Source organism: Sinorhizobium sp. GQ132 (assembly GCF_059758575.1).
In genome coordinates this window covers 1-56,533 of sequence record NZ_JCAXDX010000012.1, presented here as the reverse complement: position 1 = coordinate 56,533, position 56,533 = coordinate 1, and the positions used below count along the sequence as shown (strand labels likewise).

The following is a 56,533-nucleotide window of genomic DNA, read 5'->3' as shown; positions in this document are numbered from 1 at the left end:
AGACAACCTTGCCTTCGGCAGGGATGCGAATGAAGGCGTTGGGTTCAAACGCCTCTGCGGCAGCGGACGAAGGCGAAGGCTGCAGGCCAATGACGAGGCCCGCTCCCGTCAGCGATGCGCCAATCAGGAAGTGCCGGCGCGATAACGGAAGGGTGAGTTTGTCGTGAACGGCCATGGCAGATTACCTCCCCGCTGCAGCGAGCTTGATGGCGGCGCGAATGCGCGGATAGGTGCCGCATCGACAGATATTTCCGGCCATGACGGCATCGATGTCGTCGTCGCTCGGCGAGGGATTGGCAGCAAGGAGCGCGGCCGCGGACATGATCTGTCCAGACTGACAGTAGCCGCATTGGACGACATCGATGTCGAGCCAGGCCTTCTGCACGCGGGCGCCTTCGGCAGTCTCGCCAATCGCCTCGATCGTGGTGATCGGCTTGGCCGCCGCATCGGCGACCGGCATGACACACGACCTCACGGGCACGCCATCGACATGCACCGTACAGGCACCGCACATCGCAATGCCGCAGCCAAACTTCGTTCCAGTGAGACCTATGGTGTCGCGCAAGACCCATAGAAGTGGAATATCGCCATCGACATCGACGGCATATTTTTCGCCGTTAACCAGAAGATCATAAGTCATGTGAACACCGGCTGATAGCCGTCCCCTTAATCATAGAGCCCGTGCTAGAAGAAATCGCGCAGAGATCTTTTCACAGGTGTGTTTCGGTGAAGGAGCAGTTTTGTTTTTTGCTTCGTTGCCCGGAGGTCTCCGCTAGCGCGGCAGGAGCGCACGTCGCCATGCCCAGGCTCGAGGTCGCGGTGGCGATCATACTGCTGAATGCGATCATCGTCATCTCCAATGCTTTGAAAGATCCCCGGCATTGCTGACGGGTAGTTTGGAGGTGATTTGCTGCATGTGTTTCTCCGTTTGCCAGCGCACGTTTCACACGTACCAGGTTCGCTTATGAGCATGCTGCTGGACGAATGCCGTCGACGCCATCGTACGAGCGGCTATGCCGTTCATACCTTGGTATGAGAGAGATCACTGGCCGATGCCGCCGATCAGTTCAGTTCATGGCTGCCACCTGTGCAGGAGGCAACCATCAGCCCCGCACCGTTTTGTCAGCAGTGAGCCAGCAGTTTGATATTGGGAGCCTGACCCTTTGCGCGAGTCATCCAGTGCGGGGCAGACGTGGGCAGGGTGGGCTCATGCGCTCATCACGATTTCCAGACATTCAATGAAGGCCGTGGTGTCTAACGGCTTCCTGAAGAAGGCCACGGCCCCGCTGGCAATGGCGCGCTCCTCGATGCCAGGCTCAGTACGAGCGGTAATCAAGATCACAGGCACCTGGGATTGCCGCTCCGCGATCAATCTTGTCAGATGAATGCCGCTCATGCCCGGCATCTGGACGTCCGTGACGACGCAGGAACAACCCGGCATGACACCCGCTTCGATGAATTCCTCGGCTGATGCGAAACCACGGGCAACATATCCGAGAGAACGGATCAGCCTGACAAGCGCTGACCGCATCGCCTGATCGTCGTCGATAATGGAGATGAGTGGTTCCCCAGCCACGCGGTGTCACTCGCTTCTTGTTAGCTTGGCCGCGGAGATAGGCGGAGCGCTGACCGTCAGCCTCGCACACGCACCACCAGTTGAAAATCATACTCAGGTGTTAGCGTCAGTGCTCAAGTGCCAGGTTCAAGGCGTCGGCCATTCGCACCAGATCGGCGAGCGTACGAGCACCCATCTTGCGCATCGCCGCGCCACGATGGATTTTGACCGTTACCTCGCTGAGACCCAGATCCCCGGCGATCTGCTTGTTCATCCTGCCGGAGGTAGCCAGCATCATGACTTCCCGCTCGCGAGTCGATAATGTGGCAAAGCGATCTTTGAGACCGGCAGTAAGGCCTTCCGCGGCGCGTCGGCTGCGATCGCGGTTGATCGCCGTGCTCACCGCATCGAGCATGTCCTGGTCGCGGAAAGGTTTCGACAGAAAGTCTACGGCCCCGGCCTTCATGGCCTGAACAGTCATGGGGATATCGCCGTGACCGGTCATCAGGACGACGGGTAAGTTGATGCCCAAGCCGCCAAGCTGTGCCTGGAATTCAAGGCCGTTGATGCCCGGCAGCCTTACGTCGAGTACGATGCATCCGGGTAGATCCGGTCGCTGGGCATCGATAAATTCGCGGACTGCTCCATAGCTGCGCGTTTCAAGGCCAACAGAGCGGAACAGGCGGTCTAGCGCGCGACGCAGCGCTTCATCGTCATCGACGATGTGGACAATCGCTCTATCGTCCGGACTGTGCGACATCTAAAAGGCCATGTTCTCTAAAAGCGTTGGAACCATAGCATGACGGGAACTGTCTCGGAGATAACACCAAGGTATTAGCCAATCGACTGTTAAACTTGATGCGGTCTCCTTCATCGATTCGCTTATGGGACTGACCGAAGCAGTTCACGAGACCATATCGCCGAGCGGTTGAGGCGCTTGAGATGGCGTCACCGGATCCTGAACGCCTATTCTGCATTTTGCCGACGCAGGAATGGGAAGAGTAAACGAAAACACGGCGCCACCTTTCTCGGCGTTTGTTGCCCAGAGCGCACCGCTGTGAGCCTCTATGATTGAACGGCAGATCGACAGCCCCACCCCGAGACCGGTCGGCTTGGTCGTGTAGAACGGTTCGAAGACACGCTCCAAGGTGGCTTGCGTCAAGCCCGGACCGGAGTCCTGCACGGTGACAAAGACATTGTCGTCGTCTCTTCCGGCGGTGATCCGGACATTGCGATTACCATTGTCAACATTGCTCATCGCCTCGATGGCGTTGGTGATCAAGTTGAGCATCACCTGCTGCAACTGTACGCGGTCTCCTCGGACGGTCGGCAAGCCGTCCGAGAGTTGGACCCGTAAGAAGACACCGTTCTTCAGGGCTTTGCCGCGGCTAATGGCAACGATCTCGGTGAGCGCCTCGGTGATATCCAAGTTCTCAAGCGACGGCGGTGCGTTCTTGAAAAGGGAGCGTATCCGATCGATGACAGCTCCGGCTCGCGTGCCGTCCTTCACAACGTCGTCAAGTGCCTCGCTCACTTCCGCAAGATCAGGCGGTTCCCTTCGCAGCCAGCGAAGCGCAGCCTGCGCGTTGGCGAGTGCAGCGGCAATCGGCTGATTGACCTCGTGCGCGATTGAGGCGGAGAGTTCCACCAGGCTTGCGACCTGCGATGCACGCGCCAGCCTGTCGTTCGCCGCCTGGAGGGCCGCCTCGGCCTGCCTCCGATCATCGATGTCGATCAGCATGTGGAGCCAGCGAAGGATGTTGCCTTGCGGATCCCGTAGAGGCAGGCCCAGGACGTTGTACCACCGGTAGACGCCGTCGGCGCGACGGTGGCGGCTCTCGACATTGTACGCGTGGTCCCCTTGGTGCGCGGCGAGCTGCTCGGCGATCGTCCGCTCGAGATCGTCCGGATGGACGACGTCGGAGGCCTTCCAGCCTTTCAGCTCCTCGAATGTCCTGCCGAAATAATCGAGGGTCAGTTGATTAAGGCCTTCGACCTCGCCTGATGGTGTCGTCACTGCGACCGGAAGTGGGATGCTGTCGACGATCAACTGAAAATCAAGTTCGCGCCGCCGCAGAGTCTCCTCAGCTCGCCGAAAATCCTCGACATCGGTGACCGTTCCGCACCATTTGATGATCCGTCCGGCATTGTCGAGCATCGGACTGCATTGCACGCGAACCCGGCGATACTGCCCGTCGAAGCGCCGTACGCGCGCGTCCATCTCGCCTGGTTGGCCGGACGCCAGAATCAACCGCCAGCGTTCGAGCAGTGCGGGGAGGTCGTCCGGGTTGACCGCGGCCTGCCATTCCGCGCCACGGGCTTCGTCCAGACCGAGGCCGGTGTATTCAGACCAGCTTCGGTTGACAAGCTCGAGCTGCCCGTCCGGCAGTGCGATCCACACCATGGCCGGAAGCGCGTCCAAAACGCGGCGGAGATCGAACTCCATTGCTGTCCTTTCCCCTCGGAAGTATTGATTAGAGATTGCTTACTCTGTCATGCGATCTGTGTACAGGTTGATGAGACGGGCTCCATGTACGCCATTCGAAAGACCTCTTATGATAAACTGCCGCCCCGAGAGCTTCCGGAGGATCAAATGATCCGGCTTGTGCCACCGCTACGAGTTGCGACCGAAGCAGATGCAAGGGCGCTGGCGGATCTCGTCAACTTCGCCGGCGAGGGTTTGCCCCTGTACATTTGGGAGGGACTTGTAAAGGACGAGCAGGAGCCTTGGGAGGTCGGCTGCGCTCGGCAAATAGAAAAGCTGCGCGAAGGCCAGATCGTGGTTGTGGACTTTGGAGACGGCGCCGTGGCGAGTTTGACAGGATATCCAATCGGCTCGGAGCCCAAGCCAATTGGCGATGACTTCCCCGCCCTGTTTCGGCCGCTTCAAGAACTGGAGAACAGGGCGCTCGAAAGCTGGTATGTCAATGTGCTGGCCTGCTATCCCGAATACCGGGGGCAAGGACTTGGCTCGAGGCTACTCACTATTGCAGAACAAATAGCGCGGGAAGAGGCGCTTCGTCGGATGAGTGTCATCGTCGCCAACAACAACGCAGGTGCAAGAAGACTGTATGAGCGGCATGGCTTCGAAGTTGCTGCAACACTGCCCTGTGTGAAGGAGGGCTGGGAGACCGATACAGAGTACTGGATGCTCCTGATAAAATCGCTCTGTCCAGTGGAAGGCCGCTAAGTCTGCACTGCAGACGTTCATCGCCATCGCAGTGAACTTCCGTCCTCCACCCAAAGCGGGAGTCTGTGCCGGGTCCTAAGCGCCAGTTTTTCACCACTAGTTGGCTCCGAGCCGCAGCCGACACATGCAGCTCTCGATCTTCTCCAATAGAAAAAGGACCTCCCCTCGCGAGGCCTGCCGTCCGAGCGTTCGTCTTCACAGACGGGGTATTAATGACAAACGTTGTGCACGGCACCAGTTGTGAGAACCGGTAGCGCAGGAGTCAATTGGCTGATCAAGGGACCTTAGCGTGCTGCCGACGTGGTCGGATTTCGAAGAGCGGTGACCCCGTTGGACCATGGATAGCCCAGCGGGCGGCTACTTCTTGAAACGAACACCCACGCCGCCACCATTTTCCGGGATGAACTCAATTCCTGCCTTGGCGAAGGCCGCGACGATGCTTGCAAGATTGTTGATGATCGGAACGTGAGCTCCCCGTTCAAAATCCGCAATGGTCTGGCGGGACACGCTGGCTGCTTTGGCCAACTCTGCTTGGCTCCAACCCAACATAGCTCGCGCCCCACGGCACTGCTCCATCGTAAGAAGATCGTTACTCAAGGCAAACTTTCTGATTGACTTCCTACATTTTGTAGGAAAAGTTATCGGCGACGATCGAACAGGTGCGGGAACACCTGCTCGATCTGACCACAACCCAAGCTGTAAGGAGCTCGGATCATGGCTGATTCCGACAATAGCAGAACTTTGTCTGCGGTCACCCGGGGAGACTTCCATTCCTTCGTGGCCTCGTCTTTACCCACATGTCCAGCGCTTGCCACGACGAAGCCCCTGCCTTCGTATGCGTGGAACGACGATCCCGCGCTCGCGGTCTGGCAGCAATGGTGCAAAGCTTGGCAGCATTTGAGCGAATCTAGTTTGCGCCAGCAGCAGCTCGAAAGAGCGCTCTTTCCGGCTGTTTTGCCGCCACCGCTTGAGCAAACCGCAGGTTCGCGAGCCTACGACGAGGCTCTCGAAGCTGAAGATCGTGCATCCGTCGCGGAGGACGAGGCGGCGAAAGCCCTGTGGAGGACACCGGCGCGATCGATAGCGGGGGCAACGGCAAAGCTCCACGCTGCCATCACCAAGTGGCAACCCTCCCCCACAAGCGAAGAAGATCCCTGGCCGCAAATCCGCTCAGTCATTGCCGACCTCCTGAAGATCGATATCGCCTCTGTTGCGAGCGCACGTAATCGCCTGTCGGCGCCCGAATTCCAACCCGAGCCTCCGGGGATGGTCCAACCACTCGCGTGATCCCGGGATTGCGGGCGAGCTAACAAGACATGCGCACCGCGCTCTTTGCGAGCATTTCGCCTTGGAAATCACGCGTTAGAGCCTGCCCCAACGCGGCATTCCGACTCTTCCAAAAACGAAAACCAAGGAACTTCAAATGAAACTGGGAAGCCAATTTCGTCCACGCCTGCTTTCCGCGCTTCTGATCTCAATCTTTCTCGGGAGTGCTCCGTCGACGTCGGCGCAGGCACAGGAAACCGGGGAGCTTCGGATCGCCACGTCCTACAAGCTGATGACGCTCGATCCGCACTATGCCAATCTCAACGAGAACACCTCGCTGCTCTCCCACATCTACGAGCGGCTGGTCTATCAGGACGAGAATCTCGAGCTGAAGCCTGGCCTTGCCACCTCCTGGCGGCCGCTGTCCGACACGCAATGGGAGTTTAAGCTCCGCGATAACGTCCGCTTTCATGACGGTTCAGACTTCACGGCGGACGACGTCGTCTACACGATCGAGCGCATCCGTGACTTCCTCAAACCGCCTAGCGGCGGCTTTCGCTCCTATGTGAGCGGCATCAAGTCGGCCTCGGCGCCCGCCCCCCTCACCGTGCTTATCGAGACCAATGGTCCGGTCCCCAATCTGCCACTCTTCTTTTCTTCCATTTTCGTGATGAACCGGCCCGTTGGAGGCTTCGAGGCGACGGAGGACCTCAACGCCGGCCACTCTTCCGTCGGTACCGGTCCCTACCGGTTCGAAAGCTGGCGTTCCGGCGAGAGCCTGAGGCTCATACGGAACGACGACTATTGGGGCGGCAAGCCCACCTGGCGCAATGTGACGTTCCGGGTCATCGAGAACCCGGCCGCCCGCGTTGCGGCGCTCAGCACCGGTGAGATTGATGTGGCGGATGCCATTCCGGCACGCGACGTCGCCTCCTTGAAGGAGCGCGGCGCCAGGATTGCAAGCGTGGGTGCCGCGCGCGTCAACTTCGTGCAATTCGACGTGTCGCGGGAGACACTTCCGGGCGTGACGGGAAAGTCGGGCGAACCAATCGCCAATCCATTCAAGAACCCTCTGGTTCGCCTTGCGCTTGCGATGGCGACGGACCGGGGCATTTTGGTCGACAAGATCCTCGCGGGCTATGGCACGGCTGCGGCTCAGGTATTTCCGAATGGCCTGCCGGGCACCTCGGCAAATTTGGTGCCAGGGAGGCCCAACTATGAAGAGGCAAAATCCCTTCTTGCGAAGGCAGGCTTTCCGAACGGCTTCAACCTCGTTCTTGCAGGGCCCGCCGGACGCTACCCCGGTGACGCCGAGAGCCTTCAAGCCATCGCCCAAAGCTGGGCGCGTATTGGCGTAAACGCCCAGCCATCAGCCGCTCCGTTCTCGGTCTTCAATACCAAACGTGCCGCCGGCGACTACGCAGTCTGGTACGGCGGCACGTCCGGCGAGGCGGTCGATATCATCCTCCATACCCTGCTGGCATCCCCGAACCGCGAGCGCGGAACCGGTGCCCTGAACTTCGGGAACTATCAAAACGTTGCCTTCGACGCGATGCTCGCAAAGGCGGAGAGCATTGAGGTGGGGCCGGAGCGGAACCAAGCGCTGGCGCAAGCCACGGAACTCGTTATGGCCGACCAGCCGATCATACCGCTCTACCATTTCCATCACATCGTCGGTTACGGTCCGCGGGTCGGCTCCTATGTGATGCATCCCCGCGGCTGGACGACCGCGATGCAGACGCTTGCGGCAGTGGAGTAAGCGATCATGGGCATGATTTCAGTTGCATTGGGAAGGCTGTCGCAAGCCTTCCTGCTCCTCATCGTCATGTCGTTGATCGGATTTATCGGCATCCACAGCGTCGGCAATCCGGTCTTCAACGTGGTCAACATCGAAACCGCCACGCCAGAAGATATCAGGCAGGCGACAATCGCGCTCGGACTGGATCAACCGATCTGGAGGCAATATCTCGTCTTTATCGACAATGTCGTCAGCGGAAACTTCGGCACCTCCTACATCTATCATCTGCCGGCCTTCGAGCTGGTTATAGCCAAGTTGCCGGCGACGCTGGAACTCGCGTCTGTCGCCATGCTCATAGCGGCACCGCTTGGAACGGGGCTCGGCCTCCTTGCCGGCCGACGGAGCGGAACCCTGTTTGATCGGGCCTTGCTCAAGGCGAGCGTGTCGGCGCTGAGCATCCCCTCCTTCTGGCTGGCGATGATGCTGATCCTCGTCGGCGCCATCCTGACAGGCTGGTTCCCATCCGGTGGCAGAGGCTCGACCGCAAGTTTCCTGGGGCAGGAATGGAGTGTCTTCACCGGCAACGGGCTGTGGCACCTCGTGCTTCCGGCATTGGCGTTGGCGATACCGAACATCGCGCTGATCGCCCGTCTTTCACGATCGGGAACGATTGAAGTCGAAAGCCTGGACTACACGCGGTTTTGCCGCGCCAAAGGGCTTTCGCCGCAGAGAATTCTGTTCCGGCATACGCTCCCGAACATCAGCGTCCCGATCGTGACGATCATCGGCCTGCAGTTCGGCGGCATGCTCGCCTTTGCTGTGGTGGTGGAGTCGATCTTCTCGTGGCCTGGCGTCGGCAAGCTCTTGATCGACTCCATTCAGCTCCTCGACCGCCCGGTGGTGATGGCAACACTGACCTTCATCTCGGTCGCGTTCGTCGCGCTGAATGCCCTGGTCGACCTCTTCTATGCCGTGCTCGATCCGCGCGTGCGCCTGTCTTCGTGAAAGGTGACCCCGTCATGAAAGCTCAAATTTTGAAGGCGCTCCGAAAGCGTCCGCATGGACCAGTCCTGACCGCGTCCAAGATGCTGCTTGCGAGCTACATTTTGCTTGCTATCGCGGCACCGGCAATCGCACCACAGAACCCCTACGATCCGTTGCAGATCTACGGATGGGAGGCGTCCTCGCCGCCGGGCACGATCGGTAGCGGCGGCTATCTATACCTGCTCGGGACGGACGGGCTCGGCCGCGACATCGTCAGTACTATCCTCTATGGCCTGCGCATCAGCCTGGTGGTGTCGATCACCAGCGCGGCGATCGCCGCGCTGGTCGGGCTGACGGCCGGTGTCAGCGCCGCATATTTCGGCAAGTGGGTCGATGTCGCGATCATGCGACTCGTGGACCTGCAGCTCAGCCTGCCGACGATCCTGATCGCGCTCATCGCCATCGTCACGCTCGGCCCGGGCGTGGACCGGATCATTCTGGCGTTGATCATTGCGCAATGGGCGACCTATGCGCGGATCGCGCGCGGCGTTGCCTTGAGCGAGGCGAACAAACCCTACATGGATGCGACCCGATTGATGCGGCTGCCGACGTCGCGGATCATCTTCCGCCACTTGCTTCCGAACAGCATCGCGCCGGCCGTTACCTTGATCCCGATCGAGGTCGGCCATGCCGTCGCACTCGAGGCGACCCTCTCCTTCCTGGGTTTGGGCGTTCCGATCGACAAGCCCTCGCTCGGCTCCGCGGTCGCAAACGGGTTCCAGTATCTTCTCACCGGTCAATACTGGATCAGCCTGTTCCCGGGGCTCGCCCTCTTCGGTCTGATCGCAAGCATCAATCTCGTCGGTGAGGACGTTCGACGCAGCCTCGATCCAAGGAACCATTCGCTATGACAGTGGAACACGTGACGACACCCCTGTTGCGGGTTGAGAACCTTAGCCTTCGCCACGCTTCGGGAGACGGCTTGACGACAATCCTCTCTGACGTGAGTTTGGAACTCGGACGCGGCGAGATCCTCGGCATCATCGGCGAGTCGGGAGCCGGAAAGTCGACGCTCGGCAATGCCGTGCTCGGCCTGCTTTCGCCCGAGCTCCAGCAGACGTCCGGGACGATCGAGTTCAATGGTCAGGCGATCCACACCATGACGCCCGATGAGCGCGAGGCGCTGCGAGGGCGTCGGATATCAGCGATCTTCCAAGATCACACCGCCTCCCTCGATCCGCTGATGAGCATCGGTGCCCAGGTGGAGGAAACCTGCCTTGCGGTCGATGGCTCACTTTCCAGGCGCGAGGCGCGGGCCCGCACCCTCGATCTCCTTGCCCGTGTCGGAATTCCGGAGCCGGAGCCACGATACCGCAACTACCCGCACCAGTTCTCCGGAGGACAAAGGCAGCGCATCGTCATAGCGATTGCTCTTGCCGGCTCTCCCGACATCATCATCGCCGACGAGCCGACCTCGGCGCTCGATGCGACCGTCCAGAAGCAGATCCTCGGACTACTTCGAAACCTTGTAGACGAAACGGGCGTTTCCATCATCATCGTAACTCACGACATGGGCGTGATCTCCGAGATCACCGATCGGGTCCTGGTGATGCGCAAAGGACAGGTGGTGGAAGCGGACCGCACGTCCACCATTCTCGATCAGCCCAGCCACGAGTACACACGCAAACTGCTCGCCGCCGTTCCGAGGCTCCGGGTCACCGCTTTGACAACCAGCGCGGACGACGGATGCCGCCGAAGTGTTTCCTCGATCGGAGACGACAAGGCGCCGATGTTTCTCGTCGCCGACGGCGTGTCGAAACAATTCGCGCAGCAGGGTTTTGCGTGGGGCTGCGGCCGAAGCAAGCCAAAGTTCGGCTTGCACGACGTTGGCCTCCAACTGCCACGCGGCAAGATCACCGGCGTTGTCGGCGAGAGCGGAAGCGGCAAGACGACATTCGGCCGTATCATCGCCGGCCTTGATACGGCGCTTGCGGGCAGGATCCGGATCGGTGCCAGCGAATTCGACGTTACCAGAGGCGGTCGCCGTAACGGCCTTCTCGGCCGGGTGCAGATGATCTTCCAGGATCCTTCCGCGTCCTTGAACCCCCGCATGACCATCGCCGAAACGCTCGACGAAAGCATCCGCTTCGGCGCGAAGCTCGCCGCCGGGGAAGAACCGACGGACGCAGCGGCGATGATGGATCGGTTGGGGCTCGCTCGCAGCCTGCTCGCCCGCTATCCGCACCAGCTCTCCGGCGGTCAGAGGCAGCGCGTCTGCATCGCGCGGGCCCTGCTCGCGGCGCCTGAGATCATCGTCGCGGACGAACCGACATCGGCACTCGACGTGTCGGTGCAGGCCGAGATCATCCAACTTCTGAAGGACACCATCGCCGAGCGCGAGATGACGATGATCTTCATCTCCCACGACCTCGCCATCGTCCAGGAGATGTGCAGTTCGGTCTACATCTTCAAGGACGGCCGGGTCGAGGATTTCGGACCATCCGATTTCATCTTCTCACGATCCGACAATCCCTACACGCGCACGCTCATCAACGCCCGACCGCACCGCTTCAGATGCTGAGCTGTGCCGGCGTCTCAACGAATGGGCCCAGCTCCGAACCACCATTTTCTTGAAACACGTGGCACGTATCGCCATAGAGGGTGACTCCATGAATGACAGGTTCACATTGGCCGTGACTGGCCAATCGCTCATCAAGCACGATATTCGCGACATCTCTGCCCCGGCTTTCCGTGAGGTTCAGTCTCTCCTTCGCAAGGCGGATCTCTCGTTCACCAACTTTGAAGGGACCATCCTTGGGAGCCACGGCGGGTGGCCACTTAAGGGATCCTTCTTCGGCTGCAGCGATCCAGCCGTTCTCGACAGCCTTCGTGCGATCGGGTTTCGCGCGCTTTCCCTTTCGAACAACCATGCGTTCGACCTCGGCCCATCCGGCGTGCTCTCGACACTCGAGGAGGTGGAGAAGCGAGCCTTCCTCCATGCCGGCCTCGGCCGTGACCACGCGCAAGCCTCACGGGCAGGCACCGGAATGATCGGTGGACGGCGCGTCGCGATCGTGGCGATGGACGGCGGCCCTGGTCCGAATTTCATGTACGCGGCCGACGCCGAGGACAATCGCCCAGAACGCCCGGGGGTCAATCGGCTTCGGCTGTCCCAGGTCATCGAGGTCGACGAGACCGCGTTCGATCAAATCCGGGCTATTCGCGACAAGGTTGGGTACACCGCTATCGATCTCACCAACGACAGTCAGCCGGACGATCCGCCGCGCCTCACCCCGGAATCCGAAATCGGCATCTCGCGTGCGGTCTTCAAGCGATCGGAAAGGTTCGGACGCAGCGTCAAGATCGATGAGGCCGATCTTGCCAGGATTCTCGCCTCGATCGCGGCTACGGCCGCGGACGGATCTCTGGTGATCGCCTATCTCCACCATCACCATTGGGCGTCCGACTGGTATCAGGTCCCCGACTGGGTGAGTGGCGTTGCCAAACGATGCATCGATGCGGGTGCTCATATGTTCGTGAGCCACGGTGCGCCCGTCCTCCAGCCGATCGAGATCTACCGGCGCCGGCCGATCTTCTACAGTCTCGGGAATTTCATTTTCCACGTGCGTTCTGAGAAGTCGACCTGGACGGCACCCGAAGTCTGGGAGAGCGTCATCGGCCTTTGCTCGTTCGGCGATGATAACGGCCTAATCGAGATCACGCTTCACCCCGTCATCATCGGAGGCGATGAAGCGCTGGCTGATGGGGTGCTGGAGCATCGCCTGGCGCCGCATCTAGCCGCAGGCGAAAGCGCCGAACGGATATTGCGCCGACTTTCCGAACAATCGACGAGATTCGGCGTCGACGTCGAGATTTCCGGCGGGGTCGGTGTCATCAGGTTTTAGCCTGTAGAGCGCCGTACCAAAGGGCTTGCTGGTTAACTCCGCAGTCCACCACGACAGCGGTAGCGGAGCGGGCCGACCCATCTCAGCCAAAAAACGCCGACGACAAGAGCGGGAATCTCTTCAGGACGAGGATGGACAACATGGAAGTTAGGGAAGAACTCATCAGCCGCTTTTTTCGCTATTCCGCGATCGAGAGTCAAAGCAACGGCCGCTCCCAATCCTTGCCGTCCTCGCCCGGACAAGCAGCTCTCGCTGCCCTGCTCGCCGACGAGATGCGCGCAATTGGCATGAACGACGTGCTGGTCGACGAGTATGCCATCGTAACGGGAGTCAAACGTGGCAACAGGCCTGAGGTCCCCCCGATCGGCTTTATCGCGCATCTCGACACCGTCGATGTCGGCCTCTCGCCCTTCGTCCGCCCGCAAATCCTCCGCTTCGAAGGCAAAGACCTTTGCCTCAACCGCCAGGAAGACATCTGGCTCAGGGTCGCCGAACATCCGGAAGTTCTTGAGTGGGAGGGGAATGACATCATCATTGGTGACGGCACCAGTGTCCTCGGCGCAGACAACAAGGCGGCAATCGCGGTCATTATGACGCTGCTTGCCCGGCTCGATCAGCAGGTGGGCCACGGCGACGTCTTCGTTGCCTTCGTGCCGGACGAGGAAATCGGATTACGCGGCGCCAAGGCGATGGACCTCTCCCGCTTCCCTTGTGATTTTGCTTACACGATCGACTGCTGCGAACTGGGCGAGGTGGTCCTGGAGACATTGAACGCCGCATCCTGCGAGATCGTCTTTACCGGGGTCAGTGCGCACCCGATGTCAGCGAAGGGTACGCTCGTCAATCCGCTGCTGATGGCGATGGACTTCATCTCCCACTTCGACCGCGAGGACACGCCTGAATGCACAGAAGGTCGCGACGGGTTCTTCTGGTTCAAGGACCTCATCGCAAACGACAGCGAGGCAATATTGACCACATTGATCCGGGATTTCGATACAGATGGCTTCAATCGGCGCAAACGTCGGATCGCCGAAGTGGCGGAAGCAATGAGATCGCGCTATCCGACCGGGAATGTCCGGTACCACGTCACCGACACCTATCGAAACATCTCCACGAGCCTCGCTCGTGACGATCGTGCCGTCGCTCTGCTATTCAAGGCTATGGAAAAACTCGGGATCGAGAAGAAGGTGATCCCGATGCGCGGCGGCACCGACGGCGCGGTCCTCTCGGCCAGAGGAATACCGACACCGAACTTCTTCACCGGCGCCTACAACTTCCATTCGCGCTACGAATTTCTGCCGATACCAGCCTTCGAAAAGTCGTTGGAAGTTGCGTTCAAGATTTGCCAACTGTCGGCGAGTAGCTGAGATGAGAAAGTCGCGGCCTAAATCTCAGAGTCGTTCGTTGTCGCCGCCAACGGCCGACGCCTCTCTCTGCTCTCTATCCGTGAGCGTGCCCTGATCTGGCGTTAGGTCCAGCTTGCCCCAGATCGAGGTTTTGCGGTCGGTCGGTTTGAGCTTTCGGGATTGCTTGATTTCTACGGTAAACGGCTTTGTCTGCTGACGTATGAATCCTCCAGGCGACGAATTGCGAGCACTCGATACCGGGTTGATTATTGAAGGCAACTCCAAGCCGGTAGGTCCGTCGGCACCGAACCAGCACCCGGACATAGGAATGGAGCAACGGTTTGACCACACTGCTATGTTCCGCTTGGGCGAGTCCGTGGCACGTTGCCATCACCGCGTTCCTAGTGATCCGTCGGCATTGGCCACGTCCTCCTCGGGCTCGATGAGGCATGTCTGATCGGAGAGCGGCTTCGCCTCGATCGTCTTCCCGCAACGGCCATGCAAAACTTTCTTCCCCTGAGCGCTCAGGCGCTCATTCCTCCCGAAACAACAAAGTTTCTCCCGGCCGTCCTCCATTCCATTCCGGCCTTGTCAGGTGCGGTCCGATCGTCCCCGATCCTTGCGACAGCCATCGAGGCCGCGAAGGGCGCGGTCCGAAACCCAACGAAAGGAACACCACAATGGCAGCCATCGGCACCTTCAACTCCACCGAAAGCGGCTTCAACGGCTCGATCCGCACGCTCGCCCTCAACGTCAAGGCTCGCATCGCCCGCATCGAAAATCCCTCCGACAAGGGCCCGCACTTCCGCATCTACGCCGGCAACGTCGAGCTCGGTGCAGCCTGGCAGAAGCGGTCCGAGCAGGACCGCGCCTACCTCTCGGTCAAGCTGGACGACCCGAGCTTCCCCGCGCCGATCTACGCAACCCTCACCGAAGTCGAAGGCGAGGACGGGTACCATCTGATCTGGTCGCGCCCCAACCGGGACTGAGATCCGGGCGAGGCCCCGCCGGAAGGCGGGGCCAACCGGCCGAATTGAGAAACCGCGAGCGGGCATCGAGCCGCCTCCGGCTTTCTGGTGCCATACAGGACCGGAATTGTCTGCTCGATATCCGCGATGCGGATTTTCTCCCCGCCAAACCAGAACGTATGGCCGTCGACGGCGCAGTTCACATGGCGATCGGCGCCGCAGATCAAAAACGCGGCCGACAGCGAGCCTGGTGTCGGTGTCCTGGCCGCAGTTAGCAGTTCCGGAGAGGTTGCCAGCGCCCCCGAGGGCAAGCCAGCCTCCCGTAGCAATGATGATCGCGGCGCAGAGGATCGCGGTCAGTGATTTGCGCGGGCGGTCGGTCCTCTCCTGTTTGCCTCAATCTACCTCGGCTTCGGTTTGACCTGCGTTTACGTGCAAGGGGCTTCAGATAGTGTGCGAGGGGCGGCGCGCAGTCGGTCCCGCCTCCCCTTCGGGCAATTCAGTTGGGGCTCCTGCGGCTGCCCTGATTCCCGCTCCTCGCACGACGAGAATTCCCGAAATCTCGCCCGTTGGGAGTCGCTAATGCTGATTTCTCCGATACTCTTCATTTTTCTGGATCGGCCTTGCTCCTTGCGCTGCGCGTCGGCTCGATCGGACGTGCTTCAGACGTGCTTCTGAGCTTCATGAATCTGTTCGTTCCGACGCAAGCCTTCATGTCGTCACGCCGAAACCAGATCGCGCGACCGCATCTGAGCGGCGCGTTGCCGGCGGTGAATACGATCTGCTCGTCGGCGCGCATGCGCAGTACTTCATGCGGCTGGATCAATGGCCGCGCCGCCAGCTGCTTTGATCGCGTGCGCGACGATCCCTTGATTTGCGAACTGCGGCTGACCTGATCGATCTCGACCGTCGTCATGCCGCAGCGGCGTGAGATGTAGTCGGCGGTTTCTGGGTCGTTGATCGCAGCGAAACTGATCCAACTCGCACTCTCGAACCACTTGCTGGCGGCATCGCGTCCGCCATAGGTTTCGCGCATTTGGCCGATCGATTGATAGACCATGACAAGGGTGATGCCATACTTGCGGCCGGCATCGCGCGCGGTCTCAATGATCCGCATATAACCGAGCCGCGCCACCTCATCGAAAAGAAAGAGCGCTCTGCCCTTCATCGACCCATCGCGATTGTAGATCGCGTTGAGGAACGAGCCGATGATGACGCGTGCGAGGCCCGCATGTGTCTCCAAGGTCTTGAGATCAATGTTGATGAAGACGTCAGTATTCCCTTCGGCGAGATCCCCCGTTGAAAACGTCTTTCCGGAAACCAACGCGGCATAGTTCGGATACGACAACCAATGGGTTTCTTTGATCGCATTCGCGTAGACGCCGGAGAACGTTTCGGGTGTCATGTTCACGAAAGCCGCGACATTTTCCTTGACGAAATCAGACTGCGAATTGTCGTAGATCTCCTGCAGGCGTAGGCGCAACTGCGGCTCCGGCTCAGAGAGATTGGCGCGAACCTCGCGAAGCGTCTGGTTCTCTTCATCCGTATGGCCAGAGAGACAAACGTCGGCGATCATTGCCGTCAGCAACTGCAAGGCCGAGGCACGGAAGAAGTCGTCGCGTACACCGCGCGTGCCGCCGCTGTCGCTCATGATCCATGAGGCGACGGAGGCGATGTCCTCTTCCTTGGTGCCGCCGAATTGCCCGATCCAATCAAGCGCATTGAAGCCAGTCTCCGGCCTTTTCGGGTCGAGGACGAACAAGTCTCGGTTCGAGCCCGTTCTGTGGGCTGAAACCATCGGCGCCAGCTCGCTCGACGGATCGAGAACGATAAGGGATCCACCCCATTTGAGTGCCGTAGGGATCGTCACCGATGTCGTCTTGAAGCCGCCCGATCCGGCGAAGACGATGCCGTGCGACGATCCGAACGAACCGTCGAAACACAGCAGCGGCGACTTGCCGCCGGCGCCCCACGTTTCCGGGTCATCGGCACGGAACGAGCGCGCCGCTGTGCTGTCCCTGTCGACACGGTAGCGCTCGCCAATGACGATGCCGCCCGAGTCAGCAAAGAGTTTTTCCGCGTCCTGCATTTTCATCCAGTCGGCCTCGCCATGCAGCGCCCGCTTGCCGCGAATGCGCTTCGGCTCGGCGCTGGCGAAGGCCGCATTGCCAACGAGCGCGACACGTAGAGCGAAGCAGGCAGATATCGCTGCCGCCGCCACTCCCATCAGCGTCGAGGGATCGACATAGGAGAGGATGGACTTGCCGACCGGAACCTGGTTGCCGAATGTCGACAGCCTGATCGCCTCGCGAGCGATGGCGACAGCGATCGTCGCTATACCACCGGCAACGACGCCCCATCCGGCCGTCTTGATCCTGATCGCGCTGGCGCTCGCGAACAGGAAAACGATGCCGATGGCGGCCGCTGAGACATAAGGCAGGGCAATGCCCGCCCGGCCGAGCGTCTGCCGAGCAGCCTCCGACTTTCCAAACCCCGACAGCCAGTGTTCGATCCCGGTCAATCCGATCGTGACCAGGAACATCAGCGCGACAGGCGCGATGAAAAGAATGATCCTATTCATCGCAATTGCCAAAGGCCTCCGCGCCGATCGCCATTAGTCGCGAGCGTTCGGTGTCGTTGCTTTTCAAGCGCTGGCTCAAATCGATGAGCGCGCCCAGCAGAAGCGCGCGTTTCTCGTAGCGAAGACCCGCTTTGACGATCAGGCCGCCGAGCTCGATCTTTTCCCGCGTGTCCTTCTTTCGGGCGTCGGATGTGGTTGTGCGCGCCATCCGCTTAAGCCTCAGCAGTCCCGCCCGCAGCCGCGCCAGCCGCGTTCTGCGCAGACGATGCGCTGCTTTCGCCGACGCCAGCTCCCCTCTTCCCTCCGGTCGTGCGAACCTCGCCTCCCCGAAACCGCTTCGCCAGGTCCTCAAAAGCCGCCTGTAGCTGTGTCTCGTCGACCTCGATCTCGCCGAGACCGGCCTTGAGGGCAATCCGACCGATGCGCTCCGCCTCACGCGTTTCAGCGGCCTTGAGTTGCTCCTGCAGCTGCGCGATTTCGGCTCGAATTTTGGAGGATGGCTTCTTCATTCCGTTCGTCTCCCTGAGTGAGAAAGTTTGTCTTTCGAACCCTGTTTCAGGGAAGTGAGTGCGGAACGCACTACTGTGAATCCTACAATCGCCGAGGGCGATGCTTTGGTGGATCATCCCGGCCGTTCCGAAGGAGCGGCTTCCAAGGGCGCAATTATACGTCGCTGATGCGACGCTCTGCTTTTGCGCCCTGGCGGGGACGTCCGCTCCCGACGAACCAGTTGATTTCGTTCGCAGCCGGGAAAGAATTCGCCGTGGCAGTCCCCCATTTCTCCGTCAGCGTCGTCGCCCGTGGCTCCGGCCGCAGTGCCGTCCTGTCGGCGGCCTATCGCCACTGCGCCAAGATGGACTACGAGCGGGAAGCAAGGACCATTGACTACACCCGCAAGCAGGGTCTGCTGCATGAAGAGTTCGTGATCCCCGCCGACGCGCCAGACTGGCTACGCTTCATGGTCGCGAATCGTTCAGTCGCCGGCGCCTCCGAAGTCTTCTGGAATAAGGTCGAAGATTTCGAGAAGCGCTCCGATGCCCAGCTTGCCAAGGACGTCACCATTGCACTGCCGATCGAACTAACCGCCGAGCAGAACATTGCGCTCGTACGGGATTTTGCCGAGCGCCACATTACATCGAAGGGCATGGTGGCCGACTGGGTCTATCACGACGCCCCTGGCAATCCGCACGTTCATGTGATGACGACGTTGCGGCCGCTGACTAAAGACGGCTTCGGCGCCAAGAAGGTTGCCGTACTCGGGCCGGACGGCAATCCGATCCGCAACGCTTCAGGCAAGATCGTCTATGAACTCTGGGCTGGAGGTATCGACGATTTCAACGCGTTTCGCGACGGATGGTTTGCTTGCCAGAACCGGCATCTGGCGCTGGCCGGTCTCGACCTTCGCGTCGATGGACGATCCTTCGAAAAGCAAAGGATCGATCTTGCACCGACCATCCACCTTGGTGTCGGCACCAAAGCGATCGAACGGAAATCCGATGAGGCCTCGAAGCCGGTTAAGCTAGAGCGCGTCGAACTGCAGGACGCGCGAAGAGCCGAGAACGCGAGACGGATCGACCGGAGTCCGAAAGTCGTCCTCGACCTGATTACGCGTGAGAAAAGCGTGTTCGACGAACGTGATGTCGCCAAGATCTTGCATCGGTACATCGACGATCCCGCCCTGTTCCAAAGCCTCATGGTCCGTATCATCCTGCACCCCGAGACCTTGCGCCTTGAGCGCGAGCGGATCGACTTTGCCACGGGTTCCAGATTGCCCGCCAAGTACACGACGCGCGACATGATCCGGCTTGAAGCGGAGATGGCCGATCGCGCGCTCTGGCTCTCTCAGCGTTCGTCGCACGGGGTGCGGGAAACGGTCCTCGCGGCGACCTTTGCCCGTCATGACCGCCTGTCGGAAGAGCAGAGAACCGCGATCGAGCATGTATCGGGATCGGAGCGGATTGCCGCCGTGATCGGCCGCGCCGGCGCCGGCAAGACGACGATGATGAAAGCGGCGCGCGAGGCCTGGGAAGCGGCCGGCTATCGGGTTGTCGGCGGCGCACTCGCCGGCAAGGCGGCCGAGGGCCTTGAGAAGGAAGCCGGGATCGTCTCTCGTACGCTGTCGTCCTGGGAACTGCGCTGGAACGGGGGGCGTAACCAGCTCGATAGCAAGACGGTCTTCGTCCTGGACGAAGCCGGCATGGTGTCGTCGCGGCAGATGGCGCTGTTCGTCGAAGCAGTAACGAAGGCCGACGCCAAGCTCGTTCTCGTCGGCGATCCCGAACAGCTCCAACCGATCGAAGCAGGCGCCGCGTTTCGCGCCATTTCCGATCGCATTGGCTATGCGAAACTCGAAACCATCTATCGCCAGCGCCAGCAATGGATGCGCGATGCCTCGCTCGACCTGGCGCGCGGCAACGTCGGCAAGGCAGTCGACGCCTACCATGCCAATGGCAAGGTGATCGGGTGGGATCTGAAGGCCGATGCCGTCGACAATCTCATCGCCGCCTGGGACCGCGATTACGATCCGGCGAAGACGTCGCTGATCCTTGCCCATTTACGCAGGGACGTTCGCATGCTGAACCAGATGGCGCGCATCAAGCTCATCGAACGCGGCGTTCTCGATGAAGGAATCGTGTTCAAGACGGCGGATGGCGATCGCAACTTCGCGGTCGGCGACCAGATCGTGTTCCTCAAGAACGAGGGCTCACTCGGTGTCAAGAATGGCATGTTGGCCAAGGTCGTTGAGACCGGGCCGGGCCCCATCATCGCGAAGGTCGGCGATGGCGAGCATACGCGCCAAGTGCTGGTCGAACAGCGCTTCTACAACGACCTCGATTATGGCTATGCCACGACGATCCACAAGAGCCAGGGCGCCACCGTCGATCGGGTGAAGGTGCTCGCGTCGCTGTCGCTCGATCGGCACCTCACCTATGTCGCCATGACTCGTCACCGTGAGGATCTGGCCGTCTATTATGGCCGCCGATCCTTCGCCAAGGCCGGCGGTTTGATCCCTGTCCTCTCGCGCAGGCACGCCAAGGAAACGACGCTCGACTACGAGAAAGGCAGTTTTTACCGGCAAGCCCTTTGCTTCGCCGAAGCTCGCGGCCTCAATCTCGGCAACGTGGCCCGGACGCTCCTTCGCGATCGGCTGGAATGGACGGTCGGGCAAAAGCAAAAGCTCATCGATCTTGGTGCGCGCCTTGCCGCAGTTGCCGCCAAGCTCGGGTTCATCATCAGCTCTGTGAAATCTCCACTCCAGGACACAGTCAGGAAGGCAAAACCTATGGTTTCCGGCATTACCACCTTCGCAAAGTCAGTCGACCAGGCGGTCGAGGACAAGGTCGCAGCCGATCGCGGCTTGAAGAAGCAGTGGGAGGAGGTTTCGACCCGTTTCCACCTCGTCTATGCGCAGCCGGGAAGGGCGTTTAAAGCAATCAATGTCGTCGCCCTGCTGAAGGATGGAGCGGTGGCGGATGCCACCATCAGCAGGATCCGCGACCAACCGGAAAGCTTCGGCGCGTTGAAAGGCAAGACCGGTCTACTGGCAAGCGGCACAGACAAGCAGGCGCGAGCAATGGCGCTGACCAACGCGCCGGCTCTTGCCCGAAATCTGGAACGCTATCTGCGCCAACGGGCGGAAGCCGAACGGAAGTTTGAGGTCGCGGAACGCGCCGTTCGTCTGAAGATGTCGATCGATATTCCGGCGCTCTCGGCAAACGCAAAGGAGACCCTTGAACGTGTGCGCGATGCGATCGACCGGAACGACCTGCCGGCCGGTCTCGAATATGCGCTTGCCAACAGACAAGTGAAGGCCGAGCTCGAGGGTTTCGCTAAGGCTGTAGCGGAGCGTTTCGGCGAACGGACCTTCGTTCCTCTGGCTGCCAAGGACTCCAGCGGCCAGACCTTCAATGCGATCACGGGTGCAATGACGGCCGGGCAGAAGGCCGAAGTGCAATCGGCGTGGAATTCGATGCGGACGGTGCAGCAGCTGGCCGCGCATGAGCGCACGACCGAGGCGTTGAAGCAGGCAGAAAGCCTGTGCCAGAAAAAGAGCCAGGGGATCTCCTTGAAATGACGGCGCAAGTGTCTGCACCTCGGAAGGGACCTACGCAAAGACCGAATGCCGTCGTGCTTTTGCTGGTGGCAGCAACCACCCTTGCCGCCAGTGTTGCTGCGGCCATCATCGGCGGCTACCGCATCAACCTGACACCGAGCGAATCCCTTGGCCTCTGGCGCATCTCGGCGCTCAATCGAGTGGTGTCGACAGGCGATCTCGTCTTCATTTGTCCTCCGCAAACGCCTGTCATGCGAGAGGCCAGAGCGCGTGGCTATCTCCGCTTCGGAACCTGCCCGGGCGGGGTCGCGCCGCTCATCAAGACGGTCATCGCGGTTCCCGGGCAGCATGTCGAAATCGGTGCGGGCGTCACGATCGACGGGCATGCGATCCCTTTCTCCGATCTGGCTCAGCGCGACGGCGAGGGTCGGCCGATGGTGCCTTATTCCGGCGGCGTCGTGCCGGCAGAAAGCGTCTTCCTGCACTCACCGTTCAGGAGCTCCTATGACTCCCGCTACTTCGGACCCCTTCCCGTCGCGGGCATCCTCGGCCTGGCGCAACCGGTGCTCACCAATGCACTGTGAGCACGTTCGGCCGGTCCTGTTGATTACCGCTTCAATCATTGCCGGAACGGTTGCTTGGAGCGGGAACGTCCTTCTCCTTCCGCTCGCATGCACGTTTCCAACCCTCTGGGCGCTTGCGCGAAAGAGGCTGACGGCTGCGTGTGTCTCGGCCGGCTATTTTCTCGCTGCATCACGCGGTCTGCCACAAGGCGTGGCGGCCTTTTACGCGTTCGACCTGTGGCCTGGCTTGGCTCTATGGCTCTGCGCATCTTTGAGCTTTGTCGCGGTCCACGCGATCCTCTGGACAAGGCATTCTGGCATTCGTCCGATTTGCTATCTGGTGGCGGCCGCGCTCATGGCTATCCCCCCATTTGGCACCACCGGTTGGGCGCATCCGATCACCGCCGCGGGCGTGCTGTTTCCAGGGTGGGGATGGTGGGGGCTGGTTGCCACGACAGCCGGCCTCATGGGCCTCGTTACCCGCATGTGGCCGGCTGTCCCGATCGTCCTCATTGGGTTTTGGGCATGGTCCGCCGCAACCTGGGACCCACCGAAACTACCGGAGGGCTGGCGGGGCGTCGATCTCCAGTTCGGAGCTTCGCTCGGTCGCGACGTCAGCATTGCGCGTCACCGTGATCTGATTGCCACGATGAAGGGGCAGGCATCCGGCGGCACCCGCACCGTTGTTCTTCCCGAAAGTTCTCTCGGCTTCTGGACGCCCACCGTCGAGCGGCTTTGGGTAAAAGCACTGCAGGAAAGTGACGCCACCGTCATTGCCGGCGCCGCCATCACCGATGCGGACGGATACGACAATGTTTTGGTCGCGATTTCAGGCGACGGCGCTCAAATCCTCTATCGCGAACGTATGCCTGTTCCGGGCTCGATGTGGCAGCCTTGGCGCGCCCTGCTGGGTCAGAGCGGCAGCGCGCGGGCGCATTTCTTCGCCAACCCGCTTGTGACCGCCGCCGACGCTCGGATCGCACCGCTGATCTGCTACGAGCAACTGATCGTCTGGCCCGTCCTGCAGTCCCTGCTGCAGGAGCCGGACTTCATCGTCGCTGTCGGCAATGGCTGGTGGACCAAGGGGACATCGATCGTCGCCATCCAGCGCGCCAGCACTCAAGCCTGGGCGCGGCTTTTTGCAAAGCCAATCGTTTTTTCCTTCAACACGTGAAACCCAAAGGAGACGCCATGCTCGACGCTGCCCTGATTCAACAATGCGCAGACCCCTCGTTGAAGCCCCCGATCGTCGAGCAGTTCGTGACCGCCGCGGGCGCAAATGATCCACTTGCCGTCACCGTCAAATCAGGTGGCCGATTGATCCTCACCCCGAAGGCGACGACGCCGGACGAAGCCATCGCGATCGTCCGCCAGTATGTCGGCCAAGCGGTGGTGCGTGTCGGCCTGACGCAGTTTCCGGCCGGCGTCGGCGTTAAGGAGGCTTCCGATCTGCAGCCCGATCTGATCGACGCCTGCGAGAACCTTCGCAAGGGAACTGCGATGTTCGCCAAGGTGCTTCGGATTGTGGCCAAGTGGTACGGCAACCCTTGCAGCGACGAGGTCTTTCCGCAGATTTTCGACGATGCGATCTACGCTTGGAAGACCGGCGAATTTGAAGGCGTGCGTGTGTTTCAGGCTCCTGATCCGGGAGGGAGCGCGACGACAGACAGTGTGTCATCCTCAGACGCGGACGCCACCGACAGCTCTCCTGAGGATGCGGCCACTGAAAGTCCGGGGAAAAGCCGCAGCGTTGGATCGGCGGAGATGCGAATCGACCTTTCCCGGATCGGTGGGAAATAAACGACTGGAAATTTGAGACCTTCGTTCGCTGCCAAGTCAGATATAGACGGCTGCGCGATTAAAATTGGTCGGGAAATGACTTTAAAATAGACGGAGAATCGATTAGGGATGGCCGTATGGTAGATAAGGTCCTTCCCAAACCATTAATCGATCGCAAGGCTCGTCCGATAGTCGAGACTGCGCTTGCCGACACTCGTGTCGTCCTGATAGCCGGCCCAAGGCAAGCTGGAAAGACAACTCTCGCGCGGCAATTCTCAGGCCCTGATCGCGCCTATATCACTCTCGACGACGCCGGCGCGCTCAGTGCTGCCAAGGCTGATCCGGTCGGTTTTGTCCGGGGCCTTAACAGGGCCGTGATCGATGAAGTTCAGCGGGCGCCCCAACTGATACTGGCAATTAAGGAAAGCGTCGACCGCGACGACGCCCCGGGCCGATTTCTACTCACAGGTTCCGCCAATCTGGCAACTGTGCCCGCGATTGCGGACTCCCTTGCCGGGCGCATGGCCGTGGTCCCGCTCCTGCCTTTCGCCCAGTCCGAAATCCGTTCGACCCCGGGTCATTTGCTGGATCGTCTATTCGCTGGTGAGGAACCCGCGACCGGCGAGGACGCTATATTTGGTGATGATCTTCTGGAAACCATGCTGCGCGGTGGCTATCCGGAGGTCTTGCGCAGAGCGACGCCTGCCCGGCGGGTCGCCTGGTTGGAAGACTACGTGGCCCTGATTCTCGACCGGGACGTTCGCGACATCGCCAACATCGATCAACTCGATCGACTGCCGCGGTTGCTGGATGTTCTTGCGGAACATGCCGGCCAACTGGTGAACCACAGCAGTTTCGGTGCCGCATTGGGACTGTCGAGCGTCACCGCGCAAAAATATGTAGCCATTCTCGAGCGGCTTTTTCTGATCAGAACGCTGACGCCATGGTCGAACAACCGGTTAAGCCGGCTGATAAAAACGCCCAAACTGCACTTTCTCGATACGGGACTGCTGGCGAGCTTGCGGGAGGACGAATCCGAAGCGCTGCGTGAAAACAGAACACGGTATGGAGCGTTGCTTGAAAGCTTCGTTGTTTCCGAGCTTTTGAAGCTTGCCTCCTGGTCTGACCGGCGCTTTTCGTTTTCGCATTACAGGACCAAAGATCAGGACGAGGTCGATGTCGTCATCGAGGATCGCCGTGGTCGGATCGTCGGAATAGAGGTCAAGGCATCAGCGACGGTGAAGACTGAGGATTTCAGGGGATTGCGTCAGTTGCAGGAAGCGGTTGGCGGTCGTTTCGTGCGTGGACTGGTCTTGCACGATCATGACCGCGTGACGCCTTTCGGAGAAAAATTGCAGGCAGCGCCCTTGTCCATTCTATGGACCATGTGATTGCTGAGCAGCGTCAGGATGTTTCAAACCGATGCCCACGCATCTATTGCACGGCCGGTATCCGCAAAGCTTCCGGAAGTCGCGGCCTTTGTTCGTCACGAGGATGAAATCCCCCTCGATGATCCGAGGCATCAGATGCCAGTCGGTTTCGCCGCTAAACCCGAGCCAATTCACATTGGAAACAATCCTGGCCGTGAGCTTGGGCCACGGCCACGAATGATGTGTGAGGGCATTCATCTATAAGAAATTTCACGAGCTAGAGCCGGAGGGTTTTGGGGCACTTTCGTTCCGGAGACGCAGACGCTTCACGGATTTCGCCTTCAGGCCCAGCTCCGAAAAGCTTCCGTGGCCGTCCCCTGGCGGGGTGGGCCACAGCACAGATCTCGGCAAGTTCCACCATGCGTTCGGTGAGCGAAGGATAACCCTCAACGATTTCCTCGCTGCTTGCACCTTGCGCCTTCATCGCGGCAATCGTTCGCACTGGAACGCGAGTTCCCTTCGGTTCACCGCCCATGACTCCCTTGACGCTCCGGATCATTCGCTCAGTCTCTCGAAGCGCCTCGGCGCGGGCGGCCAACTGCTCCCTTGCCCGCGCAACGTCGACGATGAGATAGTCGTCTGCCCTTACGGTATCGGCATCGGGGTTCTGGTCGTTGGTATCGAATAGACGTTTGCGGCGTTCGGCAGACAAGATCGATCCGACGCCATACCAGAGCTTCAACCGAAGAAGATCCTCATCTGTGAGTGCTCGACCCTTGCCGCCGACGAGATGAGTTGCGACGATCCGCTTGTCGATCGCATTGTGCACAGACTTTACAGCGATCTCGCTGACAGCTGCAGCCTCGGCCGGGGCGTAGGCGTGTGATGTGCTGGCATAATCATTCTCCTTGTGGAGAATATATAGTGGAGGCGTCGTTCCCGGTAAAATTCACCAAGCTTTTCGATCTCGCTGCTCGTCAGTCTTGTGGTGGTTTCACTTCTTCTCCGGCGGTCGTTTCAGCAAATCACACGCTTCTACGTCTAGAACCACTGCTAAGCGATCCACCACATCGATGCTCGCATTGTAAACGCTGCGTTCCAGAGAACTGATGTAGGTGCGATCGATACCTGCGCGATAAGCAAGCTCTTCTTGCGACAGGCCTTTGGCCCGACGCGCGGCTTTCAGATTTCGTGCAAATACCTCTCGAATCTCCATGATCGAGAGAGCAACGGCTTGTAGAGTATTTCACCACGGAGTATTCTCTACAACGACATTCCATTTGATGAATCAAGGTGATGCCGCGGTGGCCGAAGCTTCTCTTCGTGTGGGACGGTGAACCGTTCGAAGATTTCGACTCTCTCCTATCCTCCGGTAATCTGGTATCTAATCGCAAGCCTATGCGACGCGAACTAAGCCTCGGTTCTTGGCGGTCGTAAAATGAAGTTAGAGGAGACAAGGATGAAGGACGCCAGCTCATCCGGGGCAGACGAAAAAATTGGAAGACAATCTCGCTGCGGTTTGATGCAAAAATCGGAATTAGAGGTCCTGGCTGTTTCGGCGATCCTCGAACACCGCCGGCTTCTCGCAGCCGATCAGGCCGTCTATGACGAGTGGTCGCGTGCAAGCGACGACCCGTCAACTTCCAGTTCAGTGCTCCAGACGCTTCAGGATGAATATATCGCACGCCAGAAAAAGTCCGAAGCCCATCAGGAGAATCTCTCGGAAATTCTGGACGCACTCGGCTACGTTCCAGACGTGCCGTTTGAAGGCGCCGATTAGACCTCAGACCAGGCCGCGATCCTTCGCAATGGCAACGAGCTGCGGCACAGACTTCGCGTCAAATTTTTTGCGCGCCTCGTCGAGATAATGCTGCACGGTTCTGGCCTTGATCCCGGTGAGCATCGCCGTTTCAAGCGTGGTCCTCCCCTTCGTTGCCCACACAAGGCACACCATTTCGCTCGGCGACAGCATTCGCTTCGGGTTGATTGCAGTCTTCGCTGCGATGATTTTCAGCTGGTAATGGACGGCCATCACCAACTGAACCGCCTTCTTGGGATCCAGCATCCCTGAAATATCGACATTTCTTTCCGAGGACGCGAAGGTCAGCATCATGGTGGATCCGAAACTGCCCTTAACCGGAATGGTGATGCCGCAGCGAATGCCGTGCTCAATGGCCTCGTCGCGAAACCGCCGAAGCGGAGAAGATCCTCGGGCAGGCCACTTGTCGGCTGTCCAGAAAAACATACCTCGCCCGTGCTTTCCCTCCCTCACAACTGGGTCAACCCGTGAATAATCGCCGCCGAGATAAATGCCCTCCCATGGTTCGGGATAGGAATTGAAGGTCCTGAGTTCGAGAGCTTCTGCTTGCAGATAGGCAAACCGGTCATATCCGCACGAATGCGCAAAGGTTTTCAGCGCACTTTTCATCATATGCTCGTCTTTCGCGGCTTCCAGCATATCGATGAGCGAGCGAACATGTGCGTCCACGGTTTTTCTCCTTACGTTCCTGACGCGGCGGCTCGTCTTCCCCGGCATCGTTCGTCGAAGAGGCAGATCGGCTGACCCGCGTACAGGGGGTCGTGGGACAACGATAGCGTTCGGACCTTCAGTCGATGTCTGAATCGCAAACCTGGTGTACCCGCGTCACGCGATGCAATGCGAAATTACTACCCAGCCCTGCGAAACTTTCAAGCGCGATCAATCCGGAAGGTGGCTGGAAATAGAAGGATCTCATATTGCGTGGTTGCACCGCCACACCTTGGTTCAACCTAATGCATGGCGGCTGAGCATAGTCGCTGCCCTTAGTGGTTAAATTCCACGGTAAGCGGACGGGAAAATGATGTCCTGGTCCACTAACACATTGAATCTGTAACCTGGCCGAATGCGGATTGTTGGCTGAACATTCAGGTTCTTCGAGATTGTCTGCTCCGCCACCCGACCAAACGATTCGGCGAAGTTTCTTCGCGCCGCATCGGATGCCGTATCCTGCGTCGCAAGCGTCGAACTTTCTGGCATTGTCATGTCGATCCCGGTCCCGATCAAGGCAACGAGTGCCGCCGAACTCCACGTGCGCCACAGGTGCCGATCGACCTTGTCCTTTAAGCCGCCATATCCTTCCGCGTCAGTGCCAGCCATGCCCCCGATCTGAAGGGTTGAGCCGTTCGGAAAAATGAGGTCCGTCCAGACGACAAGGACCCTTTCCTGCCCGAATGAGACCTTGGAGTCATAGCGGCCGAGCAGCTTCGCACCCTGCGGTATGAGGAGCCGGTAGCCCGTCGCGCTATCAAAGACGTTCTGGCTCACCTGCGCTGTGATCCGTCCCGGCAGATCGGAGTTGAGGCCGGTGATCAACGTAGCAGGAACGACCGAGCCGCGTTTCAGCTCGTAGGGCGAGATCTGCTTCACGATCTGGTTCGGCAGATAGCCGAGATCTTTGATGTCCTGGTTGAAAAAAACTTCCTTTGAGGTTTGGCCATTCGGATCGACATTCTGACCCATAAGGCCGGCATTCGTTGCCGCGGCATAGAGATCCGAGACCCTCGTGGCTGCACCAGTCGAATTTTGGCCGCTCGAGTCCGTGGTAGTCGTTGCCGCTTTTTCAATTTCGGAAACATCGACCTTCAATGGGGAGTCCAGCGCCGTTGCACGCGCCTGCAGGCGAGCCATCCGCTGGCGCTGGGCCTCTCGGATATACTGTTCATCCTGCTCCCGCTTCAGACGGGCCCTCCATTCTTCTTCCGATCCGAGCGGGGGGCGTCGCTCTTCCTGTTCGAGGGGTCGGCGAGCAACAGCGGGCGCCTCCTCCTCAACTTTCTGCTCGACGGCAGGCGTTGGCTGAAACGCTTCCCGCTCGACCGGCTCACCGATGATGCCATCGGCAATGCCGCGCTTGAGCTGGTCCCCGAAATTGGTTGCGGGAGTATTCGAAGCACTGTCGATATCGCTATTTCGGGCAAAGGGAAGCCCGCGCCACGACAGTCCGATCACGACCACGCCAACGAATAGCGCGACGAGAACGATGGCGATGATGATCGGCAGCCGATTGATTCGGCGCATGCTGTTCTCATCATCGGCATGAGCCGACACACCAAGATGGAGAGACTGGACCATATCTGTCTCCCCTCAATTACGCTGCATGACGGAAAGCGGGCTTGCCGGCGTAGCGCCGACTGCTGTTGCTGTATACACCCGGCCAAGGGCGATCGACGGCGTGGAGAGTCGGGCGAGCACCTGACCGTCAACGCCATCGATCGAATAGGCGAGCTCGACAAGTTTCACGTCCTTTCGGATCTTCCCGTCGGTAACGACCGTGTAGCCCCATCCCTTCAGCGCGGCTTCGAGGGCCATCCCATACTCCGACGTGCCCTTGCCCATCATGATGGTTGTGGTGCCTGCCGGGCCAATTTGCTCGGCGAGCCGGCTCGCCATATCGCCGGCGATTGCGCTTGCGGCCGGGGCAGTCACCGCAGTGGCGTTTGAGCTGGTGTCCAATCCCTCCTCGGCAGTTTGGCAACTGGAAAGAAAAACGGCAGCAACGATGAAAACGAGAGCTTTGCGCATCACTCAGCCTCCCCGCCGGATGATGATCTTCTGTTGCCGCCAGCCAACTCCGGAGACGAGGATCGCCTTGTCGATTGCGTAGTCGACGATCATCACGTCGTTCTTCATCCGGTAATTGACGACGCGGTTCTGGCCCCCGTTGACGACGAACAGCACCGGCGCATCCTGTCCCGAGATCGATTTGGAAAACTGAATGTAGGTTTTTACACCATCCGAATAGACGCGCTTCGGCTTCCAAGAGGCGCTCCCACTCATCGAGTAGGAGAAGTTCAGTTTATCGGGCGCCGTCCCGAGTATTCCTTCGGTCTCGAGCCGGGCATTAATGTCCGCGAGCTTGGTCGAGACATCCTCGGGATATTCGAAGCCAACGCGGGCCATGTACTGGCTCGGATGGGACTTGAGTTGGATGTGATAGGTACGACGCGACGTCGTGACCACCATGGAGGTGACGAGACCCGGTTCCGACGGCTTGACGATCAAGTGGATAGCCTGACCGCCGGTGGCGCCGGAGGTCGCCGGCTCCACCTTCCAGCGAACGGTGTCGCCGACGAGGACATCGCGGACGATCTCGCCGCCCTGCAGCTCAATATCGCAGACCTGCAGCGGCGAGCAGACGACGGACGGCTGAGTTTCGCCGAAGAGAAAGATAACCTTGCCATCCAGCCCGGTGGTAACCAGTCCGGGTGTGCCGCGCCACTTCCGCGAAATGTTAGTTCCCTTCACCTCGTTCGACGTCATGCTTTGTGCATGAGCACCCGTCGTCGCAATGACGAGTCCGGCTATGCAGCCGGCGGCTGCGATAAATCCTGTTCTTTGCATGTGAAGTCCCCTGCCCTCATAGCTGTGCTGTCCAGTCGAAATCCCGGACGTAGAGACCGATTGGATTGTGGCGGATGGTCGCCTCGTCCTGTGGCGCCGTCAGCGTGACCGTCGCGATGCCGCGGAACCGGCGTGTGCCCGTTTCTTTGCCCTTCCGGTCCCGTTCGTATTCGGTCCAGTCGATCTGATAGGTCTGGTTCGAAAGCGCGACGATGTTGTTGACCTCGATGGCGACCGTCGACAACTTAGCCTTCTCGAACGGTGAATTGCTTCGGAACCAGTCATTGATCTTCTGCGTCGACGGATCGGACGTCCGAAGGAGTGCGTAGGTTCGGTCGATGTATTGCTTCTGAACCACGGCGTCCGGCGTGATCGAACGGAAGCTGGTGACGAAATTGCCGAGCGTGGCGCGCACGACTCGAACGTCGGCATATTCGATCTGTTCAGGGAACCCGGCGGTCGCTGCGGTTCCAAGTTTGTCGACTTCGACGATATAGGGAACCAGTTTGACTTGGGTGCTGAGATACATAGCATACCCGAAGGCGATCACTGCCATAGTCAGACCCAGAATGCCGACGATGCGCCATGCAGCGGCTGTCTGGACATAGGAGCCGTATCGCTCACTCCATTCCTGGCGCGCGGCAAGATACGGGTTTTCTGGGGCGCGGTTCGCTGCCATTGATCGATCACTTTCTGATTGCTGTTAGTCTTTGCGTTCGGGAGGTGGCTTTGGCCCGCTCTGCCCGCTGCGACTCTGGTCCAGCTTGGCGTTGGCGAGCCCGAGGATCGATCCTGCATAAGCACCAGGAGAACCGATGGCCTTCTCCTTGGCAGCCGAGCCGGCCGCTTTTCCTGCGGATCCGATCCCTGCGCCAAAGCCTCGAAGCATGGCACCTGCACCGGATGACCCTGCGGCCCGTGCGGTTTGAGCCGCCGCGAATCCCGCCCCGGCTGCACCGGCCGCGAGGAACCCTGCCCCGGTGGTGAAGGATGCCGCCTGACCACCGTGCCTGATCGCCTCCATTCCACCTGAAACGGACGCGCCCTGAACGACGCCCTGCATGATGTTCGGAACGTAGATCGCGACGATAAAGACGACGACAGCAATACCGGCAATTGCGAGCGCTGTCTGGAACTGATCACCAACGCCAGGTTCGTTCGCCAATCCGATCAGCACCTCCGAGCCGATACGCGAGATCATGACAAGCGCCATCAGCTTCATTCCAACCGAGAAAGCGTAGATCAGATATCGGATTGCGAAGTCCTTCGTATACGACGAACCACCTAGGCCAAGCATAATCATGCCGGCGAGCAGGCCGATATACATCTCGACCATGACGGACACGAAAATCGCGGCAATGAGCGAAAACGAGATGACCACGACGACCATGGCAAAAGCAGCCGAGATCGCTAACGCGTTCTCCTCAAAGAGACCGAACTGTATCTTCTCCGACATCTTGGTCGCAACGGCGAGTCCGGCATTGAAGACGTCGGCTGGCGACGAAGTACCGCCGCCGGCGCCAATCTGAAACAGACTATCGACCACTGCCTTCGCGAAGGTCGGCCCTTGTGCCAAAACGAAGGCAAAAAAGCCGACGAACATGATCCGTTTCACAAGCTCACCGAACCAGCTCTCGAGCGATGCGGCCTGCAGAGCCAACCAGACGGCCGCGATACCAATCTCGATCGTGGCGAGAATCCAGAACAAGGTTTTTGCCGCATCGATGACGGTCGTTTCCCACCCCTTTGCGGCCGTGGTGATCTGGCTCTGCAATGAGGTAAGAACTGAACCTTCTTGAGCGAGGGCTGGCTGTGCTGCCATCATGCAGAAGGTGGTAACCAGCATCGGGGCTCGGAGCCGCCGAAAAGATATCTCCGTCATGTGCTCACCACTCGACCTTCATCTTTTCGCCGCCAGAGGTTGGGTACTCCTTCGACGAGCCGAAGAACTTTTCGCGGCGCTCCTGTACAGCCTGCTTTGCGGAGATGAGGAACCAGATGCGGGTGCTGCCGAACGCCAGGAATATCGCGATTGCGACAAGGATCAGTTTCGTTCTCACCATTCCACCTTCATCTTTTCGCCGCCAGAAGTGGAGGGAGCAGTCCCGCTAAAGAATTTCTCACGCCGTGCCTGCGCGAGGTCCTTGTCTGTCTGCTCGGCCTGAAGCCACGTTCCCATCATCGTCATATGCTGGGAGACAAGACCGCGAAGCTTCTGCACCTGCGCGACCTGTTGCGCAGCGATCTGATGGCCCACCTGCAGGGCCTTCATCTGCCCGTCGGCCGTTTCGGACATCGACCGCAGCGAGGACATCATACCTTCCTCGCTGTCGAACTGCTCGGCCGTCAAGCTCGCCGCCTTTAAAGTGCTGGCGATCGTGTCCCGGTTGATGTCCGACCAGGACTGATAGGTAGTCGCAAAAGAAGCATTGTCTGGCAGGTTGGTCTTCAGACTTGAGTAGCTCTGGAAGCGCTGCTGCAGTATGTCGTCCGCATTGCCCATCGAAAACGAAATGCTTTGCCCTTGGTCGACGATGCTGCGCAACTGATTGAGGTCGCTTTCTACCTGTCCCCACATATGCGACGGGAGGGTCGCGGTGTTTTGCAGCAAGTTTTGGTAGATGTTGAGCTGCGTTTCGATCTGCTGTGCCAACTGGCTGATCTGGGTGAGCTGGTTCTGGATTTGCTCGCCGGATTGGCCAACAAGGGAAACGAGCTCGCCATTGTTGAGGACCTGCGTCCACTCGGTTGCAGCGCCGGTGGCGGTTCCGGCCTCGGCGGGCTTTGCTTCGCCGGTAGCAACCACGAACGCCGCCAGACCAGCGAGCAATCTATTCGAAGTTAAGCAACGATGCGGCATCGTGGACTCCTTTCATTTGAAGCCAGTGGATCGGCCAGTCGCGGCCGTGTTCGGAATAGAGGGCGCGGATGCGCTTGAGGTCTTCCTTGCCGGATGCGCCGACGAAGCTGAGCGCCAGCGGCCCGAGCGCCATATCGAACAGCCGTCGGCCTTCAGGAGTGACGACGTAGTATTCGCGCTTGGGAATCGCGTTCGAGACGATCTCGATCTGCCGCTCGTTGAATCCGATCCGTTCGTAGAACTCGCGAGTTCCAGGGTCTCTGGCGGCACCATTCGGAAGGCAGATCTTTGTTGGGCAGGATTCCTTCAACACGTCGATGATCCCGGAGCGTTCGGCGTCGGAGATCGACTGTGTGGCGAGCACGACGGCGCAGTTGGCCTTACGCAGCACTTTCAGCCATTCGCGTATCTTGCTGCGGAACACTGGATGGCCGAGCATCAGCCAGGCCTCATCCAGCACGATTAGGCTGGGAGCGCCATCGAGGCGCTTCTCGATCCGCCGGAACAGATAGGTCAGTACAGGCACGAGATTGCGTTCGCCCATGTTCATCAGTTGTTCTATCTCAAAGGTCTGAAAGGCACCGAGCGTCAGACCGTCTTCCTCGGCGTCGAGAAGCTGTCCCATGGGACCATCAACGGTATAGTGATGCAGCGCGTCTTTGATTTCACGCATCTGCACCCCACTTGCGAAGTCAGATAGCGATCTTCCGGGCGCGCTGACCATCAAACCGATCTGCCGGGAAATTGCATTGCGGTGATCGGGGGTGATGGTTACGCCTTGCAGCGCCACCAGCATCTCGATCCATTCCGTGGCCCAGGCCCGATCAGTTTCGCTGGAGAGGTCCGAAAGCGGGCAAAAGGCCAGTGCCGTTCCTTTTTCTTCAGAGCCACCACCAATTTCATAGTGATCGCCGCCAGTGGCGAGCGTCAGGGGCAGGAGCGAGTTTCCCTTGTCAAAGGCAAAGATCTGGGCGCGTTCGTAGCGTCGAAACTGCGCCGCGATTAGTGCCAAAAGCGTCGACTTGCCCGATCCGGTCGGTCCGAAAATGAGAGTGTGACCAACGTCGTCGACATGAAGATTCAGCCGAAACGGTGTTGACCCACTCGCGACCTGCATGAGCGGTGGCGAGTCCGGCGGGCAAAAAGGGCACGGTGCAACGGGGTTGCCCGACCAAACAGAGTTCAGTGGGATGAGGTCGGCGAGATTGCTGGTATTAATCAGCGGCTCGCGCACGTTTGCGTACCAATTGCCTGGAAGGCTTCCGAGATAGGCGTCGGTTGCGTTGAGTGTTTCGATCCTCGCTCCGAAGCCTTCGGCCTGTATTAGCCTGCGTACTGCCTCCGCCTCCTCCTGCAAGGCTTCGCGATCACCGTCGAATAGAACGATGACCGGGGTGTAATACCCATAGGCGACCAACTGCGAGGAGGCTTGCGCGATAGCATCCTCAGTCTCGGCCACCATGCTCATGGCGTCCTGATCGATCGAACGACTTTGCGTCTGGAATAGCTGGTCAAAGAACGGCCGGACTTTTTGCTGCCATTTCTTGCGGGTGCGCTCGAGCTTTTGCCGCGCCTCCTCCGCATCTAGGAAGATGAAGCGCGATGACCAGCGATAGCTTAGCGGCATCAGATCGAGGCTGTGGAGAATCCCCGGCCAGCTCTCTGCCGGCAGTCCGTCGATCGCCACCACACCCAGGTAGCGGCTTTCAACCTTTGGCGTCAGCCCATGCTTGAGCTCGGCTGTCGCGATCCAGTCGAGATACATGGGAGCATCCGGCAGCCGGATTGGATGGTTTTCGCCCGTAATGCAGAAGCGAACGAATTGCAGCAGTTCGTCATAGCGAGCGACCCTCTCCCCGCCCCTCTCGACGACCTCGCGCGTTTCCATTCGCCGGATCGAAAGGGTGTTGGCAAAATACTGCTCAATCTCCCGGACAGCGTTCTTGAAGATGAACAGCACCGTGTCGGCGTAGGTTTTCTTGCGGCTCTCCTCGTCCGAGTAGATGTATCTGCTGAGGGCAGTCTTTTTGGGCTCCAGGTGCCGATAGGTGAGGATAAGAGCGTGCTTGCTCTCGAAATGCCGCTGATCTCGCGCAAAATGCGCCCGGCGCTCGGCATCAATCGCCCGGGTGACCGGGTCCGGGAAGTGGCACCGGTCCTCAGACGGATAGTCAACCGTCGGAATACGGATCGCTTCGACCTGGATCATCCATCCGTTTCCAAGACGTGACAGGATGGAGTTGATCTGTCGCGATAGTTCATTGCGTTCCAGATCGGTGGCACTTTCGGAGTCGGGCCCGGCAAAGTACCAGCCAGCCATGAGGCTACCGTCCTTCAATAGCAGGACGCCATCGTCAACCAGACCGGCATAGGGGACGAGATCAGCGAAGGATGGGCCGGTTGCCCGGAACCGTTTGAGAGCGACCACGCAAACCTCCTCAATACCGCCGCCACGGCGAGGTGGTCGCCTTGTAGTAGGGCTTGTAAGAAATGTGCCGGATGTAGACCTGACGCATCAGCGGGTCCGCCTTTGCCATCATTCTCAAGAGCCCGACGATGCCGATCCAGACGGCAACCCCGAAGAGCGCGGAATATATTGTCAAGACCACAAAGATCAGGATGACCGCGGCGAGACCTGTGAGCAAGACCAGTTCCCGGTCCGCGCCCATCAGCAGATTCGGACGCGAAAGTGCACGGTGGATGCGGTTGTGTTTTAGACGGGACAGGGACTCAACCATGAGCCCCCTCCCCTACTCGGCTTCGGCTGAAGAATTCGGTTTGCTCGTCCGATGCTCCAATCGAGGCGCCCGTTGCGCCGAACAGGCCGATGATGTTGGTGGCCCCGAGCAGGATGCCCGCCACCAGCACGATATACACCAGCCGCCGCGCGAAGTCGTTCAGTTCTCCCCCAAAGATGAGCATGCCGCCAGCAATTGCGACCGCTGCAAGTGCAATAGCTCCCGCGACCGGCCCGGTGATCGACTCCTGGATTTGCTGCAGCGGCCCTTCCCAGGGAAGACTGCCGCCCGAACTGGCGAGCGCCGGCGCGACGCAGGCGAGAACGATGTGCGCCGCAAGGAGCGCGGCGGCGATGACGGCATTTCTACGCGACATTGCGCGCCTCCTTCTCTTCTGTAAGCTGGTCGGATTCGATTTCGTACTGGCCGCCCGCGAAGCGCTCGACCTGAATGACGTCGCGGACGCGCCGCCCGCGCGGGGTCCGTTCTATGGAGACGATGAGATCGACCGCTTCTCCGATCACCTCATGCATCGGCTGCTGGCTAGCTTCGGCGGTCAGCTGCTCGAGACGGCGGAGCGCCGACATCGCTGTATTTGAATGGATAGTCGCCACGCCACCCGGATGGCCGGTGTTCCACGCCTTGAGTAGTGTGAGCGCAGCGCCGTCGCGGACTTCACCGACCACAATTCTGTCGGGCCGCAGCCGCATGGTGCTCTTCAGCAGCCGAGCCATGTCAACGGTATCGCTGGTGTGGAGAAGGACGGCGTTCTGGGCCGCGCATTGAACCTCTGCGGTGTCCTCAAGAATGACGAGCCGGTCTTCTGGTGCGCTCTTCACAATCTCGTCGATGACAGCATTCGCGAGCGTCGTTTTGCCGGAGCCAGTTCCCCCGGATATGATGATGTTGAGCCTGGAGGAAATCGCGCTGCGGATCGTCGATGCCTGGTACTCTGTCATCACGTCGGAGCGAACATACTCGTCGAGCGGGATAAGACGCGACGCACGACGACGAATAGTGAAGGCAGGCTTGGCGACCACCGGCGGCAAAAGACCTTCAAAGCGGTGGCCACCGATCGGCAGCTCTCCGGAGATGATCGGCTGTTCCGTGTCCACCTCTGACTGAAGCGCATGCGCAACGGTACCGATCACCATTTCCGCCGCGGCCGACGACATCTCGCCCGCCGGCGCGACGCCGTGGCCGAGCCGCTCGATGAAGAGCTTTCCGTCCGGATTGAGCATGATCTCGACGACCGTTGCATCGTCCAGCGCCACGCAGAGGTGATCGCCGAGCGCCTCCTGAAGTTTGCGGACAAGCCGAGGGTGAGAGCGAAGCTGGTTCACCGATTTCTCCTTACGCTGCCTTGCAGAGGGGGGTGCATTCAGATCGGTAGTTAGATCGGCGGAGTTTTTGAAATGTACCGGCGTCGGCGGGTAGGATGCCCGCCACGGCCATCGTCACGCCGACCTTCTTCGGCTCCCCCAACCGCTGCAGCGGCCAGCCAACACGAGCGAGGATCCGCTCGAAGCGGAGGTCGGTCACCGTGACGATTTCGGTGAAACCATTCGCCATGCACCATTCAATTATGCCTGCGAACATCGTCAGCGTTGCCTCATGTACCGAGCCGGCTCCCCTGCCCTCCCCGAGACTAGTGTCGACGCAGAAGCGGGAGCTTTCGATCATCGCGGAGTGCGCGTTGAGCTGTCCATTCGGAAGTAGCGAGGGAAAGACATCCGTAACCATGGTCGGGCCAAGCGCCGGAAGCAGCCTCGCGCACCCTGCCACTTCACCGTTGTTGGAAATTGCGAGGATGTAGGTTGGCATCAGCGCGTCGAAAGTGTCTGACTCCCGACCGTCAATAACGTCAACGTCCCAGCCCAACCGGTCGGAAAAGATCCGGGCGCGCAGTTGGTGGTGCCTGTGGAGAAGCCGGGCTTCTTCGTCATTCCGTGGCTTCGAGATCGCGAGAATCTGCATGAATTTCTCCGTCGTTGTTGCTCGGCGGTGAAATCAGCACGGATCGGTATCGGTTTGCAGTTGTAGAATCCTACAAAGCCAAGCCGAGATAAGCAGGCAATGCGGAAAAGGAATTGGTCAGTCGCATGCGGATATCGCTGCCTTCGCCCGCAATCTCGGCAATCGGAGCTTGAGACAACACGCCGACACCGCGAGTGCCCTCTTAAGGCTGACGGCAGCATTTTCGGCAGTGAACGGGGTTCCATCATGGAAGGTTGCCTTGCTGCGCAGCGTAAAGGCCCAGCCTGAGGCCGTCCTGCGAAACCGCCCATTTTTCCGCAAGACCTGGAACCAGTGCGCCTTGCTCGTCTGTCGTAAAAAGCGGTTCGGCTCCCTGAAGACGGCTAAAGACATAGCCAGTCTGTGCGGGCTCGATACCGGTGACTTCCCCTGGCCCAGCCACTTTCAGCCTCTCTGCATGGGCGGGAAGACCGATATAGGCGCGGCGAGCGCCAGCGTAAGGAAGAGCGCCTTCATTATTCGCATCGTATTCTCCGTAGTGGCTCAAAGTGATGTCTTCTTGTCAATCTGGCTCATTCCAGAAGGGCGAGAACGCGTGCCCGATATCGTTTTGCGTGACATCCGGCAGGCGTCGCGCTACGCAGTCGCAAAAGCACGCGGAGAGCGGGAATCCGAGTTCCTGCGCCCCGCCGCCAGTATGAGCAGATGCGGGTCCGACACGCTGTCGCCGACCAGGTAGCCAAGGTTGCCGCCGATAAGGTGGGGGTTTGTGCCATGAGAGACAGACCGCAATGCTCTATTCGGCTTCCAACACAACGCTGTCAAAATCAGCGCACGCGAACGGCTGCCTTCGGTGGAGCAACAGCTCAACTCAGGACACGACCAAATGCGAGACGCGGCGCCAGCGAAAGGTTGTGCGGGATTTGCTGCAACCGAAGAGACTTCTGCTGAAAGACGAAGCATTCCGGCACATTCTTCCAACAACTGCAACTATGCTTCGTCCATGCCGTAGAGTTCACAGGAGCCAAGGATATGGATCGCTTCAGGCCAAAATACGTAACATTCGACTGCCATGGTACGCTAATCAACTTTCAAATGGCGGAAGCCGCTCGTGATCTGTTCGGTCATCTTCTGGATGGGCCGAGCATGGACGAATTCATCAGGAACTTCCAAGCGTACCGCATCGATGAGGTATTGCAGGACTGGAAGCCCTATGCCGACGTTGTTCACAACGCGTTGGAGCGCACGTGCCGCCGCAACAAGGTTGCATTCAGGCCCGAAGACGCCGAAACCATCTACAACCGCGTACCGACCTGGGGACCGCATCCGGATGTGCCCGAGGGCCTAGCCAAATTAGCCAAGGAAATCCCGCTGGTCATTCTCACAAACTCCATGGTGGCCCAGATCCCGTCGAATGTGGCAAAGCTAGGCGCGCCGTTTCATGCCGTCTACACCGCAGAAGAAGCGGGAGCTTACAAACCGCACCTCAAGGCGTTCGAATATATGTTCGACATGTTGGGATGCGGACCGGAAGACATCACGCACGTTTCGTCGTCTTTCCGTCACGACCTCATGTCCGCCTATGACCTGGGTATCAAAAGCAAGGTGTGGGTCAACCGCGGCCACGAGCCGGCCAACCCTTATTATGAATACACCGAGATCCGCGATATTTCGCAGCTGCCTGGCGTTTTCGGGCTCTGACTTGAGATAAGGCAACAGCTGTTCAGGGACGAAAACGCGCGCGGGCCACTGAGCTATGCTGGAGTGCCTGCTCTGAGCTAGTCAGATTAGATCAGGGTATCCAACTTCGCAGCCCGAAAAGCACCATGAACGGACGAGGATCTTCAAATTGGGCGATCTTAGTGGACTTGCTGCTGATCAGGAACTAGGCCGGCGCAACAGCTCTGCGGCTCCGGCCTCCCGTCACCTGCCGCATGCTGCAGCGTCGACAGAAGCCTATTTTCGTGCCGCAACCGCCATTCTGTCCTCGCCGCCAGACGAGTCAGAACCCGACATTTCGGCGACACTGCTCAAGCGGCACTACGGACTGGAAGGATCGACTGCGGTCTTATCCTCCGAGGTCGAGCGCACTGTAGAGGTCTCCCTGTCCGACGGCCGCCAATTGATCCTGAAGACGCCGGCACGACAAGAGGCGGTCGAAAGCCTCCGTTTCCAAAGTGCCGCTTTGGCTGCACTGCAAGGAAGCGTGGGATTTGCTGCACCCACAGTGATCCCTACCAATGGGGGCGCGATGATGTTTGAGGAAGAGGGCCTAAGTGGTTACCTGCAGACCCGAATCGAGGGCGTGTCTCTGCACTAGGAGACGCCCACTCCTGATCTCCTCTTTCGAACTGGCAACGCCCTCGGCCAGATGGCCCTAGCCCTTGAGCAAGTCAATAATGGTTTGGCGGCACCCGTATGGACCTGCCCCCAACCGGGTCGCTGCCGACGGCATGATGGTGTCGGCAAAGGACTGAAGGGCCCATGCCTTCATGGGGAAATGCCTTGAGGTTCTAGACACCGAGATCCACCACATCTGATACCAGCCCGGCACACCATCATGTGCCCTTCTTTCGCAGCAGTCGCCGCTCGCTAAACCGCCCCAGGGTTCCAACCGCGCCCTCTGTTGCCGAACATTTCGTATCCGTCCTTCGTGACGGCGAGCGTATCCTCGAGCTTGATGAAACCGCGTTGCGGATGAAGCATCGTCGTCTCGACGGAAATGACCATGCCTGCCTCCAGGGGCCGATCCGCATCTACGCCTTCATAGGCGACGGGGTGGTTGGTCATCAGGAACGGTGCTTCGTGGCTGATGAGCCCCATGCCGTGGCAGAAGAAGTCGGTAAAGGCGGCCGAAGGCGAGCTTTTCAAAACCTTTTCCGCCGAAGCAATCATCTCACTGCCTCTTGCCCCGGCCTTGATCCTGGCAAAGGCTGCCTGCTGGATCGCATCGACTTCAGCTAGCAAGTCCTCGAGCTCCGCATCGGGCTCGCCGAGCACGCCCATCCGGCAAAGGTCACCGATATAGCCCTGGTAGTTGCCACCCGAATCAATCGAAAGCACCTCACCCTTCGCCCATGCCTGCGGCGAGGCCGCACGGTTGTGACTGGCACCCAGGGTCAGCAGGCAATACTCGAAATGCAGCCCGCGATTGGTCTCTTCTCGCCTCAGTCGTTCAATAATCTCGCCCTTGGTGGATCCCTCTCGTGCAGCCGCGATGGTGGCGAGCATGGAATCGGTGATCAGTTCGGAGGCAACCTTGAGCTTCTCCAGCTCCTGCGGTGTCTTGATCGAGCGCAGTCGCTCGAGCGTATGCGTCGCGTCCACGAAACGCGCACCTTCAAGGCGAGAAGCCAACAGATCCCGCGCATCGGCCGGCAGGAAGGGCGGTTCGACGCCGATGCGAGCACCGGCCTTGCCGATCTTTCTCAGGTGCTCGACCGCAAGCGCTGCTGCGTCGTGTGTACCCCAGGTCGCCGTATGAACGGCGGGTGTCCAGAAGGGGTTGTTCTGGTGTTCTCCCCCTTCCATGCGGTTGCCAATATATGCCGAGTGATCGGGGGAGCCCTTCTCATAAACGACGATCGGCAGATAGCGGCTGTGGCCAATCGCATCCATTGCGGCGAAGAAGATGAACTTGTAACCGCCAAGCAGGTACTGCGTGTTGTGCTTGGATGTGGCGAGCAGAACGTCGATGCCCGCCTCCTCCATGAGCTTGTCGAGTTTCGCCGCATCGAAGGGGGGCCCCGCCGCCAGCGTTTGTCTTGGGCTGATGTCCACGGAATTTCTCCCACAAAGCCGTTGTCGTGCGCCCTCAGGTACCGGGCGCGATTAGACGGAAATCCGGCAGATCCCGAAGCGCGCGCTCGGGGCCTGCCGGTGAATAGACCACGAAAAGCTGCATCGGACCGGGACCCGTGTTCCTCGTCGAGTGGAACCGGCTTTCCGGTACATAGATAGTGCAACCGGGTCCAACCCTCCGCGTCACCGGATCGCCGTTCTCGTCCTCCACCATCTGCTCCCCCTCTCCCGAGATGACGAAAATGATCTCTTCGGCTCCCGGATGATTGTGACGCGCATGCCCTTCGCCGCTCGGCAAATCCACCACACCGCCCGAGAAGCGCTCGGCCCCGTTCACCTCCGGCGCGACCGTCAGCGCAAGCCGGCCCCAGTCGAAGCCGAAGCTGTCAACATCAATCGGGTAGAGAAAATATTTGTCCTTTGCCATGCCGCGGCCTCCTCCGCATCTTGCTCGCTTCAGACCACCGTACCGATGGCAAGCGCCTTGAACTCTTCCGTCTGCTTGCGGATCGCCACCTCGGCAGGCAGGCGTTCCATGGAACTTGCTCCATAAAAACCATTGCAGCCTGGGCAACGATCCAGGATGTACCGTGCGTCCTCCGGCATCGAAATCGGCCCCCCGTGGCAGAGCACAATGACGTCCTTGCGTACCGAGCGCGCGGCAGCCGCTATCGCGTCGATTTCGCTCGCGCAGTCGTCGAGCGAGATCGCGGAAGTGGCGCCGATCGCACCTCCCGTGGTAACGCCCATATGAGCGACGACGATGTCTGCGCCCGCCTTCGTCATCGCGATCGCTTCTTCCTCGTTGAAGACATAGGGTGTCGTCAGCAGATCCAGCCGGTGGGCCTCGGCGATCATGTCCACCTCGAGACCATAGCCCATCCCCGTCTCCTCGAAGCTCCGCCGCATCCGTCCATCGAAGAGGCCGATGGTGGGGAAATTCTGTACGCCGGAAAAGCCCATGGCCTTCAGTTCCGCGAGAAACTGGGGCATGAAAACGAATGGGTCGGTGCCGTTGACGCCGGCGAGTACCGGTGTCGCCCTAACGACCGGCAGCACCTCCAAGGCCATTTCCTTGACGATCTCATTGGCATTTCCATAGGCGAGCAGACCGGCCGCCGAGCCGCGGCCCGCCATTCGGTAACGGCCGGAGTTATAGATGATGATCAGGTCGATGCCCCCGGCCTCCTCGGCCTTGGCCGAAATCCCCGTTCCGGCCCCACCTCCGATGATCGGCTTGCCGGCGGCGATCATGCCGTGGAACTTTTCAAGAATGGTCTTGCGGGGGATTAGTGGCATCGGTGTCTCTTTCAGAGTTGGCAATGTCTCGGTAGGCGGCGACTGCGGCCTCGGCGAACTGCGGATCGTTGATGTGGAGCGGAAGGCGTTCGATGCGGCGCCGGTCATTTCTATCGACGGTGGCTTCCAATGCCTCGAAGAGCGCCGCATCCGCCGCAGGATCAAAGAAGGCGCCGCCCTCGATATCCAGTGCCGACACGCCTCGCTCCGGGATCAGGAACCGGAGAGGTCCGCTGCAGAGGTTCAGCTTTGCGCCAATCCACCTTCCGATCGCGGCGCATTCCTCCGGAGTCGTGCGCATGAGCGTGACGTTTGGATTGTGGCGGTACAAGAGCCGGCCGGAATATCGCTCCGGCACCGTCTCTGGCGCCCAGAAATTGACCATATCCAAAGCCCCGACGGAGCCGACATAGGGCAATTCGGTGCGCGCAATTGCGCCGAAACGATCCTCGGTCGCCGGCAACACGCCGCCGAAGAGAAGATCGCACACCTCCGTCGTCGTGATGTCGAGCACACCCGATAGAAGCCCGCTGTCCGCAAGCTTCTCCATTGCTCGTCCACCGGTGCCTGTGGCGTGGAAAACCAAACAGTCATGATCGGCCTTCAGTCGTTCAACGATGGCAGTCACACAGGGCGTCGTCACGCCGAACATGGTCAGGCCGAGAGCGGGTTTCGCGGCCGTTTCGTCTGCCGGCCTGTTCGCCATGGCGGTAATCGCCTCTGCCGCATTTTTTAGGATCACGCGGCTCACGCGGTTGAGCCCGGCCATGTCGGTAACCGACGGCATCATGATGATGTCCGAGACGTCAACATAAGGTGCCACGTCGCCGGACGCGAGCGTCGAGACCATGACCTTCGGTAGCCCGAGCGGCAGCCTGCGCATGCCGGCGGTGATGATCGACGTCCCGCCGCCGCCACCCATGCCCACCACGCCGGCGACGTCGTCCCGGGCGGGAAGGAACCTCGCGAAGGCCTCGCCCATCGCAGCAATCGCCGTTCCCCGATCGTCGACGGAAAGCACCGCGGCGGCACCGCCCGGATGCGCCGCGGCCACGGTTTCGGCGGAGATATCAACCATAACCGTTGGGCGACGCGTGCCGACATCGACCAAAACAGGCTGGCCGCCCGCTGCCTCGACGCAGGACGCAAGATAAACGAGTTCCTCCCCCTTCGTGTCGGCCGTGCCGACGACGTAGATGCGCTTCATCTCTCCTCCCCGGCGACCCTGGCCCTCCTCTGCCTTGAAGGCCGCCTTATTTCGACCGGTTTGTCGGCACTTGCAAAATTATGAGATGCGCGTATCGTAAAGACATGGATGTCTCACGTCAACAGAGCGAATCCGTCGCACGCGCTGAACGCGGTCCCCGAGCCCGCACACGCAAACTCATGTTGGATACCGCCACACGGTTGATGCAGTCCGGTATAACCCCCTCGGTGAGTGAGGTCGCGGAAGCCGCCGAAGTTTCGCGCGCCACGGCCTACCGATACTTTCCGAGCCAGGCGGCGCTGGTTCATGCGGTGGTGCACGAGGCGCTCGGCCCGATCCTCGACTGGAGATCCGAGGCGCCCGATGCGCTCACCCGCGTTGGTGATCTGCTCGCAACTGCCATGCCGCGCATCGACGAGTTCGAAGCGACGTTCAAGGCTGCACTGAAGCTCTCGCTCGACCAGTGGGCGCAGCGGCAGGCAGGCACGCTTGGTAACGAACCACAGCTCACGCGAGGGCACCGCGTCGAGCTCCTTCGACAAGTCACCGTGCCACTCGAGGGCAAGGTGCCGGCTGAGGCCCGCGAGCAGTTGGCTCAGGCGCTCTCGCTTGTTTTCGGTGTCGAGGTGCTGGTCGTGCTGAAGGATATTTGGGGCCTCTCGTCCGAACGTGCACAAGCGGTTGCAGAATGGGCGGCGGCAGCCTTGGTCGAGGCGGCGGTCCGCGATGCGCAATCCGCGACATGATCTCGCGCATTCTCGCCGACTCGAGGAACTGGTTTGACCAATTTAGATAATGCGCGTGCATGACGACTTATGGGCAACTCATTCCTGGTTGAACTGGGGGTAAGGCATGCAGTTTTAATTCCGTAACAATCCCGGCATTGCGAGCGTTGGCCTGCGGCAATGGCGAGGAAACAGTGACCTTGACGCTCGTGAGATTTGGTAATACCAGATTGGTGCTGCGTTCGCTTGGGCTTAATATCTGTCCCAGGCCGGAAGGGTCGGAGGAGGACCCGCCGCAGAAGCGTCAATCAGGAGGATTTGACAGACGAACCGCCGTGGAAAAGGCGGGGCGGGATACACAAAAGGGGAGGAATATTATGCGCAAGACAGTGGCCGGTCTGGTGGCTGGTATCAGCTTTATGTTCGCCTGCGGGACTTCCGCGCAATCACAAGAACTGACGATTTTCTGGGCCGAATGGGACCCGGCCAATTATCTCCAGGAGCTCGTAAACGAATACGAGGCCGAGACCGGCGTGAAGGTCACGGTCGAAACGACTCCATGGGCCGACTTTCAAACGAAGGCCTTTACCGAATTCAACGCCAAGGGCTCGGCCTATGACATGGTCGTCGGCGACTCACAGTGGATCGGCGCCGCATCGGAGGCCGGCCACTACGTCGACCTCACCGAGTTCTTCAACCAGCACAAGCTAAACGAGGTGATGGCACCAGCCACGGTGAAGTACTACTCGGAATATCCTGCGAACTCCGGCAAGTACTGGTCGATCCCTGCCGAGGGCGACGCTGTCGGGTGGTCATACCGCAAGGACTGGTTCGAGGACCCGAAGGAGATGGAAGCCTTCAAGGCGAAGTATGGCTATGATCTCGCTCCACCCAAGGACTGGAAGCAGTTGCGCGACATCGCCGAGTTCTTCCATCGTCCGGACCAGAAGCGCTACGGCATCGCGATTTACACCGATAACTCCTATGACGGCCTCGTTATGGGCGTGGAGAACGCCATCTTCTCTTTCGGAGGAGAACTCGGAGACTACAGCACTTACAAGGTCGACGGGATCATCAACTCGGAGAAGAACGTCAAGGCTTTGGAAGCCTACCGCGAGCTTTACGGTTTCACCCCTCCTGGCTGGGCAAAGTCCTTCTTCGTCGAGAACAACCAGGCGATCACCGAAAATCTGGCGGCGATGAGCATGAACTACTTCGCCTTCTTCCCGGCGCTGGTCAACGAAGCATCAAACCCGAACGCGAAGGTCACCGGCTTCTTTGCCAACCCGGCCGGCCCGGAGGGCGACCAGTATGCCGCTCTCGGAGGCCAGGGCATCTCCATCGTCTCCTATTCGGAGAACAAGGAAGAGGCGATGAAATTCCTTGAGTGGTTCGTCAAGGACGAGACACAGAAGCGCTGGGCCGAGCTCGGCGGTTACACGGCAAGCGCTAAGGTATTGGAGTCCGAAGAGTTCCAAAACGCCACGCCCTACAACAAGGCATTCTACGAGACCATGTTCAGAGTGAAGGACTTCTGGGCAACGCCGGAATATGCCGAGCTGCTGATCCAGATGAACCAACGCATTTATCCCTACGTGACGGCCGGCCAGGGTACAGCGAAGGAGGCGCTCGACGCTCTCGCCAAGGACTGGAACGCGACCTTCAAAAAGTACGGCCGCCAATAACGAACGACACGCGGGTGGGTGCCCGGCTCCCTCCCGCTCTTCAACTTGGCACCGGACAGGGCTCGCGCCGAACGCGGCGCCGCGCTCAGGCAATACGCAACAGATGGCGCAAGTGCGCCCGGCGTCGGCTCTGGGAGGAGGAGCACATTGGCCACCGTGGTTATGACATCGTTGGATTCGAAGTCGCGCGCTGCTTCGCGCGGCTTGAGCGACATCAAAATTCGCAATCTTTTCATTATTCCGACGATCCTGTTCCTGATCGTCTTCAACATCTTCCCGTTGATCTACTCGCTCGGCTATTCGTTCACCGACTTTCGTGCTTCGACGAACGCGCCGGCCACATTCGTCGGCCTGCAGAACTATCGGGAACTTTTAAACGACCCCTTCATCTGGGCGAACTTCGCAATTACGGCGAAATACGTGATCGTGTCGGTTGCCGGTCAGGTTGCCGTCGGTTTTGGCACGGCGATGCTGCTCAACCGTGAAATCCCCTTCAAGGGTCTCATCACGACCCTGCTTCTGCTGCCGATGATGTTGTCGATGGCGGTGGTCGGGCTCTTCTGGAAGCTGCTCTACGATCCTTCCTTCGGCATCATCAACTACGCGCTCGGCCTCGGCTCTTTCGAGTGGCTGGCGAATCCCGAAATGGCACTCTACGCCGTCGCAATCACCGACATCTGGATGTGGTCACCCTTCGTGATGTTGCTCTCGCTCGCAGGCCTCTCGGCCGTACCGAGGCACCTTTACGAGGCGGCTGCCATTGACCGAGCGGGACCGTTCTACACGTTCTTCCGTATCACTCTGCCGCTCGTTGCGCCGATACTCATGATCGCAATCATCTTTCGCACGATGGAGGCTTTCAAGACTTTCGATCTCGCCTACATTCTCACCAGCCAACCGACCACGGAGGTGATCTCGATCCGCCTCTACAAGATGGCGTTTCAGGAATGGCAGACCGGGCGGTCCTGCGCACTCGCCTACATCGTGCTGATCATGGTGCTCGCGATCACCAACATTTACGTCAAATATCTCAACAGGGTGAAGGAGCGCTGAGATGGCGGCTGTCCAAACTCGCTCCGAGCGCGCGCTAAACCGGGTAGCGATCGCCGCCGTGCTCGTAATCACGCTGCTGTTCCTCGCACCGATCTATTGGATCACGTCTACGGCCTTCAAGCCGCGCAACCTCGCGACGACCATCCCTCCGACGGTCATCTTCGAGCCGGAGATCTCGCCGTTCGTCAAGCTCTTCACCAAGCGCTCTCAATTGCGGTCAGCACCAGAGCCCGAAGACTATGCGGCCGCTCCCTGGTGGGAACGGCTGGTCTTCGACGGGGGGGAAAAGGTCGTACGTTCGGGACGCGGTGAGGTGCAGTTATCCGGCTACCCGAACCGCTTCATGAATTCGCTCATTGTGGCGATCACCTCTACGGTGCTCGCCGTGGGCATGGGTACCTTCACGGCCTACGGCTTCTCCCGTTTCAAAGTGAAGGGCGAAGCGGACCTGTTGTTCTTCATTTTATCGACACGCATGCTGCCGCCCGTGGTCGTGGCGATCCCCATGTTCCTGATGTACCGGGCTGTGGGGCTGAACGACACTCACTGGGGTCTTATCATCCTCTACACCGCCTTCAATCTGTCCTTCTCGGTCTGGCTGATGAAGGGCTTCATCGACGAGATTCCGAAGGAATACGAGGAAGCGGCGCTCGTCGACGGCTACACGCGCTTGGAAGCCTTCTTCAAGATTGTGCTGCCAGAGGCCGCCACAGGGATCGCCGCGACCGCCGTCTTTTGCTTCATCACAGCGTGGAATGAATATGCTTTCGCGCTGATCATGACGAACCGGCGCGCGCAAACGGCACCGCCCTTCATCCCAAGCCAGGTCGGCTCTGGCCTTCCGGATTGGACCGTCATCGCGGCAGGTACCTTCCTGTTCCTGTTACCGGTCGCAATCTTCACCTTCCTGCTCAGGAACCATCTCTTGCGCGGCATGAGCTTCGGAGCGATCCGCAAATGACGTTTCGTGCCATAAATCAGAAGTATCTCGCGCCAGGCGCGCAGCTCCTGATGATATTCGGGATCATCGCGCTGTGCCAGCCGTGGAACCTGTTCCTTCATCGCTATGGACTGACGATGACGTTAGTTGGGCTGATTGCCTTCATGATCACGTCGAAGGTCCCGCCGGAACAGAAAGCTGACGAGAGCAGGCCATGACGCAGATTGAATTACGCGGGATTGAGAAGCACTTTGGTGCCGTTCAGGTCATCAAGGACCTCAATCTCACCATCGCCGACAACGAGTTCATTGTTCTGCTTGGCCAGTCCGGCTGCGGCAAGACGACCACTCTACGCGCGATCGCCGGGCTCGAAACGATCGATGAAGGCGACATCCTCATAGACGGTCAGCCGGTGCAGCACATAAAGGCGTCGCACCGAGACATCGCCTTTGTGTTCCAGTCCTTCTCGCTCTACCCGCACATGACGGTCTTCGAGAATATCGCCTTCCCGCTCCGCGCCACGCGCGGCAACCCTAGGGATATCGAGCGCGAGGTTCAGGCGGTTGCAAAAACGCTCCAGATCACCCATCTGCTCACCAAAAAGCCCTCCGCTCTTTCCGGCGGCGACATGCAGCGCGTGGCGATCGGTCGGGCACTCGTCCGGCGTCCCAAGGCGATGCTTATGGATGAGCCGATCGGCGCGCTTGACGCGAAGCTCCGCGAAGAGATGCGCGCTGAAATCAAGCGACTTCACATCAAACAGGGCTCGACAACGATCTACGTAACCCATGACCAGGTCGAAGCGATGTCCCTCGCCGATCGCATTGTCGTTATGCACGAAGGTGTGCTGCAGCAAGTCGGCAGCCCTCACGAGGTCTACGCTCGTCCTGCCAACATGTTCGTCGCGCAGTTTGTCGGGAGTCCGGTAATGAACATGTCTGACGTGACGGTTTCCGAGGACGCGGGGCATGCGCGCGTCGTGGTGCGAGGTGCTCCAACGTACTTCGATTTTCCGTCGAGTCTCACGGCCCAGCTCGCTGTCGCTGGGGCTCGAAACGGAAATCTCACCCTCGGCGTACGACCTGAAGGGGTTCTCGTGTCGAGGGAAGCACGTGAGGGCTTCGTGCCCGTCAAGGCCCATATCATCGAACCGCTCGGCTCGCATGACATCATAGACCTGCAGGTTGGCGATCAGATGCTGCGCGCGCGCACAAAAAGTGGTTTCGTACCCCGACCCGGCCAGGCCGTCTGGGCTCGCATAGATCCGGCTCAGGCGCACTTCTTCGACAGCTCGACTGGCACATCTTTCGGGATCAGGCTCTGATGGCGCATATCGAACTCAAAGGCATCACCAAAACCTTCGGTACCCACACCGCCCTGAGGGATCTCAGTTTCGAAATTGCCGACGGAGAGTTTTTCGTGCTGCTCGGCGAGACGGGCGCCGGCAAGACGACGACCCTCAGACTGATTGCCGGGCTCGAAAAGCCGACGGGCGGACAGATCTTCATCGACGGTGAGGATGTCGCCGACTGGGGCGCCGCCGAGCGCGACGTGGCGCTTGTGCTGCAGCAGTATTCGCTCTATCCGCGCTATACCGTCCGCGAGAATCTCGAATTTCCGCTGAAGTCTCGCATCCGGCGTGTCGAACCGGTCGAGATCAAGGAGCGTGTCGCCCGTGTCGCGAGGACGCTCCGCATCGAGCATCTGCTCGACCGCAAGACTGACCGACTATCGGGTGGCGAGATGCAGCGCGTGTCTATCGGCCGAGCCATCGTACGCAAGCCGCGCGTCTTTCTGATGGACGAGCCCCTTTCCGCCCTCGACGCCAAACTGCGCGAGGCGCTGCGCACTGAACTCAAGAACCTTCAGATGAATCTCGGCGCAACCTTTCTCTTCGTCACCCACGATCAGATCGAAGCCATGTCGATGGGCGACAAGATCGGCGTACTCAACAACGGCCAGCTCGTTCAGACAGGCACCCCACAGGAAATCTATCGCAATCCAGTCAACACGTTCGTTGCACGTGCAGTCGGATCGCCGCCGATGAACCTGATCTCCGGCAAGCTTGCGGCCAGCGAGGCTATCGCGGACGAAGGCTACCGCTTGCCTTTTGACGCCGCGCTGGGCGCTGCGCTTGACGGACGGCCCCTGACCTTCGGTATCCGCCCTGAGGATCTTTTCCTCGAAAGCGGCGCACCCGGCGAGGCCCGCGTGCACGACGTCGAGAACCATGGCGTCGAAAAGATCGTCACGCTTCGTACAGGCAACCACTTCTTGCAAGCGACGGTGCCAGCTCAGACCGACCTCGAGATCGAGGAGTCTGTTCGCTTCTCCTGGAATCCGGAAAAGGTCGTGCTCTTCGACGGCGGAAGCGGGATGAGCCTGCGCCATGCCGGCCGAGGCGTCATTGGCGACAAAAAACCGAGTCCATCCTGGACGTGACTTCCCGCCCGCTTGCCCGTCATTCACATGACCACCAGGAACGCGTCCATCCGGAATGGACAAAGCCCTATGCCGGGAACCGCCGCCTGTAGTGTTCCACGACCTCAGGGTTGCGGAGATTAACGGGCAATCCCCCTTCCATGACGCGGATTGCTTCGGCCGCAGCTCCTATTCCCATGCGCATCATGCTTTCCTCGGTGATGCCGGCGAGATGAGGCGTCACGATCACATTGTCCAGCCGGAAGTAGGGATGCTCGGACGGGAGGGGCTGTGTAGAGAACACGTCAAGGGCAGCGCCGCCGATACGCCCCATCTCTAGCGCCTCGATCAACGCACCATCATCCACGACCGGACCGCGCGACACGTTGACGAGGATCGCGCCCGGCTTCATGCGCGCAATTCGCTCGCGGCTTAGAAGCCCGGTCGTCTCGGGCGTGAGCGGGCAACAGAGAACGACGATATCAGCCGTCGAAACCAGATCGTCGACCGAGAGAAACCGGACACCGTTCGGCAGGCTTTCCGGCGAGCGGCTATTCGCAACGACCTCCAGCTGGAACCCGTACTTCGCGATCCGGAAGACCGCCTTTCCCACATTGCCCATGCCGATGACGCCCATGATGCGGCCGGCGAGATCAGGTGCTCGGTCGCAGTGGGCTCGCCCAGCACTCCAACCCATGTTTCTGAGATCGCGGTCCATAGGACGGAACTGGCGCAGCAACGCAAGCGTCACCATGAAGACGTGCTCCGCAACAGTCGGCGCGTTGACGGCCGGCACGTTGGCGATAAGCACACCGGCGGCCGTGGCCGCGTCATAGGGAATCATGTCGAGCCCCGCACCATGCCGGACTACGGCGCGCAGGGCCGGTACATTTCCGAAGAAGGCCGGCGGTATCGGCGCGCGCACGATGACAATCTCCGCGCCCTCACCTTCACGAAGCAACGTCTCTGGATCGGGGGCGGACGCGACGCGGAGATCACCCGCCGCCTTCAGCATAGCTTCGGCGTCGGGGTGCAGGCGATGGGTCGAGAAAATGAAACTCATCGTCCTCCTCATTGCCGACCGGGGACTACTCCGCGGCTGTCGCAGGCCCGCCGATGAGGCCCTTCCAATAGCTTTCCGCGCCCTGAAGATGCGCGTTCATCAAAGCTTGGGCGAGATTGCCGTCGCGTGCGAGCAGCGCCTCGTAGATACGGATATGTTCTTCATGCGAGCGGCGGCTGCGGGCGATATCAGCAAAGTAGATGGGCAGTCGCTGTTCGCCCATGGTATAATAGACGCTGCAGATCCGGTGGAACACGCTGTTCTTCGTCGCCCGCACGATCTCCAGATGGAAGTCCCTATCTTCGCGCGCGAGGCCCTCGCCTGCAGCGATCTTCGCCTCGGAAGCGGCGAGAATTTCGCGCAGCCGTTCGTAGTTCTCCTCCGTCGCCCGCGCGCAGGCGAGCTCCGCAGCCTTGATTTCGTGGATCTTGCGGAGTTCCACCGTCTCGTAGATCACGATCGGGTCCAGTGGCACGCCAGCGCGCGCGAAGAGTGCTATGGCCTCGACACTCGCCTCCGTCGTCGTCAGATAGATACCCGACTTTGGCCGGCGCTCCACAATGCGCATGGCTTCCAGGATTGCCAGTGCCTCCCGGAGCTGTCCCCGGCTGACGGCGAAGTGCTCGGCGAGCTCCCGCTCCGAAGGTGTTCGTCCACTGCCGCTCGAAGTTGAAAATAGATGGGCCGCCAGGTCCGAAAGCAAATTGTTTTCTTTCATAATTACAGTCTTTGCGCATGAGTCTCCAGGACGCGCTCCTTTATCGTAAACCCCAAGCCGGGTTTATCGGGAATCTCTAGCATCCCGTCTCTCACGGCGACAGTCTCTTCGACGAGGTCGTGGATCATCGGATTCGCGCCGACCGAGTATTCGATGACGAAGCTTGCCGGGGAGGCCGCGCAGACGTGCAGACCAGAGAAGAAGCACGGGGCACCGGCCCACAAATGCGGGGCAAGACGGAGGTTGAAGGCACTGGCGATCGCGCCGATGCGCATGGCCTCCGTAATGCCACCGCAGAACGCCGGATCGGGCTGGAAAATATCGGCTGATCGCAGCACCGCAAGGTCGCGGAAAGCGAAGCGAGTGGCCTCGCTCTCGCCGGCTGCGATCGGAACATTTCCAGCGGCGCGCACTTCCGCCATGCCGGCCTTATCGTCTGCGATCACCGGCTCCTCGAACCAGGCAAGATCGCAATCCCGGACGAGCTGGATGAAACGTTTCGCGTCGGCAACCGTATAGGTGCCATGCGCATCGACCATGATATCCACCGAGGGGCCAAGCGCCTTGCGGGCAGCACGCACGCGGGCCGCCGAGACATGCGGTGCGCGGTCCATCGCGCCGACCCTCATCTTGACCGCCTTGAAACCGCCACTGGCAAGGTAGGACTGAAGTTGGGCGCCGATCTTTTCGGCACTTTCCCACCCGCCGGAAGCATAAGCAGGCAGCCGATCCGCTTTACGCCCGCCGAGCAGCTTCCATACCGGCACGCCCAGCGATTTGCCAAGGATGTCCCACAATGCGATGTCGACGGCACTGATCGCGGCGATCGAGAGGCCCCGGCGTGAGAGCTCCGGCATAGCATGACCTGACACCGCCGCCGTTTCGTGGCGCACGCCATTGTAAAGCATCTCCCAGATGGCGGAGATATCGGCGGCGTCGCGACCGACGAGCCTCGGACCCACCTCATAGTTGAGCATGTGAACGAGGGTGCCGTAAGTACCCGCGCTGCCCGCAGCATTCTTGCCCTCGCCCCACCCCACGATCCCGTCATCTGTTTCTATGCGCAGGATCGCCGCGTCGAAGGTTGTCAGGCGACCAAAATCGCTGCGATGCTGCCGATTGGCTTCGATAGGTATGCGAACCCACCAGGCTTGGACGGTCTTGATACGCATTTCGCCTCCCAACCCCGCAGCACGCCGGCCGCAGGGGCATACTCGGGACCCGTCCCTCACTTGATCAGCGGCAGGATGGTCTCTGCGGTGATCCGCATCTGGTCATCGTAGAACTTCTCGGTTAGCAAGCTCGATCCGTGGTCCTGGATGAATTTGAGCTGCTCCGGGGGGATATCGACCGGATTGCGCTCGACCATATCGCGGTATTTCGCCGCTGGCGTTCGGTCTACCGGAGCCACGAACTCATTGGTGAGCGCGCCGTCGTATCCGATCTCTTTCAAAGTGGCGACGATCTTCGGCCAGTCGAGATGACCGAGGCCCGCCGCAAAGCGGTTGTTGTCCGCCACATGGAAATCGAAAAGCCGGTTTCCCGCAAGCCTGATCGCGTCGTATATGTCCTCCTCCTCGATGTTGAGGTGAAAAGCATCGAGGCAAACGCCGCAATCGGGATCAACTGCGTCGGCTAGCGCGAGCGCTTGGGCAGCGCGGTTGAAGAGATAAGTCTCGAACCGGTTGAGCGGTTCAATCGCCAGCCGGACGCCCTTTCCCCGGGCGTGAGCGAAGCACTCCTTCGTCGCATCCACGACCCACTGCCATTCTTCCTCCTCGGTGCCATCCGGAACAACCTTGCCGACGGTCGCAGGTACAAGGGTGACGATCTCGCCTTCGAGCTCACTCACCATCGTTATAACACTCTTCACGTAATCCACCGACTTTGCTCGCTGGCCCTCATCCTTGGCTGCGAGGTTGCGCTCGCCGAGCGTTAGCGTCACCGCGCCCCAGCAGCGAATGCCGTGTTCTTTGAGCAGTGCGCGCGTGTCCTTGAAGTCATACTGGGCCGGCTCGCCTGAAATCTCGATGCTCTCGTAGCCGTACTTTTTGATGCGTTTCAGCGTGACGGCGAGAGGCTCCGCCCGCATCCAGTTGTGCGTCGAAAGGTGCATAAACGTCCTCCCAAAACCATCGTTACTGCCGCGGCACTCGAGGGTGCCGGGGCATCTCCTCCACTCCGACCGAACCTATTCTGGTTTGGCCAATTATGCTTCGTAGAAGGTCTATCCCAAATTACCTCTGCCGGCAAGCCGCTTGCGTAACCTCGCATTTCTGGACTTTTATACAAGTTCGCGGCGTATCGTAGCGCTTCTGTCCGAAATCATTGACGTTGCTAACTTGACCAGATCGCCGCATTTGGTATTACCAGATCGCGATCAGCGTGGGAGGCGTTACCGCGGTAGTGAGAAACGGGAGGATGGAACCATGAAGATCGGTATGTGCATGTTTCTGTGGACGACGAGCGTCGGCCGGAAACATGAAAAGCTACTCCGGGACATCAGGGCGACCGGCTTCGACGGGGTAGAGATACCGATCTTCGAGGGCGCTCCGGACGAGTACCGCCGCCTCGGCGCATTGCTCGATCGCATAGGTCTGGAGCGCACCGCAGTGTCTGCCATGAGCGACCCTTCCATGAACCTGATTTCGCCTGACAATGCGACACGCAAGCGCGGCATCGCTTACATGCAATGGGCTATCGACTGCGCGGCCGCCCTCGGCGCGCACACGTTAAGCGGTCCACTGCATTCTACGCTCGGCCAGTTCTCCGGTACCGGTCCCACCGCCGCAGAACTGAGGCGGTCCATCTCCTCGCAGCGCACGATCGGCGAACATGCCGCTCAGCGCGGTGTCACCGTTGCACTTGAGGCGCTGAACCGCTTCGAGTGTTATCTCGTCAACACAATGGACGACCTTGCTGCCCATATTGATGCGATCGGGCATCCGAATATTCGCGCCATGTACGACACCTTCCACAGCAATATCGAAGAAGCCGACCCCGTAGGGGCCTTCACCCGCAATGCGGACCGCATCGTTCATGTCCACATCTCGGAGAACGACCGAGGGGTGCCGGGCCGTGGCAACATTCCATGGCCGGAGACCTTCAAGGAAATCCGTGCGAGCGGCTATGACGGCTGGCTGACAATCGAGGCCTTCGGCCGCGCATTGAAAGACCTCGCGGCCGCAACGAAGGTCTGGCGCGATTTCTCCGAGTCGCCCGAAGTGGTCTACCGGGATGGATACCGTCACATCCGGGACGGATGGGAGGCAGCGGCATGACAGACCCGGCCTTCCGGACTACATCCTAGAAGCTCCAGTTGAACTAGCCTGTGTGGCGCCGCTCACCAAAGCCTGGTTTTGCTAGA

General features: G+C 59.8%; 57 protein-coding genes and 1 pseudogene (1 of these 58 cut by a window edge). 26 read left to right on the top strand and 32 right to left on the bottom strand.

Going from position 1 to position 56,533, the window contains the following annotated elements; translation table 11 throughout:
- The 5 genes from AC6CIG_RS24465 to AC6CIG_RS24445 all read right to left on the bottom strand — a co-directional run.
- A protein-coding gene (locus AC6CIG_RS24465; RefSeq protein WP_498324016.1) for a xanthine dehydrogenase family protein molybdopterin-binding subunit crosses the window boundary here: on the bottom strand, nt 1-175 show its 5' end (the start). The gene continues 1,979 nt to the left of window position 1, outside the view; 175 of the gene's 2,154 nt are visible here — the first part of the coding sequence; it begins with the start codon at nt 173-175; the stop codon falls past the left edge of the window.
- Between the two features lie 6 nt (nt 176-181).
- A complete protein-coding gene (locus AC6CIG_RS24460) occupies nt 182-640 on the bottom strand; it encodes a (2Fe-2S)-binding protein (RefSeq protein ID WP_122103012.1) in 459 nt (152 codons plus the stop codon).
- A 567-nt stretch (nt 641-1,207) separates the two neighbouring features.
- Complete coding sequence (locus AC6CIG_RS24455; protein WP_498324015.1) at nt 1,208-1,576, bottom strand: response regulator transcription factor; 369 nt, start codon at nt 1,574-1,576, stop codon at nt 1,208-1,210.
- A 106-nt stretch (nt 1,577-1,682) separates the two neighbouring features.
- Nucleotides 1,683-2,315: a response regulator transcription factor gene (locus AC6CIG_RS24450; protein ID WP_498324014.1), complete on the bottom strand. Its 633-nt coding sequence runs from the start codon at nt 2,313-2,315 to the stop codon at nt 1,683-1,685.
- 144 nt (nt 2,316-2,459) lie between these two features.
- Complete coding sequence (locus AC6CIG_RS24445) at nt 2,460-4,001, bottom strand: PAS domain-containing sensor histidine kinase (RefSeq protein ID WP_498324013.1); 1,542 nt, start codon at nt 3,999-4,001, stop codon at nt 2,460-2,462.
- A gap of 147 nt (nt 4,002-4,148) precedes the next feature.
- On the opposite strand from AC6CIG_RS24445, the gene AC6CIG_RS24440 reads away from it, so the two are divergent.
- The gene (locus tag AC6CIG_RS24440; RefSeq protein WP_498324012.1) at nt 4,149-4,745 is read left to right on the top strand and encodes a GNAT family N-acetyltransferase; all 597 of its coding nucleotides are present in this window, start codon (nt 4,149-4,151) and stop codon (nt 4,743-4,745) included.
- 357 nt (nt 4,746-5,102) lie between these two features.
- Here AC6CIG_RS24440 and AC6CIG_RS24435 read toward each other — a convergent pair whose 3' ends face one another.
- Nucleotides 5,103-5,321 (bottom strand): helix-turn-helix transcriptional regulator, encoded by a 219-nt coding sequence (locus tag AC6CIG_RS24435; RefSeq protein WP_102765011.1) that lies wholly within the window; start codon nt 5,319-5,321, stop codon nt 5,103-5,105.
- 138 nt (nt 5,322-5,459) lie between these two features.
- On the opposite strand from AC6CIG_RS24435, the gene AC6CIG_RS24430 reads away from it, so the two are divergent.
- From AC6CIG_RS24430 to AC6CIG_RS24395, 8 genes are all read left to right on the top strand, one after another.
- Nucleotides 5,460-6,032 carry a hypothetical protein gene (locus tag AC6CIG_RS24430; protein WP_498324011.1) on the top strand — a complete coding sequence of 191 codons (573 nt, stop codon included), beginning with the start codon at nt 5,460-5,462 and terminating at the stop codon, nt 6,030-6,032.
- A gap of 136 nt (nt 6,033-6,168) precedes the next feature.
- Complete coding sequence (locus AC6CIG_RS24425; protein WP_498324010.1) at nt 6,169-7,770, top strand: ABC transporter substrate-binding protein; 1,602 nt, start codon at nt 6,169-6,171, stop codon at nt 7,768-7,770.
- 6 nt (nt 7,771-7,776) lie between these two features.
- Nucleotides 7,777-8,754: an ABC transporter permease gene (locus AC6CIG_RS24420; RefSeq protein WP_498324009.1), complete on the top strand. Its 978-nt coding sequence runs from the start codon at nt 7,777-7,779 to the stop codon at nt 8,752-8,754.
- A 14-nt stretch (nt 8,755-8,768) separates the two neighbouring features.
- Entirely contained in the window at nt 8,769-9,644 is an 876-nt protein-coding gene (locus tag AC6CIG_RS24415) for an ABC transporter permease (protein WP_498324008.1), read from the top strand.
- Nucleotides 9,641-11,314, top strand: a complete 1,674-nt coding sequence (locus AC6CIG_RS24410) for a dipeptide ABC transporter ATP-binding protein (protein ID WP_498324007.1) — start codon at nt 9,641-9,643, stop codon at nt 11,312-11,314. Before AC6CIG_RS24415 ends, AC6CIG_RS24410 begins: the two co-directional genes overlap by 4 nt.
- Before the next feature lie 88 nt (nt 11,315-11,402).
- Complete coding sequence (locus AC6CIG_RS24405; protein WP_498324006.1) at nt 11,403-12,638, top strand: CapA family protein; 1,236 nt, start codon at nt 11,403-11,405, stop codon at nt 12,636-12,638.
- A gap of 140 nt (nt 12,639-12,778) precedes the next feature.
- Nucleotides 12,779-14,005, top strand: coding sequence for a peptidase T (gene pepT, locus AC6CIG_RS24400; protein WP_498324005.1), 1,227 nt, complete (start codon nt 12,779-12,781; stop codon nt 14,003-14,005).
- A 659-nt stretch (nt 14,006-14,664) separates the two neighbouring features.
- Nucleotides 14,665-14,973 (top strand): DUF736 domain-containing protein, encoded by a 309-nt coding sequence (locus AC6CIG_RS24395; protein WP_437412479.1) that lies wholly within the window; start codon nt 14,665-14,667, stop codon nt 14,971-14,973.
- Between the two features lie 583 nt (nt 14,974-15,556).
- Here AC6CIG_RS24395 and traG read toward each other — a convergent pair.
- Genes traG through traC form a run of 3 tightly spaced genes read right to left on the bottom strand, consistent with a single transcriptional unit; the run spans nt 15,557 to nt 18,042 of the window.
- A complete protein-coding gene (gene traG, locus AC6CIG_RS24390) occupies nt 15,557-17,533 on the bottom strand; it encodes a Ti-type conjugative transfer system protein TraG (protein ID WP_498324004.1) in 1,977 nt (658 codons plus the stop codon).
- Nucleotides 17,526-17,741, bottom strand: a complete 216-nt coding sequence (traD, locus tag AC6CIG_RS24385) for a type IV conjugative transfer system coupling protein TraD (protein ID WP_018098126.1) — start codon at nt 17,739-17,741, stop codon at nt 17,526-17,528. The genes traG and traD overlap by 8 nt, the downstream gene beginning before the upstream one ends.
- A 4-nt stretch (nt 17,742-17,745) precedes the next feature.
- Entirely contained in the window at nt 17,746-18,042 is a 297-nt protein-coding gene (traC, locus tag AC6CIG_RS24380; RefSeq protein WP_437406163.1) for a conjugal transfer protein TraC, read from the bottom strand.
- A gap of 254 nt (nt 18,043-18,296) precedes the next feature.
- On the opposite strand from traC, the gene traA reads away from it, so the two are divergent.
- The 5 genes from traA to AC6CIG_RS24355 all read left to right on the top strand — a co-directional run bounded on the left by traA (nt 18,297) and on the right by AC6CIG_RS24355 (nt 25,320).
- Nucleotides 18,297-21,608 (top strand): Ti-type conjugative transfer relaxase TraA, encoded by a 3,312-nt coding sequence (gene traA, locus AC6CIG_RS24375; RefSeq protein WP_498324003.1) that lies wholly within the window; start codon nt 18,297-18,299, stop codon nt 21,606-21,608.
- Entirely contained in the window at nt 21,605-22,171 is a 567-nt protein-coding gene (traF, locus tag AC6CIG_RS24370) for a conjugative transfer signal peptidase TraF (protein WP_498324002.1), read from the top strand. Before traA ends, traF begins: the two co-directional genes overlap by 4 nt.
- Nucleotides 22,161-23,324 (top strand): conjugal transfer protein TraB, encoded by a 1,164-nt coding sequence (locus tag AC6CIG_RS24365; protein ID WP_498324001.1) that lies wholly within the window; start codon nt 22,161-22,163, stop codon nt 23,322-23,324. Before traF ends, AC6CIG_RS24365 begins: the two co-directional genes overlap by 11 nt.
- Nucleotides 23,325-23,341: 17 nt before the next feature.
- On the top strand, nt 23,342-23,950 hold the full coding sequence (locus AC6CIG_RS24360) for a TraH family protein (protein ID WP_102762961.1): 609 nt from the start codon (nt 23,342-23,344) through the stop codon (nt 23,948-23,950).
- A gap of 116 nt (nt 23,951-24,066) precedes the next feature.
- The gene (locus AC6CIG_RS24355) at nt 24,067-25,320 is read left to right on the top strand and encodes an ATP-binding protein (protein WP_102762962.1); all 1,254 of its coding nucleotides are present in this window, start codon (nt 24,067-24,069) and stop codon (nt 25,318-25,320) included.
- A gap of 249 nt (nt 25,321-25,569) precedes the next feature.
- On the opposite strand, the pseudogene AC6CIG_RS24350 reads toward AC6CIG_RS24355, so the two are convergent.
- Both AC6CIG_RS24350 and AC6CIG_RS24345 read right to left on the bottom strand, forming a co-directional pair.
- Nucleotides 25,570-26,218: pseudogene (locus AC6CIG_RS24350) on the bottom strand (DUF433 domain-containing protein).
- Between the two features lie 75 nt (nt 26,219-26,293).
- Nucleotides 26,294-26,515 carry a helix-turn-helix domain-containing protein gene (locus AC6CIG_RS24345; RefSeq protein ID WP_498324000.1) on the bottom strand — a complete coding sequence of 74 codons (222 nt, stop codon included), beginning with the start codon at nt 26,513-26,515 and terminating at the stop codon, nt 26,294-26,296.
- Between the two features lie 243 nt (nt 26,516-26,758).
- On the opposite strand from AC6CIG_RS24345, the gene AC6CIG_RS24340 reads away from it, so the two are divergent.
- Nucleotides 26,759-27,079: a transcriptional repressor TraM gene (locus tag AC6CIG_RS24340; protein ID WP_437412485.1), complete on the top strand. Its 321-nt coding sequence runs from the start codon at nt 26,759-26,761 to the stop codon at nt 27,077-27,079.
- Between the two features lie 3 nt (nt 27,080-27,082).
- On the opposite strand, the gene AC6CIG_RS24335 is transcribed toward AC6CIG_RS24340, so the two are convergent.
- The 13 genes from AC6CIG_RS24335 to traI form a co-directional block, all read right to left on the bottom strand.
- A complete protein-coding gene (locus tag AC6CIG_RS24335) occupies nt 27,083-27,787 on the bottom strand; it encodes an autoinducer binding domain-containing protein (RefSeq protein ID WP_437412486.1) in 705 nt (234 codons plus the stop codon).
- 321 nt (nt 27,788-28,108) lie between these two features.
- The gene (trbI, locus tag AC6CIG_RS24330) at nt 28,109-29,410 is read right to left on the bottom strand and encodes an IncP-type conjugal transfer protein TrbI (protein ID WP_498323999.1); all 1,302 of its coding nucleotides are present in this window, start codon (nt 29,408-29,410) and stop codon (nt 28,109-28,111) included.
- A gap of 12 nt (nt 29,411-29,422) precedes the next feature.
- Nucleotides 29,423-29,860: a conjugal transfer protein TrbH gene (gene trbH / locus AC6CIG_RS24325; protein ID WP_018098138.1), complete on the bottom strand. Its 438-nt coding sequence runs from the start codon at nt 29,858-29,860 to the stop codon at nt 29,423-29,425.
- Between the two features lie 3 nt (nt 29,861-29,863).
- On the bottom strand, nt 29,864-30,679 hold the full coding sequence (trbG, locus tag AC6CIG_RS24320; protein ID WP_100673677.1) for a P-type conjugative transfer protein TrbG: 816 nt from the start codon (nt 30,677-30,679) through the stop codon (nt 29,864-29,866).
- A gap of 16 nt (nt 30,680-30,695) precedes the next feature.
- On the bottom strand, nt 30,696-31,358 hold the full coding sequence (locus tag AC6CIG_RS24315) for a conjugal transfer protein TrbF (RefSeq protein ID WP_018098140.1): 663 nt from the start codon (nt 31,356-31,358) through the stop codon (nt 30,696-30,698).
- A 24-nt stretch (nt 31,359-31,382) separates the two neighbouring features.
- Complete coding sequence (gene trbL, locus AC6CIG_RS24310) at nt 31,383-32,561, bottom strand: P-type conjugative transfer protein TrbL (RefSeq protein WP_498323998.1); 1,179 nt, start codon at nt 32,559-32,561, stop codon at nt 31,383-31,385.
- Nucleotides 32,562-32,565: 4 nt separating this feature from the next.
- Nucleotides 32,566-32,742 (bottom strand): entry exclusion protein TrbK, encoded by a 177-nt coding sequence (gene trbK / locus AC6CIG_RS24305; RefSeq protein WP_018098142.1) that lies wholly within the window; start codon nt 32,740-32,742, stop codon nt 32,566-32,568.
- Complete coding sequence (gene trbJ, locus AC6CIG_RS24300) at nt 32,736-33,539, bottom strand: P-type conjugative transfer protein TrbJ (RefSeq protein ID WP_498323997.1); 804 nt, start codon at nt 33,537-33,539, stop codon at nt 32,736-32,738. Before trbJ ends, trbK begins: the two co-directional genes overlap by 7 nt.
- On the bottom strand, nt 33,511-35,967 hold the full coding sequence (locus tag AC6CIG_RS24295; protein ID WP_498323996.1) for a conjugal transfer protein TrbE: 2,457 nt from the start codon (nt 35,965-35,967) through the stop codon (nt 33,511-33,513). Before AC6CIG_RS24295 ends, trbJ begins: the two co-directional genes overlap by 29 nt.
- Before the next feature lie 10 nt (nt 35,968-35,977).
- A complete protein-coding gene (locus AC6CIG_RS24290; RefSeq protein ID WP_018098145.1) occupies nt 35,978-36,277 on the bottom strand; it encodes a conjugal transfer protein TrbD in 300 nt (99 codons plus the stop codon).
- A complete protein-coding gene (locus AC6CIG_RS24285; protein ID WP_018098146.1) occupies nt 36,270-36,653 on the bottom strand; it encodes a TrbC/VirB2 family protein in 384 nt (127 codons plus the stop codon). Before AC6CIG_RS24285 ends, AC6CIG_RS24290 begins: the two co-directional genes overlap by 8 nt.
- Complete coding sequence (gene trbB, locus AC6CIG_RS24280) at nt 36,643-37,620, bottom strand: P-type conjugative transfer ATPase TrbB (RefSeq protein WP_018098147.1); 978 nt, start codon at nt 37,618-37,620, stop codon at nt 36,643-36,645. The genes AC6CIG_RS24285 and trbB overlap by 11 nt, the downstream gene beginning before the upstream one ends.
- Before the next feature lie 10 nt (nt 37,621-37,630).
- Nucleotides 37,631-38,254, bottom strand: coding sequence for an acyl-homoserine-lactone synthase (gene traI / locus AC6CIG_RS24275; protein ID WP_498323995.1), 624 nt, complete (start codon nt 38,252-38,254; stop codon nt 37,631-37,633).
- Nucleotides 38,255-38,513: 259 nt separating this feature from the next.
- On the opposite strand from traI, the gene AC6CIG_RS24270 reads away from it, so the two are divergent.
- The 3 genes from AC6CIG_RS24270 to AC6CIG_RS24260 all read left to right on the top strand — a co-directional run bounded on the left by AC6CIG_RS24270 (nt 38,514) and on the right by AC6CIG_RS24260 (nt 40,574).
- Nucleotides 38,514-38,993: a hypothetical protein gene (locus AC6CIG_RS24270; protein ID WP_498323994.1), complete on the top strand. Its 480-nt coding sequence runs from the start codon at nt 38,514-38,516 to the stop codon at nt 38,991-38,993.
- A gap of 293 nt (nt 38,994-39,286) precedes the next feature.
- Nucleotides 39,287-39,955 carry a haloacid dehalogenase type II gene (locus AC6CIG_RS24265; RefSeq protein WP_018098150.1) on the top strand — a complete coding sequence of 223 codons (669 nt, stop codon included), beginning with the start codon at nt 39,287-39,289 and terminating at the stop codon, nt 39,953-39,955.
- A gap of 148 nt (nt 39,956-40,103) precedes the next feature.
- The gene (locus AC6CIG_RS24260) at nt 40,104-40,574 is read left to right on the top strand and encodes a hypothetical protein (protein ID WP_498323993.1); all 471 of its coding nucleotides are present in this window, start codon (nt 40,104-40,106) and stop codon (nt 40,572-40,574) included.
- Nucleotides 40,575-40,846: 272 nt separating this feature from the next.
- Here the strand turns inward: AC6CIG_RS24260 and AC6CIG_RS24255 are convergent, their stop codons facing one another.
- Genes AC6CIG_RS24255 through AC6CIG_RS24240 form a run of 4 tightly spaced genes read right to left on the bottom strand, consistent with a single transcriptional unit; the run spans nt 40,847 to nt 44,561 of the window.
- A complete protein-coding gene (locus AC6CIG_RS24255; protein WP_498323992.1) occupies nt 40,847-42,034 on the bottom strand; it encodes a M24 family metallopeptidase in 1,188 nt (395 codons plus the stop codon).
- A 34-nt stretch (nt 42,035-42,068) separates the two neighbouring features.
- Entirely contained in the window at nt 42,069-42,482 is a 414-nt protein-coding gene (locus AC6CIG_RS24250; protein ID WP_018098153.1) for a cupin domain-containing protein, read from the bottom strand.
- Between the two features lie 29 nt (nt 42,483-42,511).
- Complete coding sequence (locus AC6CIG_RS24245; protein ID WP_018098154.1) at nt 42,512-43,354, bottom strand: phosphoenolpyruvate hydrolase family protein; 843 nt, start codon at nt 43,352-43,354, stop codon at nt 42,512-42,514.
- Complete coding sequence (locus AC6CIG_RS24240; protein WP_498323991.1) at nt 43,323-44,561, bottom strand: Tm-1-like ATP-binding domain-containing protein; 1,239 nt, start codon at nt 44,559-44,561, stop codon at nt 43,323-43,325. Before AC6CIG_RS24240 ends, AC6CIG_RS24245 begins: the two co-directional genes overlap by 32 nt.
- A gap of 104 nt (nt 44,562-44,665) precedes the next feature.
- Here AC6CIG_RS24240 and AC6CIG_RS24235 point away from each other — a divergent pair, with 104 nt between their 5' ends.
- From AC6CIG_RS24235 to AC6CIG_RS24205, 7 genes are all read left to right on the top strand, one after another.
- Nucleotides 44,666-45,307, top strand: coding sequence for a TetR/AcrR family transcriptional regulator (locus AC6CIG_RS24235; RefSeq protein ID WP_018098156.1), 642 nt, complete (start codon nt 44,666-44,668; stop codon nt 45,305-45,307).
- 356 nt (nt 45,308-45,663) lie between these two features.
- Entirely contained in the window at nt 45,664-46,971 is a 1,308-nt protein-coding gene (locus AC6CIG_RS24230) for an ABC transporter substrate-binding protein (RefSeq protein WP_018098157.1), read from the top strand.
- A gap of 147 nt (nt 46,972-47,118) precedes the next feature.
- Nucleotides 47,119-48,024 (top strand): carbohydrate ABC transporter permease, encoded by a 906-nt coding sequence (locus tag AC6CIG_RS24225; protein ID WP_018098158.1) that lies wholly within the window; start codon nt 47,119-47,121, stop codon nt 48,022-48,024.
- Between the two features lies 1 nt (nt 48,025).
- The gene (locus AC6CIG_RS24220) at nt 48,026-48,985 is read left to right on the top strand and encodes a carbohydrate ABC transporter permease (RefSeq protein WP_102762997.1); all 960 of its coding nucleotides are present in this window, start codon (nt 48,026-48,028) and stop codon (nt 48,983-48,985) included.
- Complete coding sequence (locus AC6CIG_RS24215; RefSeq protein ID WP_018098160.1) at nt 48,982-49,182, top strand: hypothetical protein; 201 nt, start codon at nt 48,982-48,984, stop codon at nt 49,180-49,182. Before AC6CIG_RS24220 ends, AC6CIG_RS24215 begins: the two co-directional genes overlap by 4 nt.
- Entirely contained in the window at nt 49,179-50,288 is a 1,110-nt protein-coding gene (locus AC6CIG_RS24210) for an ABC transporter ATP-binding protein (protein ID WP_498323990.1), read from the top strand. Before AC6CIG_RS24215 ends, AC6CIG_RS24210 begins: the two co-directional genes overlap by 4 nt.
- Nucleotides 50,288-51,406 carry an ABC transporter ATP-binding protein gene (locus AC6CIG_RS24205; protein WP_498323989.1) on the top strand — a complete coding sequence of 373 codons (1,119 nt, stop codon included), beginning with the start codon at nt 50,288-50,290 and terminating at the stop codon, nt 51,404-51,406. Before AC6CIG_RS24210 ends, AC6CIG_RS24205 begins: the two co-directional genes overlap by 1 nt.
- A 67-nt stretch (nt 51,407-51,473) precedes the next feature.
- Here the strand turns inward: AC6CIG_RS24205 and AC6CIG_RS24200 are convergent, their stop codons facing one another.
- From AC6CIG_RS24200 to AC6CIG_RS24185, 4 genes are read right to left on the bottom strand one after another with little or no spacing between them, the layout of a single operon-like run.
- The gene (locus AC6CIG_RS24200; protein ID WP_498323988.1) at nt 51,474-52,448 is read right to left on the bottom strand and encodes a 2-hydroxyacid dehydrogenase; all 975 of its coding nucleotides are present in this window, start codon (nt 52,446-52,448) and stop codon (nt 51,474-51,476) included.
- 25 nt (nt 52,449-52,473) lie between these two features.
- Nucleotides 52,474-53,166 (bottom strand): FadR/GntR family transcriptional regulator, encoded by a 693-nt coding sequence (locus tag AC6CIG_RS24195; protein ID WP_100673692.1) that lies wholly within the window; start codon nt 53,164-53,166, stop codon nt 52,474-52,476.
- Between the two features lie 2 nt (nt 53,167-53,168).
- Nucleotides 53,169-54,338, bottom strand: a complete 1,170-nt coding sequence (locus AC6CIG_RS24190; protein WP_102763001.1) for a mandelate racemase/muconate lactonizing enzyme family protein — start codon at nt 54,336-54,338, stop codon at nt 53,169-53,171.
- 56 nt (nt 54,339-54,394) lie between these two features.
- Nucleotides 54,395-55,282 carry a sugar phosphate isomerase/epimerase family protein gene (locus AC6CIG_RS24185; RefSeq protein ID WP_102764710.1) on the bottom strand — a complete coding sequence of 296 codons (888 nt, stop codon included), beginning with the start codon at nt 55,280-55,282 and terminating at the stop codon, nt 54,395-54,397.
- Between the two features lie 313 nt (nt 55,283-55,595).
- Between AC6CIG_RS24185 and AC6CIG_RS24180 the strand changes: the two genes are divergently transcribed.
- On the top strand, nt 55,596-56,447 hold the full coding sequence (locus tag AC6CIG_RS24180; RefSeq protein WP_498323987.1) for a sugar phosphate isomerase/epimerase family protein: 852 nt from the start codon (nt 55,596-55,598) through the stop codon (nt 56,445-56,447).
- The last annotated feature ends 86 nt before the right edge of the window (nt 56,448-56,533 follow it).

Coding starts and splice junctions, on each gene's coding strand:
- AC6CIG_RS24315 (WP_018098140.1), bottom strand. CDS start 31,358: ATGGCAGCGAACCGCGCCCCAGAAAACCCGTATCTTGCCGCGCGCCAG.
- traG (WP_498324004.1), bottom strand. CDS start 17,533: ATGAATAGGATCATTCTTTTCATCGCGCCTGTCGCGCTGATGTTCCTG.
- AC6CIG_RS24425 (WP_498324010.1), top strand. CDS start 6,169: ATGAAACTGGGAAGCCAATTTCGTCCACGCCTGCTTTCCGCGCTTCTG.
- AC6CIG_RS24345 (WP_498324000.1), bottom strand. CDS start 26,515: ATGGAGATTCGAGAGGTATTTGCACGAAATCTGAAAGCCGCGCGTCGG.
- AC6CIG_RS24265 (WP_018098150.1), top strand. CDS start 39,287: ATGGATCGCTTCAGGCCAAAATACGTAACATTCGACTGCCATGGTACG.
- AC6CIG_RS24415 (WP_498324008.1), top strand. CDS start 8,769: ATGAAAGCTCAAATTTTGAAGGCGCTCCGAAAGCGTCCGCATGGACCA.
- AC6CIG_RS24285 (WP_018098146.1), bottom strand. CDS start 36,653: ATGTCGCGTAGAAATGCCGTCATCGCCGCCGCGCTCCTTGCGGCGCAC.
- trbG (WP_100673677.1), bottom strand. CDS start 30,679: ATGCAAAGAACAGGATTTATCGCAGCCGCCGGCTGCATAGCCGGACTC.
- AC6CIG_RS24410 (WP_498324007.1), top strand. CDS start 9,641: ATGACAGTGGAACACGTGACGACACCCCTGTTGCGGGTTGAGAACCTT.
- AC6CIG_RS24420 (WP_498324009.1), top strand. CDS start 7,777: ATGGGCATGATTTCAGTTGCATTGGGAAGGCTGTCGCAAGCCTTCCTG.
- AC6CIG_RS24205 (WP_498323989.1), top strand. CDS start 50,288: ATGGCGCATATCGAACTCAAAGGCATCACCAAAACCTTCGGTACCCAC.
- AC6CIG_RS24180 (WP_498323987.1), top strand. CDS start 55,596: ATGAAGATCGGTATGTGCATGTTTCTGTGGACGACGAGCGTCGGCCGG.
- AC6CIG_RS24405 (WP_498324006.1), top strand. CDS start 11,403: ATGAATGACAGGTTCACATTGGCCGTGACTGGCCAATCGCTCATCAAG.
- AC6CIG_RS24340 (WP_437412485.1), top strand. CDS start 26,759: ATGAAGGACGCCAGCTCATCCGGGGCAGACGAAAAAATTGGAAGACAA.
- trbI (WP_498323999.1), bottom strand. CDS start 29,410: ATGGTCCAGTCTCTCCATCTTGGTGTGTCGGCTCATGCCGATGATGAG.
- AC6CIG_RS24210 (WP_498323990.1), top strand. CDS start 49,179: ATGACGCAGATTGAATTACGCGGGATTGAGAAGCACTTTGGTGCCGTT.
- traD (WP_018098126.1), bottom strand. CDS start 17,741: ATGGCGCGCACAACCACATCCGACGCCCGAAAGAAGGACACGCGGGAA.
- AC6CIG_RS24245 (WP_018098154.1), bottom strand. CDS start 43,354: ATGCCACTAATCCCCCGCAAGACCATTCTTGAAAAGTTCCACGGCATG.
- AC6CIG_RS24195 (WP_100673692.1), bottom strand. CDS start 53,166: ATGAAAGAAAACAATTTGCTTTCGGACCTGGCGGCCCATCTATTTTCA.
- trbK (WP_018098142.1), bottom strand. CDS start 32,742: ATGGTGAGAACGAAACTGATCCTTGTCGCAATCGCGATATTCCTGGCG.
- AC6CIG_RS24185 (WP_102764710.1), bottom strand. CDS start 55,282: ATGCACCTTTCGACGCACAACTGGATGCGGGCGGAGCCTCTCGCCGTC.
- traC (WP_437406163.1), bottom strand. CDS start 18,042: ATGAAGAAGCCATCCTCCAAAATTCGAGCCGAAATCGCGCAGCTGCAG.
- AC6CIG_RS24440 (WP_498324012.1), top strand. CDS start 4,149: ATGATCCGGCTTGTGCCACCGCTACGAGTTGCGACCGAAGCAGATGCA.
- traI (WP_498323995.1), bottom strand. CDS start 38,254: ATGCAGATTCTCGCGATCTCGAAGCCACGGAATGACGAAGAAGCCCGG.
- AC6CIG_RS24190 (WP_102763001.1), bottom strand. CDS start 54,338: ATGCGTATCAAGACCGTCCAAGCCTGGTGGGTTCGCATACCTATCGAA.
- AC6CIG_RS24290 (WP_018098145.1), bottom strand. CDS start 36,277: ATGGTTGAGTCCCTGTCCCGTCTAAAACACAACCGCATCCACCGTGCA.
- AC6CIG_RS24395 (WP_437412479.1), top strand. CDS start 14,665: ATGGCAGCCATCGGCACCTTCAACTCCACCGAAAGCGGCTTCAACGGC.
- AC6CIG_RS24360 (WP_102762961.1), top strand. CDS start 23,342: ATGCTCGACGCTGCCCTGATTCAACAATGCGCAGACCCCTCGTTGAAG.
- AC6CIG_RS24220 (WP_102762997.1), top strand. CDS start 48,026: ATGGCGGCTGTCCAAACTCGCTCCGAGCGCGCGCTAAACCGGGTAGCG.
- AC6CIG_RS24240 (WP_498323991.1), bottom strand. CDS start 44,561: ATGAAGCGCATCTACGTCGTCGGCACGGCCGACACGAAGGGGGAGGAA.
- AC6CIG_RS24215 (WP_018098160.1), top strand. CDS start 48,982: ATGACGTTTCGTGCCATAAATCAGAAGTATCTCGCGCCAGGCGCGCAG.
- trbH (WP_018098138.1), bottom strand. CDS start 29,860: ATGCGCAAAGCTCTCGTTTTCATCGTTGCTGCCGTTTTTCTTTCCAGT.
- traF (WP_498324002.1), top strand. CDS start 21,605: ATGACGGCGCAAGTGTCTGCACCTCGGAAGGGACCTACGCAAAGACCG.
- AC6CIG_RS24235 (WP_018098156.1), top strand. CDS start 44,666: ATGGATGTCTCACGTCAACAGAGCGAATCCGTCGCACGCGCTGAACGC.
- AC6CIG_RS24435 (WP_102765011.1), bottom strand. CDS start 5,321: ATGGAGCAGTGCCGTGGGGCGCGAGCTATGTTGGGTTGGAGCCAAGCA.
- trbJ (WP_498323997.1), bottom strand. CDS start 33,539: ATGCCGCATCGTTGCTTAACTTCGAATAGATTGCTCGCTGGTCTGGCG.
- AC6CIG_RS24365 (WP_498324001.1), top strand. CDS start 22,161: ATGCACTGTGAGCACGTTCGGCCGGTCCTGTTGATTACCGCTTCAATC.
- AC6CIG_RS24460 (WP_122103012.1), bottom strand. CDS start 640: ATGACTTATGATCTTCTGGTTAACGGCGAAAAATATGCCGTCGATGTC.
- AC6CIG_RS24230 (WP_018098157.1), top strand. CDS start 45,664: ATGCGCAAGACAGTGGCCGGTCTGGTGGCTGGTATCAGCTTTATGTTC.
- AC6CIG_RS24200 (WP_498323988.1), bottom strand. CDS start 52,448: ATGAGTTTCATTTTCTCGACCCATCGCCTGCACCCCGACGCCGAAGCT.
- AC6CIG_RS24355 (WP_102762962.1), top strand. CDS start 24,067: ATGGTAGATAAGGTCCTTCCCAAACCATTAATCGATCGCAAGGCTCGT.
- AC6CIG_RS24430 (WP_498324011.1), top strand. CDS start 5,460: ATGGCTGATTCCGACAATAGCAGAACTTTGTCTGCGGTCACCCGGGGA.
- AC6CIG_RS24250 (WP_018098153.1), bottom strand. CDS start 42,482: ATGGCAAAGGACAAATATTTTCTCTACCCGATTGATGTTGACAGCTTC.
- AC6CIG_RS24450 (WP_498324014.1), bottom strand. CDS start 2,315: ATGTCGCACAGTCCGGACGATAGAGCGATTGTCCACATCGTCGATGAC.
- AC6CIG_RS24445 (WP_498324013.1), bottom strand. CDS start 4,001: ATGGAGTTCGATCTCCGCCGCGTTTTGGACGCGCTTCCGGCCATGGTG.
- pepT (WP_498324005.1), top strand. CDS start 12,779: ATGGAAGTTAGGGAAGAACTCATCAGCCGCTTTTTTCGCTATTCCGCG.
- trbL (WP_498323998.1), bottom strand. CDS start 32,561: ATGACGGAGATATCTTTTCGGCGGCTCCGAGCCCCGATGCTGGTTACC.